This window comes from Pseudomonas alliivorans, assembly GCF_017826695.1.
Taxonomy (GTDB): Bacteria; Pseudomonadota; Gammaproteobacteria; order Pseudomonadales; family Pseudomonadaceae; genus Aquipseudomonas; species Aquipseudomonas alliivorans.
This window is the reverse complement of record NZ_JAFFZW010000006.1, coordinates 230,388-287,594: the sequence shown is the minus strand read 5'-3', so window position 1 is coordinate 287,594 and position 57,207 is coordinate 230,388. Positions and strand designations below refer to the sequence as shown.

Here is a 57,207-nt window from a genome sequence, read left to right as displayed (position 1 = left end):
AACTCCGACGTCATCTGTACCAGGTCAAACCCGACTTCATGGCGCAGTTCACCATGACTGGACGCCGCTTCATCCAGGCTCGGCGTTTTGTTCAGCTCCTCACCGCGGGCCTTGGCGATCTCTTCGCTCTTGCTCTGCGCCGTCTTCATGTCTCGCGCAGCCGCCAGCAGAATCGACTTGGCGTGATCACGCAGCTCTGCGGTGTTCATGGTGTCCGCAGCGGGTTTCAGTGTTCTGGCGAAGTTTTCCCATTCATCGACGATGCGATCCACGTGGAGAACGATGAATTCGGAGAGGCGCATGGCCGGTTACCTTGCTGGGGGAGCTTGACGGAGATGGCGCATCTTACCGCCTTTATACGGCGCTACAAACAGACGGTTGACTGACATTTCTGTCAGTAGACGCTGTTTTTATGACGCCCTATGGTGGATCGACGGATTACTTGAGCGGAGGTCCGCAGCATGAGCGTAGAAACGGTTACTGATTCGAGCTTCGATGAAGCGGTCATCAAGGTCAGCAAGAAGAAGCTGGTGGTGGTCGAGTTCTCCACGAAAGAGAAACTCAATCGACGGGGCGAGCCCAACGCCAGTGCCAAAATGGATTCGGTCATTGACGAGTTGTACGCCTATTACGCTGGAAAGGTCGTGTTCTGCAGAGTGGAAATCGAACTGGATTCGGACTTGAAAGATACTTTAAATCCAGACACGTCAGGCACTTATGGCATCAACCATGGCCCGACAATGATTCTGGTGCTCAATGGCAAGCAAGCGGGCGAACTTGTTGGGCAGCAGACCAGGGAGCGGATGGTTCAGGTCATTGACGACGTGTTGCTTGCCTCCCTGCAAAAGTCTCTCGACTGGGTTGAAGAGCGTATCAACCTTGCCGCAAACAGCATCGTTGATAAAAAAACGACAAGCCTGGACGAAATCGCCTTTGGAAAACTGAGCGTTTTACTGACGTTGCGCAGAGTGCTCAAAAACAAGGCAACGCCGCAGGATATAGGCATGCTGGATGCCATCAATGACGTGCTGCAAATGCTTGAGGTACTTCCGGCTGACGAGACGTTTATAGGAAAAATGAAGCCGTAGGTCGCTGTCGTGACATGGCGCTGTGCCATGAGGCGAGGGCGCTGAAGGGACAGCCACTCTGAGTGTTATCGTCGTGAACGATGATGAATTGGCAACGGAGCCGGAAAAAAGCGGCTGTTTTTATTGGCAGAGTTCAGCCGGTCGGGGAAAAACACGTTCGGCGACGATGATTACAGTGCCCGGACGGGGAAAATCAGAGAAGCATGACAGGCCGGAAGCGGTGACCGACTTTCATTTGCAGTGCTGGTACGAGACCCGACTGGACGAACGGCCGGCTCAACAGTAAATCGTTTGATGCGTCCGCCAGGCATGAGGGGCCTTCCCTGTGAAAGGCCCCTCTTGGTTTTAGAACAGAAAATACCGCTGCGCCATCGGCAGCACATCCGCAGGCTCACACCACAGCAATACGCCGTCGGCCTTGACCTGATAGGTCTGTGGGTCGACTTCGATGTCGGGCAGGTAGTCGTTGTGGATCAGGTCTTTCTTCTGCACGGTACGGCAGCCCTTGACCACGCCGATCTGCTTCTTCAGTCCCAGTGATTGCGGCACGCCTGCGTCGAACGCGGCCTGGCTGATGAACGTCAGGCTGGTGGCGTGCAGGGAGCTGCCGTAGCTGGCGAACATCGGGCGGTAGTGGACCGGCTGCGGTGTGGGGATCGAGGCGTTGGCGTCGCCCATCAGGCTGGCAGCGATGGCGCCGCCCTTGAGGATCAAGGTCGGTTTGACGCCGAAGAACGCCGGGCGCCACAGCACCAGATCCGCCCATTTACCCACTTCGATGGAGCCCACTTCATGGCTGATGCCGTGGGTGATGGCCGGGTTGATGGTGTATTTGGCGATGTAACGCTTGGCGCGGAAGTTGTCGTTGTCGGGACCGTCCTGAGGCAGCGGGCCGCGCTGTTTCTTCATCTTGTCGGCGGTCTGCCAGGTGCGCATGATCACTTCGCCGACCCGGCCCATGGCCTGGCTGTCGGAACTGAGCATCGAAAACGCACCCAGATCGTGGAGGATATCTTCGGCGGCAATGGTCTCGCGGCGGATGCGGCTTTCCGCGAAAGCCACGTCTTCAGCGATGCTCGGGTCCAGGTGATGGCAGACCATCAGCATATCCAGATGCTCGTCGATGGTGTTGCGCGTGAACGGCCGGGTAGGGTTGGTCGAACTGGGCAGCACGTTCGGCGAGCCGCAGGCCTTGATGATGTCTGGCGCGTGGCCGCCACCTGCACCTTCAGTGTGGTAGGTGTGAATGGTGCGGTTCTTGAACGCTGCGAGCGTGGTTTCGACAAAGCCCGATTCGTTCAGCGTGTCAGTGTGAATGGCCACCTGCACGTCGTACTCGTCGGCCACGCTCAGGCAGTTATCAATGGCGGCAGGCGTGGTGCCCCAGTCTTCGTGCAGCTTGAGTCCGATTGCACCGGCCTTGACTTGCTCGATCAGCGGACCGGGCAGGCTGACGTTGCCCTTGCCGGTCAGACCGATGTTCATCGGGAAGGCGTCCGCTGCCTGGAGCATGCGCGCCATGTGCCAGGGGCCAGGTGTGACGGTCGTAGCGTTGGTGCCCGTGGCCGGGCCTGTGCCGCCGCCGATCATGGTGGTCACGCCGCTCATCAGCGCTTCTTCGATCTGCTGCGGACAGATGAAGTGAATGTGCGTATCAACGCCTCCTGCGGTCAGGATCATGCCTTCGCCGGCGATGACTTCTGTGGCGGCACCGACAGCGATGGTCACGTCGGGCTGGATGTCCGGGTTGCCCGCCTTGCCGATGGCGGCGATGCGACCGTTCTTGAGGCCGACGTCGGCCTTCACGATGCCCCAGTGATCGATGATCAGCGCATTGGTGATCAGCGTGTCGACCACCTCGGCCGCCAGCAACTGGCCCTGGCCCATGCCGTCACGAATGACCTTGCCGCCGCCGAATTTCACTTCTTCACCGTAGGTGGTGAAGTCTTTCTCGACCTCGACCCACAGCTCGGTGTCGGCCAGGCGAACCTTGTCGCCGACCGTGGGGCCGAACATGTCGGCGTAGGCTTGTCTGGAAATCTTCATGGTGATTCCTTGAGTACTTTATTGGCCCCGCACGGATCGTTCCCACACGCTGCGTGGTAACGCTTCTCTGGACGCTCTGCGTCCGTTTCGTGGTGCGGAGCGTCACGGGCTGCAGTCTTGCCCGGCGCGTAAGAGCGACCTGAGCCCACGTAAATCAATCCAGCTCGCCCATCACGCGACCGGCAAACCCGTACACCTTGCGCAATCCCGCCAGGTCCACCAGCTCAACCTCGCGTGCCTGTCCAGGCTCGAAGCGCACGGCAGTGCCGGCGGGGATATTCAGGCGCATGCCGCGGCTGGCGGCACGGTCGAAGGTCAGGGCATCGTTGGTTTCGAAAAAGTGAAAGTGCGAGCCCACCTGAATCGGACGGTCGCCACTGTTGGCGACGGTCAGGCTCAGGGTGCGGCGGCCGGCGTTGAGTTCGATCTCGCCGGGCTGGATCCGGTATTGGCCAGGGATCATGTCGGTTGCCCCAAGGTTTTGAAGTAAATGGCGGTCGGTCTGTAGCGACCGTCCGGTGTTGCGCAATAATCAGGCAGTTCGCCCACGCGGGTATAGGCCATCGAGCGGTAGAAGGCTTCGGCCGTCGAGCCTGCTTCGGTGTCCAGATACAGCAGGCCGCGTTTGAGTTTCATGGCGGTCTGTTCGACCGCTTCCATCAGTTGTCTGCCCAGACCGTGGCCGCGTGCCGCAGGCAGCACCATCAGCTTCTGCACTTCGGCGCGGTTGAGCCCGTTGGGCTTCTGGCACAGTGCAAGTTGTGCGCTGGCCTGCAGACGTTCATTGTCGACCACGACCCACAGCAACAGGTCGCCTGAGGCGACATCGGCTCTTAAGCCATCGCACCAGCCCAGCGCCTGTTCCAGCGTCAGGTCCGCCATGAACCCGACCGAGGCGCCATCATGAACGGTGTCGAACAACAGCTGAGCCAGGCCCTGGCGGTAATGCGCGAAGCTTTCGGTGGTGACGCGACGCAACTGTGCTGGGTTCATGGACGGTTCTCGTCTAGGCGGGTGTGGGGGCTTGCGAAGCAGGGGGCTGAGCGCCGGGCGACAGGTCCAACTGCATGAAAGTCAGGTCCAGCCAGCGACCGAACTTGGTGCCGACCTGCGGCATCTGGCCAGTGGTCTTGAAGCCTAGTCGTTCATGCAGGTAAATAGAGGCAGCGTTGCCGCTTTCGATGGCCGCTACCATCATGTGCTTGTCACAGGCGCGGGCGCGTTCGATCAAGGCTGACATCAGTTTTGGCCCCAGACCCTTGCCACGCTGATCGGCTCGCACGTACACCGAATGCTCGACCGTTTGACGAAAGCCTTCGAAAGGACGCCAGTCGCCAAACGATGAGTAACCCAGCACGTCGCCTGTCGCATCCACGGCCACCAGGATCGGATAGGCCTGCGTCTGGCGGGAGTCGTACCACGCCTGACGGTTTGCCAGGTCGACCGGCTGTTCGTTCCAGATGGCGGTGGTGTTGAGCACCGCATCGTTATAGATGACGAGGACGCCGGGCAGATCGTCCGGCAGCGCGTCACGAATCACGTCTGTCATGCTGTTCTCTCAGGCAATCGGCTGATGCACGGTGACCAGCTTGGTCCCGTCTGGAAACGTCGCTTCCACCTGAATCTCCGGAATCATTTCCGGGATGCCCTCCATCACTTGCTCGCGGGTCAGCAGCGTCGTGCCGTAGTGCATCAGGTCGGCAACTGTCTGACCGTCCCGTGCGCCTTCGAGCAGCGCTGCGGAAATGTAGGCCATGGCCTCCGGATAGTTGAGCTTCACCCCGCGCGCCAGGCGCCGTTCGGCAACCAGTCCGGCAGTGAAAATCAGCAGCTTGTCTTTTTCGCGTGGCGTCAGGTCCATGGGGTTTCCGTGTCGTGGTATTCGGGTTGCTGTGCAGCCGTTGTTGGCGCTTTTGTGGGAGGTGGCAAGCCGCCTCCCACAATTCCATGTTCATGTATTCCAGATTCTCGGCGTCACCGCCTCGCGTCCCAGCAGGGCCGGACGCAGTTTTTTCCAGACTTCGATCAGCCAGGCTCTTGCATGCAAGGCTTCGTCGGCCAGACAGCGCGCCACGACCAGCCCTGGCAGTTGGGTCAGGTCACCGCGTACCGGGTTGGGCATCGGCAGGCTGCGGCAGGCTTCAAGCAGTTCGCTGTCCACTTCGCCGGTGATCAACAACGTGGCAAATACCGTATGGCCATCCAGCCCGACCGGTGAATCCAGCAGCCCGTCGCCACCGATAATGCGTTGACGTTCATGCCAGATCAATGTGCCGTCGCGGCGGATATCCAGCGCGGACTGAAAGTGCCCGTGCTCAAAACGCTCGCCACTGGCCGGACGGCCCAGCGCCACGACATCCCAGTAACACAGCTTCGCGTTGCCTTTCAGTTCGATGCGAGTGGTCAGTTCTGCCTGGGCATTACTGAACACGATGGTTTCCTGAGGCAGCCATTCCAGCGTCGCGCCAGCCTCGACTCGCAGTTCCAGTTGCTGAAACGCCGGGCTTGCCGCGCGATACCATTTTGCCGCACCGGGGCTTGTCAGCTGTGCCCAGGCGTCAGTGCCGACGTGGGCAGAAATATCCAGACGGTCGCCGCCCGCGATACCGCCGGGCGGGTGGACGATGATGTGCTGACACACTTGCGGGCCTTCGGCGTACAGGTGTTTTTGCACCCGCAGCGGACCTTTGTGGCGTCGCTGAACCGGCCGCGTACTGTCGTCGAAACGGCCATAGCCCAGTTCCAGCTCGGCGTGCCAGCTGGGCGTAAACAGGGCGGTGTTGGCAGGCAGATTCATAGCGTCTTCAATTCCGGGTCCGGTGCTTCACGATAACGGATTGGCACATCAAATGGTGACCAGTCCGCGAACGCCTTCGGTTTCCATGTTTTCTCCACGGCCCTGCTGCACGATCTCACCCCGGGACATCACCAGATACTGGTCCGCCAGTTCGGCCGCAAAGTCGTAGAACTGCTCTACCAGCAGAATCGCCATGTCGCCGCGCTCGGCCAGCTTCTTGATCACTGCACCAATTTCCTTGATCACCGACGGCTGAATGCCTTCGGTGGGCTCATCGAGAATCAGCAGGCGCGGACGACTTGCCAGTGCGCGACCGATCGCCAGTTGTTGCTGCTGACCGCCCGACAGGTCGCCGCCACGGCGGTGTTTCATTTGCAGTAGCACCGGGAACAACTCGTAGATGAATGCCGGCACCTCTTTGGCCTCCGAGCCGGGAAAGCGCGAAAGACCCATCAACAGGTTTTCCTCGACCGTCAGCCGTCCGAAGATTTCCCGGCCCTGCGGTACGTAAGCGATACCGGCGTGTACGCGCTGATGCGGTTTGAAGCCGGTGATGGCCTTGCCTTCCCATTGCACCGAACCTTCCTTCGATGGCAACAGCCCCATCAACACTCGCAAAAGCGTGGTCTTGCCTACACCGTTGCGACCCAGCAGGCAGGTGACTTCACCGACCTTCACGTCAAAGGACAGGCCACGCAGAATGTGGCTGCCGCCGTAATATTGATGAAGCTTTTCGACCTGCAGCATGGTTCATGTTCTCTTTTGTGACAGCTTGATCGCCGTTATGCGACGCGAGATGCCTTCCCACTTAGAGCACGGGAATGATCGCGTCAGCCTCAACGGCCCAGATACACCTCGATCACGCGCTCGTCTGCCTGTACGTCATTCAGCGAGCCTTCGGCGAGTACGCTGCCCTGATGCAGTACGGTCACATGGTCGGCAATCGAGCCGACGAAGCCCATGTCGTGCTCGACCACCATCAGCGAGTGCTTGCCCGCCAGGCTCTTGAACAGTTCGGCAGTGAATTCGGTCTCGGCATCGGTCATGCCTGCGACCGGCTCGTCGAGCAGCAACAATTGAGGGTCCTGAACCAGCAGCATGCCGATTTCCAGAAACTGTTTCTGACCGTGGGACAGCAGCCCTGCCGGGCGCTGCACGGAACCTGTCAGGCGAATGGTCTCCAGCACCTCGTTGATCCGGTCGCGTTGTTCGCCGTTCAGGCGTGCGCGCAGGCTGGCCCATACCGACTTGTCGGTCTTCTGCGCCAGTTCCAGGTTTTCGAACACGCTCAGTGCCTCGAACACTGTAGGCTTCTGGAACTTGCGCCCGATTCCGGCCTGGGCGATCTGTACTTCGCTCATCTGGGTCAGGTCCAGCGTTTCGCCGAACCAGGCCTTGCCGTGGCTGGGCCGGGTCTTGCCAGTGATCACGTCCATCAGCGTGGTCTTGCCTGCGCCGTTGGGGCCGATGATGCAGCGCAGTTCGCCGACGCTGATGTACAGATTCAACTCATTGAGCGCCTTGAACCCATCGAAACTGACGCTGATGTCTTCCAGGGTCAGGATCGTGCCGTGGCGTGTATTCAGTCCTTTGCCGGCGCTTTGTCCCAGCCCCAGCGCGTCGCGGCTGGTGCCCGCATCGGAGTTGGGGTCCAGCACGGGTTCCAGCATGAAAGAGGGCGTTGGCGTGGTTTTCATGACTCGCTCCTTTTCTTCAGTACGCCGATGACGCCTTTGGGCAAGTAGAGCGTGACGATGATGAACAGTGCGCCAAGAAAGAACAGCCAGTATTCCGGGAATGCCACGGTGAACCAGCTTTTCATGCCGTTGACCAGACCGGCACCCAAAAGCGGGCCAATCAGCGTGCCGCGCCCGCCCAGCGCCACCCAGACCGCCGCTTCGATGGAGTTGGTCGGTGACATTTCACTCGGGTTGATGATGCCGACCTGCGGCACGTACAACGCACCCGCCAGACCGCAGAGGACCGCGCTCAGGACCCAGACGAACAGCTTGAAACCGCGAGGATCGTAGCCGCAGAACATCAGACGGTTCTCCGCATCACGCAGGGCGGTCAGCACCCGGCCGAACTTGCTCTGTGCCAGCCGCCAGCCGACGTACAGGCTGACCACCAGCAGCATCACGGTCGCCAGAAACAGCGTCGCCCGCGTGCCCTGTGAGCTGATGCTGAAACCCAGAATGCTGCGGAAATTAGTAAAACCGTTGTTGCCGCCAAAACCGGTTTCGTTGCGGAAGAACAGCAGCATGCCCGCGAAGGTCAGGGCTTGGGTCATGATCGAGAAGTACACGCCCTTGATCCGCGAGCGGAACGCGAAGAAGCCGAACACCAGCGCCAGCAGGCCCGGTGCCAGAACCACCAGGCATATGGCCCACAGGAAATTGTCAGTGCCGGCCCAGTACCACGGCAGCTCGGTCCACGACAGGAAGGTCATGAACGCGGGCAGGCCGTCACCTGCCGCTTCGCGCATCAGGTACATCCCCATGGCATAACCGCCCAGCGCAAAGAACAGGCCGTGGCCCAGCGATAGCAGTCCCGCGTAACCCCAGACCAGATCCAGTGCCAGGGCGACGATGGCATAGCAGAGAATCTTGCCCACCAGTGTCAGGGTGTAGGCCGATACCTGCAGGCCGTTATCGGCTGGCAGCAACGAGAGCAGCGGCATGGCCAGCAGGACAGCCAGCACCAGAATACCCACCGTCAGCGTGCCCTTGGGGCCGACCTTTTGTGCAGCGGTTACCATCAATGGCTGGCTCATCAGTCAATCACCCGTCCTTTCAATGCGAAGAGGCCTTGCGGACGTTTCTGAATAAACAGAATGATCAGCGCCAGGATCAGGATCTTGCCCAGTACGGCGCCGATTTGCGGTTCGAGAATCTTGTTGGCGATGCCCAGCCCGAAAGCCGCCATCACGCTGCCCGCCAGTTGCCCGACGCCACCGAGCACCACCACCAGGAACGAGTCGATAATGTAGCTTTGGCCCAGGTCCGGACCGACGTTGCCGATCTGGCTCAGGGCGACGCCGCCCAGTCCGGCAATACCCGAGCCCAGTCCGAAGGCCATCATGTCGATGCGTCCGGTCGGCACGCCACAACAGGCGGCCATGTTGCGGTTCTGGGTCACGGCGCGCACGTTCAGGCCCAGACGGGTCTTGTTCAGCAACAGCCAGGTCAGCACCACCACGAACAACGCGAAGGCGATGATCACGATGCGGTTGTAAGGCAGCACCAGATTGGGCAGCACTTGAATGCCGCCGGACAGCCACTCGGGGTTGGCAACTTCAACGTTCTGCGCACCGAAGGCCAGGCGCACGGCCTGAATCAGCATCAGGCTGATGCCCCAGGTGGCAAGCAGGGTTTCCAGCGGACGGCCATACAGATGGCGAATCACCGTACGTTCCAAAGCCATGCCGATCAGCGCCGTCACGAAGAACGCCACCGGTAGCGCCACCAACGGGTAAAACTCGATGGCGCTCGGTGCGTAACGCTGGAACATCAACTGCACGACATAGGTCGAGTAGGCACCCAGCATCAGCATTTCGCCGTGTGCCATATTGATCACGCCCAGCAGGCCGAACGTGATCGCCAGGCCCAGTGCGGCCAGCAGCAGGATAGAGCCCAGCGACATGCCACTGAATGCCTGACCGAGAATTTCCCCGATCATCAGTTTGCGTTTGACCTGCGCCAGGCTGGTTTCGGCGGCGATACGCACAGACGCATCGGTTTCCACGCCAGGCGACAGCAACGATTCAAGACGCGTGCGGGCCAGTGGGTCACCGGTTTCGCCCAGCAGGCGCACGGCAGCAAGCCGCACGCTGGGGCTGCTGTCGACCAATTGCAGGTTGGCCAGTGCCAGGGTCAGTGCGTCCTTGACGCCGGAGTCTGTTTCGGTTGCCACGCGCTGGCTCAACAGGTCCAGTTGTGCAGGGCGGGCGCTTTTCTGCAGTTGCAGGGCGGCGGCCATGCGCAGCTTTACATCGGCTGCCAGTAGTTGGTGGCTGGCCAGCGCGGTCTCGACCAGACCTCGCAGCCGGTTGTTCAGGCGCAGTTTGCGCGGTTCATCAGGTGTGGGGGCATCCGCCGCTGCCGGGACATCGGCGTCCACTGCGACATAGCGGTCATTGTTCTCGATCCAGGCCCGCTTGCTGCTGTCGGCGGCAACCCGGCCGTCGCGCAGCGCTTCAAGCAGTTCGACCCGCTCAGGAGCGGGTTTGGCCGCCCAGGCTTCAAGCAAATCTGCCTGTTGCGAAGAACTGGCCGCTGCGAAATCGCCTGCATCACTGGCCTGCGCCGTGAAAGGCAGCAGGAGGGTAATGGCCAGGATCAGGCGGTAAAGGTAAGAGGGCATATCAATGGCCTTGCTGGACACGTCTGGATAAATCCACCCGTCCGTAGGAGCGAGCCTGCGCGCGAAGGCGTTTCTATCAAGCTGCACAGTGCTGTTGAATGCACTGGCCGCTTCGCGGGCATACTCGCTTCCACAGGGCGGTGGAAGCGATCATCCGTTATCAGTTGCTCTTCACTGCATGGTCCGGCTTCTTGTCGTTACCCGGGATGTAGGGGCTCCAGGGCTGGGCGCGGATCGGCTCCTTGGTCTGCCAGACCACGTTGAACTGACCGTTTTCCTCGACTTCACCGATCATCACCGGCTTGTGCAGGTGGTGATTGGTCTTGTCCATGGTCAGGGTGAAGCCGGACGGCGCAGCGAAGGTTTGCCCGGCCATGGCTTCACGAACCTTGTCGACGTCGGTGGACTTTGCCTTCTCGACTGCCTGCGCCCACATGTGGATACCGACGTAGGTCGCTTCCATCGGGTCGTTGGTCACGGCCTTGTCAGCGCCCGGCAGGTTTTTCTTCTTGGCGTAGGCGGTCCAGTCAGCGACGAATTTCTTGTTGACCGGGTTCTCGACCGACTGGAAGTAGTTCCAGGCCGCGAGGTGGCCGACCAGCGGCTTGGTGTCGATGCCGCGCAGTTCTTCTTCGCCGACCGAGAAGGCCACGACCGGTACGTCGGTGGCTTTCAGGCCCTGGTTGGCCAGTTCCTTGTAGAACGGCACGTTGGAGTCGCCGTTGACGGTGGAAATGACCGCTGTCTTGCCGCCAGCGGAGAACTTCTTGATGTTCGCCACGATGGTCTGGTAATCGGCGTGGCCGAACGGGGTGTAGACCTCTTCAATGTCGCTGTCCTTCACGCCTTTGGAATGCAGGAAAGCGCGCAGAATCTTGTTGGTGGTGCGTGGGTAGACGTAGTCGGTGCCCAGCAGGAAGAAGCGCTTGGCTTCGCCACCGTCTTCGCTCATCACGTACTCGACTGCAGGAATGGCCTGCTGGTTAGGCGCTGCACCGGTGTAGAACACGTTGGGCGACATCTCTTCGCCTTCGTACTGAACCGGGTAGAACAACAGGCCGTTCAGTTCCTCGAACACCGGCAGGACTGATTTGCGCGACACCGATGTCCAGCAGCCGAACACCACGGCAACCTTGTCCTGGGTCAGCAACTGACGACCCTTTTCTGCGAACAGCGGCCAGTTGGAGGCAGGGTCTACGACCACTGGCTCCAGCATCTTGCCGTTTACGCCGCCCTTGGCGTTGATCTCGTCAATGGTCATCAGCGCCATGTCTTTCAACGAGGTCTCGGAAATGGCCATGGTCCCGGAAAGCGAATGCAGGATGCCGACCTTGATGGTTTCGGCGGCCTGAACGGTCCATGAAAGGCCCATTGCTGCGATGGATGCGGACAGGGTAAAGGCTTTGATCAGGCTGCGACGCTTCATTGGACGGGCTCCGTTGATCTGTTTTTTTTGGTTGGCAGAACGACTCTCTGAAGGCTTCCAAGCAAAGGCTGTGCCCAGCCTGAGAAACCGCTTTGGAACGGGCCATCGAGCGCCATCCGAGACACGTGGTGCACTGATGTGGAGCCAGGAAAGAAGGTTGGTGCGCGGCGACGTGCATTGTTGGTGCGCCGAGTGAGCAGAACGATAAAAACCGCCGGACGGATGGTGCGAAAACCAGAGTCTGTTCCCGCCGCCACGTTGTTCGCAGAACCTGTCTCGTAAGGGAAAGGGCGTTGCGCTGGGGGTAAGTACAGACATCCCACCGCGTTCAGCGCTAGAAGAAATCAATCGGCAGACGCTGATCGCGACACGGTCTAATTGCTGGCAAGAATGACAGGTCACGCCGCAGCGCAAGGGTCGTACGCTAAGTGCAGCTTCGAGTATCAAGCACCGTAACTTCATCTTTGGGTGAGTTTTTTCAGACAGGGAGTCCGAAAAATGTCCACTTCAGCGGCGGCACCTGCTGCAGCACCGATTACCGGTGTCATCAATTACAGCGACATGGGATATGTGCTGACAACCGATCCCGACGACACGCTGCCAGACATGGATGGCTTTGATCGGCTGTACTGCGGCAGTTCGGAAAACGGCTGGACCAGTCCTTGCGAGATAAGGGCCGGGCGCGATCTTGCGGTGGGAGAAACGCTGACCGCCTGCCTCATTCGTCAGAGCGACGGCAAGTTGATCGATGAGGTGACGTTTACCGCGGACAGCACGAACTGCAAGCAGCATCAGTGGCCGGCGGCGTTCGCACGAGCGTTCAGCCGTGCTTCTCGCTCGATCACCGCGGGCAACTTCGACAACGACAACAACTTCAAGACTGACGGGACGGCGCTGCCTGTTCGTCTGTGGCATCACAGCTGTCGAAATCGCGCATTTACGACGGCGCCTTTCTCCACCAATCAGGTTCAAGCACTGGCGGTAACGGGCGAGACGCTGAAGGAAGGCGCACGCTTGTGCGTTCAGGTACGGGACATCAGCACCCAGGCGCTGTACGAGAATCACTTTTTCAATGTGAAAAAAGACCGGTTGACCCTCGAGCAATGGGGGGAGGACCTGTGTGTGGCGCTCAATCGCGACAGCCGTCTGTTGCGTGCGGGGGTTAAAAATGCGCAGACCTGCACCATTACCCCAATGAGCACAGCTAACGCGCTATGGGTGCCTCAGGACTCTGACCTGTCGGTGACCCTGACGTGTGCAGACTGGATCAACCAGACGACAATCGACGGATCAAAAACGTTACCCCCCGGACAGTGCGTGAATGTCTACGTGATGGATGCGTTTTCGGCCAGGGAAGTGGTCCCGGCGTTCAGTTTTGTTGCTCCGACCCCCGTCAAGGGTAAAAGCGAGACCTGGTTATCGGCCTGGTCAATCGCTGTCGGTCAATCTGCATTGGCACCGTACGTTCGGATAGGGACCGACCAGACCGATGCCCTCGCGCCAAATGCTGTCACGGCGACGCTCTGGCAGAGTGGCGACGCGTTCAGGGTATTCAGCACAGAACCCTGTCTGGATAACTGGTTGCCGGCTGACGTTTGCGTGGCGGATCTTTACCACGGTGACGAGACCGGACTGGTTGTCATGGTCCGCCATCCGCACAGCCATGAGGTCATGTACAGCGCGCGGTTCGCGCCCGCAGGTGCGAAAGGACAGGCGCAATGGGTTCTTGCGTTCTGCGACTTCATAAAGTCACGGCAGTGGCCCTGCTTGAGGATCGGCAGTGCTGACGGTGTCTCCGCAACATTGGCCTGCAAGGCAAATGCTGTGGATGAGATCGCGCTATGGGTTCCGCGCGATTCAGAACTGACCATCACAGTGGAGGCTGATGCCTGGGGCCCAAGCGTTAACATTGGCCCAAACGAGACGCTCGAGGTCACCGATTGCGTGACGAGTGACGTGTTGGCGTCCTATCAAAACAGGGAGCGGGCAATTTCCGATGACCTTGCGCTGTTCCGGATAACGGATGGCGTCTATCAAGCCGCCACACCAATGATCTCGCTGGGGAGTTGGAGTGATCGCGTCACCGGTATGGAGGAGCGCGTCTTTCGCTTGACTCCACAAGCGCGCGACCTAGGTGTGAAAGTCGCTTCATCCAGCGTCCAGGGCTGTCGCGTGACCTCGGAATCCGCTTATTGGCGCGTCTCGTCCGGGGGGCGTTCAGGTATTGAGCTTGAATTTGATTATGCGGACAGCGTGCCTCCTGATGTATCAATGACGCTGGGGCACGTTGGGACAGCAGGTGCTTTCAGCTTTTGGTCTGACCGCGAACCCGTTGTGCGGGTCACCCCGAAAGCGGTTGATCCTTATGTGGCCTCAAGCCCGCTTTGCGAGGATTATGGCAATACCTTTCGCTCTGAAGTATTCGATGTCAGCGGACAAAGTGAAACCGGCATTGACCCGCGCACTGGGCTGTTCCACGCCCACTACCCGGTTGCAACCTTGCAGGGCCTTGAAGGTAATGGACCCATTTGCGACCTGACCCTGCATTACTCAGCGCTGCGCGGCAATGAGGCCGGACTCGGCGATGGATGGGCGTTTCGGTTCTCGAGCCTGGATGTGCGTGACCGGGCCCTCACGCTGGCGAATGGTGTGCACATCGACTTCGATGATGCTGAATGGCTGGCGCTCGGTCAGGGAAAACGCTTGACCAAACGAGCCTGCTGGGTTTCGAGCAACAACGATTACAGCGAGTTCACCCTGCACTACCCCAGTGGAACCCGCGAGGTCTTGAGCAGACCGACAGGCGATAACGTAGAACCCAATGATGCGTTGCGCTTGAAGATCATTGACCTTTTAGAGCAAATAAAGAACAAGGCGAAACCCTGTCCGCCTAAACCGGAAGGGGTGTGGCAGTGGATATTGGCGGTGTCCAGTCCGGTGCTCTATGCAATTGCTGCAAAACTGGATTGGGACGAAGCGGTAAAGAAATGGCGGGAAAACACCAAAGCGATCGACGATGCACTGGGTTACTGGCGCAGACCCTTTGTACAACTTTTGCCCTCCCGGATACTTTCCAACGTGGGGGGGGAGTTATCGCTGAACTGGAATCGTCAACTGGGTCAGTTTCAACTCACTGAAGTCCGCAGCGGCAGCACGGTCTTGTTCAGCGCGAAGTATTCGCATGCGCAGGTTTCGATGGAAATCTGGCCAGGTTCGAGCGAGGCATTCCAGGTAACGTTAACGTTAGCGAATTATTTGTTGTGCGATATCCGGTGCACGCAGTCCGGTCACTTATTTCAGTCTGTGCATTGTGGTTACAGCGTCGACCCGACGCTGGACCGGGTATTGACACGACTGGAGGAAGGGGACGGATCGGTTGAGTCAGTCGTCTATGAGGCAGAGGCTGTTAAGTTTTCTAACGCTCAACCGGCGTTGCCTCATGTTTCAAGGCATATACTTATGCCAGGAGGCGAACAGGAAAATATTGTTATTACTTATAGTTACTCCGGGTCTACCTATGTGACACCCTTGGAGAACGTTAATAGTGAAGTTTCCATTGTTATTGAGGACGCTGAAGCCTTTGATGAGCCCTTTCGTTTTCAGTATGCGAGCGACCAACTCACTGGACAGTCAGCAGGGTTTCCGCTGGAAAGGTATTTTTACTGGGTAGAAAGCTGGTCAGTAGAAAAGGGGGGTTCTATATCTACAAGAAAGTTTTATGACGCGAGTCATCAGGAAATAGGTAGCGCGGTTTCGGGGAACGGGTGTTTAGAATATAAGTACACAAGCTACCAATCGATTGGCGTCCATGGGAATGCTATGAAGGGCGCGGTTGCTCCTAAATTTGAAATGACGTGCTGGAGGTACGACAACAAAGAAATGTTAAGGCTTGCGAATGAATGTTGTACGTCTGACAATTGGGTCGGTGCTTTGTTTTTCATGTACATTTATTCTCTTGGCGTCTATTACGCCTCAACGAGCCTTGATGAACCGGAGGAGGATTGCAGCGATCCTCTGAACTCATTCGCTTCATCAATCACCACTGTTCAGTCCTTTACCTATAACGACGATGGACAACTGACTCAAAGCATCGCGGCAGACGAAACGATAACCGAGTGGCGATACTTCCCTCGCTCGGGTGGTGCAGGCATGTCGCCCGACATGTATTGGGGATTTCAAACCCCGGAAGACCTGAAAAAAGTGTCGCTCACGTGTCCCCAGGTACCGGACCATACCCTGCCACCGGCAATGGCTGAATATCAGTATCAAGTATTGGACGGAAAGTGCAGCCCGTTGGCCTTGGCCCTCTATGGTTACCGTGAGCAGGAATATGCCGGCAACAAAGTGTTGTCTGCTTGCGATATCGTAAACATCGAAGGCGTCGTGGCGGCTCCCGGTACCTGGAAAATGAGCCTGGCCGAAGGACGCTCCGTCCCGCTGATCCGCCATGAAAAGATCAGAGAAGAACCACGCAAACCCAAGTCGTCCACCGACGGGTGCAAAGCGTTCATCTGGTCATCGACTCATTGTCAGACAACCTATTTCGACGGGGACTCTACTCGGCTCACTACCACGTTGCGCTGGGAGGACAACCCTGTCGAGCACGGCTTTGTCGTTTGCACAGATGCCACTGCCCAATCCATAGAGGGGAAATTAGAGAAGACATTATCAACCGAGATCCGCTCGCGTCTGACGCGTCGCTGCCTGGTTCGCCGTCGAGCGGGGGAAGAGCTTCGCTGGGCTTATGACGCGCTGGGGAGAGTCGTCAGTGAACAGCGATTCTCCCTGCCGCCTGGTGAGAACCGTGTGAAGGAGGGTGCCAAGCCCGTCTCGGCACAAAAGACCGTCTACTGCTTCGTCGATCAGGGGGTACAGGCGACCACCCTGCAGACACCTGGGCAAATCACTCGAACACTGTTCGATGGGCTGCAGCGACCCATCCGCAGAGAGCTGAAGGCGCCTAACCATGCAGGATGGTGCGTACTGGACGAAATCGAGTTCGACAACCTGAGCTGCAAACGCGAGCACTCGCGTTTCGACTATTGGCCGGGCGGGCTGCGTCGTCGTTCGGAGTTGGGGCAACGCGGGGTATTGTCTGTCAGGAGCAATCGGGTTTGGAATCAGGAGGAAACAACCCTGGAAGAGGCCGGTTCAAGTACGACTGTGCAGTCATGGCGTACCGGGCAGGGCAAGGTGATCAAGCAGACTTCGAAGAGTGAAGTGCTGGCGGATGGCACGGTCAGGCGCACGCAGTCGTATCGAGGTGGTGACCGGATGGTGCGCCCGGAGGTGAGCGTTTGCTATGACACAGCCGGGCGCTTGACTCATCTGCAACGAGGTGATTCGCAAAAGGGCATGGCGGTGGATTATGACGAATTGGGGCGCGTTACCGGGATCACGCAGCCAGACGGTAGCCGCGTGTTCCGGCTATACAATGGCCTTGGCTCCCAGGTCACCTACCTTTCGGTCGATGGGATCAAGGTCGGCTCGCAAGGCTCCTTCAGACTAAAGAGTACGAAGGGGCTTCGTGCGTATTCTCCAGAACCCGATGGGGGCCTGTGCCAACCGGATGGAACTGTGCTTCGCACTGAGCTGACGGAGGGGGGAGGCCTGTCTTTCACGGAAAAACGGGCGGGTGCATCCAGCGAAACGCCAGGCAATCTGCTGAGCGCTCTCGCATTCACTGAGCTGGGGAAAACCCTCTCGGTCAGCACCCACGAAAGTGTCAACCAGCAGGACGGCTTTTTGATCGGCCCCCACAGCGACACCCTGACCCGGCCTGGCTTGCTGGGCAATACTCGAAGCGTGGTCAGAACCCCGCGAGGTTCGCGTAAAGGCAGCGAAACACGCTCGCTGATGGGCAATCTGTTAGCCGCGCGACGCAGTGACGGAAGCGTCCTGCGACTGTTTCTAAACCGGGATCAAAAGATCCAGCGCCAGCGTCACAACGGCATTGATGTCTCCTTTTATTACACCCGGGACGGCCATTTGCTCAGTCAGACCGCAGTGATCGCTCAGGAAGGCACCCGGTTGACCACTCGGTATCAATACGACGTGTTCGGGCAGGAGGTTCTGCGAGAGTACCAACGCGCTGGCAGTAGCTTACTGACGCTGCATCAACGCTGGTCGGACAACGGCTTGCTGACAGGCATGACCCTGAAACGCGGCAATGAATGGGTTCGCACCGAGACATTCAGCCACGACAGCTGTGATCGGTTGGCGACTTATCAGTGCGACACCCTGGCAGCCAATGATTGCCCCGCCGATGCCCAAGGGCGTCGGATCAGGAGGCAGGTCTACCAGTGGGACGGTCTGCAGCGCCTCAACCGCTGTGAGACGACCTTTGTGGACAACACGAGCCAAACGCAGCGCTATGGCTACGAAGAACTCGAACCGACTCAATGCGCATCGATCACCCTCGAAGGTGCGCAACCCAGCCAAAAGGTGCTGACCTGGAGCAAGAACGGTTGTATGGAGCAGGATGCAGATGGCAACACGATGACGTATTCGGCTCAAGGGCAACTGCTGGAAGTGAAGGACCCTCAGAACAAGCTGTTGACCCGCTACGCCTATGATGGATATGGGCGACTCGCGGCTCAGTACGTCGCAGCCACCGGGCAAACCTGTGAGCTGGTTTACGAAGGCGACCATCTGTGCGGTGAAGTCTGGTTCGATCGTGCCGGGAAGGTCATCAAGCAGGTGATGTTGGGGACCGATTATCTGCAGCAGACCCTGGAAAACGGAGCACGGCCGCGGATTTCACTCTCATTGGATGACCCTCACAGCGGCCCCATTGCTTATAACCCAAGCGTCTGCGACGCACTGGTTATCAGTGCGTTTACCCCCTTTGGTGAAAACGGCGCGCCTCTTGAGGGCAGTTGCAAGGGCTATAACGGTGAGCGTCGAGACCCCGTTACCGGTTGCTACCATCTGGGCAATGGCTACCGTGCCTACCATCCGCAAATACGCAGTTTTCAACAACCGGACAGCTTGAGTCCGTTCGATGGCGGCGGGATCAACGAATACAGTTACTGCTGTAATCCCATCGATTATCACGACCCCAGCGGGCACATCATGCTCAGTCGTTGGGGGCAAAACGATTTGATCGACCGGCTTGAGCAAACACTGCGCGAGACCCGACCCCAACCCGTGGGCAGCCGATGGCGGGGCATCGCCCTGTCATCCATGTTGACGGTCGTGGGGGTATTGCTGTCCATTCCGTCGGGCGGGGCTTCGCTGGCGTTCTTTGCGATTACCAGCGCGCTGTCCTTTACCGCGCTGGCGCTGGAGGTCACCTCTAAGTTTCTGGAAGACAGTGATCCGGAGCTCGCTCATAAACTGGGCATTGCGAGCATGGTGACGGGGTTTGCATCCATCGGTAATTTCACCAATATCCTCAAACAGGCAGGTCGTATGTTGCGCTGGACGTTGAGTGGCATCGGGCGCCTTGTCAATCGTGTTCAAGCCGGTATCCGAGGTGCCATTAGAGGCTGGCGACACTTCAAACGCTATGGTTCGTTGGCAACTGCCGTAAAAGACGTCGCGGCCGGTAGAAAAGTGGGAAGCATCGCGTGGACCGAGATGGGCACGCAATACGTCGAGTACCTTGGAGAGGGAGCGGTGCGGACCGTCACGGGCCTGCGGGCGAAAATCGCCTGGTATGTTCCCGGCGCCCACAACGTGATGCGCCGAACCGCGCACCTTTACCACTCCAGGGTGTTGGTAAACGTGGCAGAGGGCGCAGAGGCGTTGGGTACCGCTTTGGAGGGTAAGATCTACTACGACACCTATGCCGGTGTAGAGAGCCTCTACCTGCCAGAGGCAGAGGATGATAAGCCCGAAAAAGTCAGGGGTAGCATGCGGTGGGCGGAAATCTTCGGGCGTGAACTCAAGCAGTCGGGCCAAGGCGTGTTGGATGCTCTGGGGAATCTGAGGCCAGGATCTCTTGCATGAACGCAATAGACGCTTTCACCCGCCTTGAGCTGTGATGGTTGGGCAGGTACAACGCCGGGATTTCGCCCTTGGCGTTGTCCGGGCAGGCCGGGCTTTTTCGCCTGTTGACGACATAAAAGGAAACGCCCCGACAAGTCGGGGCGTTTCAACTGTGTTTTCACACAGTCCGCGAAGGCGGCTTTTCATATCTTGAAACAACGAGGCCTGATCCTGTCAGGTGAGGAATTCATCACAAAACCGCCCGCCGGTTTCAGGCCCCGCCGCGTGCAATTTAAGCTGCTGCCGACGAATTAGCAAAGCGGGAGAAAACTATTCGGTCAAATAGCCAGACAACCACCAGCGAAACGCCCACCAGCGGAAACGCGACCGCAATGCCAGACATGATCGCCATGGCGGTTTTCCAGCGGGGCAGATCGTGGCGCAGCGGCGGCACACCCAGACCGCCTCGGGGACGACGTTTCCACCAGATGACCAGCCCGCTGACAGCGCTGAGCAGGATCATCAGGCAGGCGAGGAAGATCAGCAACTGATTGATCCAGCCGAAAAACTTCCCTTCGTGCAGCATTACACCCATCTCGGTCGCCCGTGAAACCAGGCTGTAATCCTGCCAGCCGACATCAGCCAGCACCTTGCCGCTGTATTGATCGATATGCAGGGTGGCGTCATTGCGCGGGTCATCGGCAAACACCGACACCGTGAACACGCCTTCGGCGGTCTTGGGTGCCGTGATGCTGTAGCCAGGCTCGATGCCCCTGGCGGTGGCGATGTCGACCACCTGTTGCAGGCTGATCATGGGGGCAGCAGGGCCCGCGGACATGCTGTGCTGATGCATGTGCTCGGCATGCTCACCGTTGGATTGCGGCATCGGCGTGTTTTCCATTGCCCACGGCACGGTCTGGACGCTGGCGGTATTGAGTTCGCCGGCCATTCGCGTGGACTTGGGCACGTCGGTCCACATCGTTGCGGGGAACGTGTTCCAGACAGCCGCGTACTGCTTGCCCCACATGCCGGTCCAGGTCATTCCGCTGAGTAGCATGAACAGCAGAATCAGTGATCCCCAGAAGCCAGTCACCGCATGCAGGTCCTTCCACAGCACGCGACCACGCGCTGTCAGACGGGGCCACAGCACACCTGCCGCACGGGAGCCCCGTGGCCACCAGAGATACAGCCCGGAAATCACCAGCATGATGCCCCAGCCTGCGGCCAGCTCGATCAGCCGGTCACCGACAGTGCCGATCATCAGTTCGCCATGCAGCGCGCGGGCAATGGCCTGCAGGTTCTGCTTCGCATCCTGAGTGCCCAGAATCTCGCCTCGATACGGATCGACGAAGACATTGACCTCACGGCCCTCATCACGAATCACGAACTGCGCGCTGCCTTCGGCGCTCACTGGCGGGAAGTACTTGCTGATGGCGGCCTGTGGATAAGCGCTCGATACGCGCTGTTGCAACTCATCGGCACTGATCTGATGGTGAGCAGGCGTCACGTTCAGCAGATCGCGGTACATCAGGTTGTCCAGTTGTGGCTTGAACAGATAGATCATCCCGGTCAGCGACAACAGAATCATAAAGGGTGCGACAAACAATCCGGCGTAGAAATGCCATCGCCAGGCCAGGTTATAGAAAGAAACAGTGGGTTTTGACACGGTCAACGCTCCCGAATAGGGATAACACAGCACAACTCGCACGCAGCCTGGGCCGCGTGCGGTCATGAAATTTTCTGGTTCCAGTCTGTGAAACGCGTTGGCGGTGCCCGACTTCGGGCATTGGGGAAAATGGCCCGTTGCGCATGCCCGAGCCGGGTCTGCGCGGTGAAAAAGTCCGCATGGCGCAGCACAGCCGCTGCGACCACCGCAGGTACATAGGGAAGCGCCGGGCAACTGAACAGCAGTGTGCAGTAACCGCATTTGGCCCACAGCGCATGGTCGCCCGCGCCCGCGTCAGCCGCTGTGGCGTGTTCACTGCCATGGTGCGCGTGACTGTCGGCCGAACTGCCCATGTCCATCGACATGGCAGGCGGCATCGACATGCCGGCGTGTTGATCCATCGGCATCGACTGGGAGATCAGTGGACCGATGAAGATCATCAACATGGCGAACAGGCTCAGCCACGCGGCCCGGTGTTTAACCGGGACGGCTGATCGTTCGCGGACTCGGCGCATGGCGCTCAATCTGGGAAGCTACTCAGTGCTGGTGTTCAGGTGCCTGCTTTTGTACCACGACCTGCACCTGAACATCTCCGGCCTTCTCGAAATGCAGCGTCATCGGAAAGCGTTGTCCGACGAGCAGCTTCGAGCGGTCCTTGATGTCCAGCAGCATCACGTGCCACGCCATGGGTGCGAAGGTCACGGTGGCACCTGCGGGAACGTCCACGGTCTGCACCTGCTGCATCTTCATCAGGCCATCTGCCTGTATGTGTTGATGCAGTTGGGCCTGACCTGCAATCGGCGTGTCGACGCTCAGCAGACGGTCAGCGGTGTCACCTTTGTTTTCGAGCACGAAATAGGCGGCGACGGTCGGGGCATTGGGCGGCAGCTCCATGGACCATGGGTGAGCGATCATGATCTGGCCAGCGGTGTACTGGTGAGCGTGGGCGAAACAGGCAGGCATCAGCAGGGCGGCCAGCACGAGGGCTTTCTTGAACATCGGGGTTCTCCGGTCAATCCATTCAGGTGCATCGAGGCACGAACAAACGGCGTATCAGACCGGCGGGGAGGCTCGTGGATTGGCGCTCGGCCATTGCAGGCGCGGCGAGGCATGGATCAGGAAAATCGCAGGCGCAAAGCGCTCGGGCTCCAGACGCGCTACCAGCCCATGACTGAAACCGGGCGGGATGACGACAAACACCGACCCCGAGCAGCAAGGGCAATGTTGCATCGTGGACGGATGCTGTTGATCGTCAGGAATGCCTTGCGACGCTTCGACCAGTGGAATGGCGACCAGTCGGGTACCGCCACCACTGCAGAACGTCCCCCACAGCATCTGCTCCCCGGCCGCGCGTGGCGTGCTGGGTGACAGTGGCATGGCCAGCAGACTGAACAGCACTGCAAAGCAGGCAATCCAGACCGATGTCGTGTGTCGTTGGGACATCAAAGGTTCCGTTCGCGTGCGGGTAATCAACCCCGCCATTTAGCCTGAATGAAGGGGAGAAGTAAAAAGCGCAGAGAGTCGCGGGGTGTCGTGGGCGCCTGAAAAATTGTTTCTTTCAGGCCGACTGCGCTTCGTTTGACGGTTTTTGCTGTGGCTGACAGCAGTCACTCGGTCAATGCACGAACAGTGCGACGATAGAAAACACCAGCATCACGAATCCCGTGGCACTGGTCCATCCGGCTTGCCAGTTGTCTTTGAGCCAGGAGCCTTTCTTCGGGTATTTCCCCCACGTCACGATGCGCACGACCGGCCAGCCGATGGGGTAGCAGATATAGCGAAGCGGGATTTCGAAAAAGAGCTGAAAGAATGCGTCTGACACGGGATCACTCCGCTGGCAATGGCAATCGTTGTCCGGCCATCAACAGCGCAAGCCGGCTCAGGCTGCTCCATGGCGAGCCTGCTGCCTGACCCTTGATCTGCGCATCGATGCGTTGCGCATCCATGAGCAACTGGCTCCAGCGTTTTGCCGAATGACGTTGCAGGGCCTTGCTCATCAGCGGTTTGCGTTTGTCCCAGACCGGTGGGCGGGCCGAGCTGAAAATCTTGTCCATGGGTACGCCCTGGCTGAATTGCAGGGACATATTGGCCAATGCACGTAGCTCACGGGTGAGGGCCCAGAGAATCACAGGCGTTTCGACCCCTTCGCCGCGAAGCCCTTCCAGCATGCGCAAGGCATGTGCCGCTTCGCCGTTGAGCACGGCATCGGTCAGGCCGAACACATCGAAACGTGCACTGTCGGCCACAGCGGCCTGCACGGTTTCGACGGTGATCTGCCCGTCCTCGGCCATCAGCTTGAGCTTTTCGATTTCCTGCGCAGCGGCCAGCAGGTTGCCTTCGACACGTGCGGCGATCAGTTCGACCGCATCCTGAGTCGCCGCAAGCCCCGCCTGTGAGAGGCGCTGACGAATCCATTGCGGCAACTGGCCGATGTCCACCGGCCAGATCTGCACAAACTGGGTTTGTGCGCCTTCGACCAGCGCCTTGCCCCACTTGGTTTTCTGCGCGCTGCCGTCCAGCTTGGGCAGGCTGATCAGGAGCAGCGTGTCCTCGGCAGGACGGGCGCAGTATTCGATCAGTGCTGCGGCACCCTTGTCGCCGGGCTTGCCGGAAGGCAGACGCAACTCAAGAAGGCGTCGCTCGGCAAACAGTGACATGCTGGCACCGGCCTGCAGCAGCGTGCCCCAGTCAAAGCTGGCATCGGCGCTGAACACCTGGCGTTCGTCGAACCCTTGCTGGCGAGCCGCAGTGCGGATGGCGTCGGCAGCTTCCTGGCAGAGCAGCGGATCGTCACCACTGATCACGTAGACCGGCGCGAGCGTGCCTTGCAGGTGTTTACCGAGTTGGGCGGGGGCGAGTTTCATCGTCGAGAGAATGCCAGGGCCGGCGAACCGGCCCCCGGACACTTACCTGTTCGGGATTTCAACAGGCGACTGTTGAGGTGTTTCGTCACGAATGCGCTGAGCTTCTTCCAGCGCTTGCGCTTCAGCCTTGGCGACCGCGTCGGCCTTGGCCTGCAGTTCGTCCAGACGAGACGGCGTCAGTTGCTGCAGACGCGCCATCATTCTCTGAATCAGCTCGTTGCGCATTTCGCCACGGACCTGAGCCGCTTCCTGGTCGGAGCCTGTCAGGTTGTTGCCGTCGTGAACGTAGGAACGGTCCACGCTAACCTTGTCGCCCAGCAGAAAACGATCCTTCTCACCGCGCACTTCGTACGTAAGCGTGTTGGTCAACTGGTATTCGGAAGTACGGCCCGAACCGCTGAACGTTGCGTTGCGCTGAGTCTCAGCCTCATTGACCAGCACCAGTTTGTAAGGTGCTCCCGTGTAGACCTTCACGCCTGAGCTGGTCAGTACGCGTGTGAGTTGAGTGACGGTTTCGCCGTAGGCATTGCGCGCGCTGACATCCAGTTCCTTGATAGCCAGCTCGGCGGTGCCAGTGCCACGCAGATGAAAGCCGCAGGCACTCAGCAGAACGGCAAGGCCCATCACCAGCAAATTGCGTTTGATCATCTTGATGCTCCCCTTGAATCCTTGTGGGCCGACTTCGCGCCCCTGGAAATATGTTCGGCACCCGGTCTGCCGGGTGCCCGATCTCATCAGCTGGCGACGATATTGACCAGTTTTCCTGGCACAACGATGACCTTGCGGATCGTCAGGCCATCAATGAAGCGCAGTACGTTCTCGTTGATCCGGGCAGCCGCTTCCACTTCTTCGCGGCTGACGCTTGCGGGCATCTCGATGTGACCGCGCAGCTTGCCGTTGACCTGAATCACCAGTTGCAGCGTGTCCTGTACCAGAGCGCTTTCATCCAGCGCAGGCCAGCCAGCATCAATGACTGGCGTGGTGTGGCCCAGTTCCTTCCACAACTCGTGGCTGATGTGCGGCGTGATCGGCGCCAACAGCAGGGTGACGGTTTCCAGTCCTTCCTGAAGCAGCGCGCGGTCCTGTGCGGTGGCCTGCGGGACTTTTTCCAGCACGTTCATCAGCGTCATCACCTGAGCGATGGCGGTGTTGAATTTCTGGTTCTGACCAATATCCTGGCCGGCCTGTTTGATCGCCTGATGAATCGAACGGCGTATAGCCTTCTGGTCATCGCTCAACGCGGCAATATCCAGTGTGCCGGCCGCGCCCTGCGCGACATGGGCCTGTGCCAGACGCCATACGCGGCGAAGGAAGCGGCTCGAACCTTCAACGCCGGAATCGGACCATTCCAGGCTCATGTCAGGGGGCGAGGCGAACATCATGAACAGGCGGCAGGTGTCTGCGCCGTACTGATCGATCATGGTCTGCGGGTCGATGCCGTTTTTCTTCGACTTCGACATCTTTTCGGTGCCGCCGATTTCGACCGGCAGACCATCGCTGGTCAGCCTGGCGCTGATCACCTTGGCCTTGGCGTCACGCTCCAGCGTCACGTCGGCCGGGTTGATCCAGGTCTTCTTGCCGCTGGCTTCCATGCGGAAGTAGGTTTCGGCGTTGACCATGCCCTGGGTCAGCAGGTTCTTGAACGGCTCGTTGGACGTCACCAGACCTTCATCGCGCATCAGCTTGTGGAAGAAGCGTGCGTACAGCAGGTGCAGGATGGCGTGTTCGATACCGCCGATGTACTGATCGACCGGCAGCCAGTGGTTGGCTGCGTTCGGCTCGACCAGGCCACCTTCGTAATGCGGGGAAGCGTAGCGGGCGTAGTACCAGGACGACTCGACGAAGGTGTCCATGGTGTCGGTTTCACGCTTGGCCGGTGCGCCGCATTTCGGGCACTTGCACTCGTAGAACTCAGGCATGCGCGCCAGCGGCGAACCTGCGCCATCCGGCACGACATCTTCGGGCAGCACGACAGGCAGTTGATCTTCCGGGACCGGAACGTCGCCACAGGTGTCGCAATGCACGATCGGAATCGGGCAACCCCAGTACCGCTGGCGGCTGATGCCCCAGTCGCGCAGGCGGAACTGGGTGCGTGACTGGCCCAGTCCTTTCTTGACCAGCGCAGCTTCCATCGCGTCGAACGCGGCGGTGAAGTCCAGGCCGTCGAACTCGCCGGAGTTGATCAGCGGGCCGTGCTCGCCATAGGCTTCCTGCCACGGTGCCGGGCTTTCGTCGCCCGCGCTGGTACGTACCACAGGCTTGATCGGCAAGTGGTACTTGGTGGCGAACTCGAAGTCGCGCTCGTCGTGCGCCGGCACAGCCATGACCGCGCCGTCGCCGTAGTGCATCAATACATAGTTGGCGACCCAGACCGGCAGCTTCTCGCCAGTCAGCGGGTGCTCGACGAACAGCGAGGTCGGCAGGCCTTTCTTCTCCTGGGTCGCGACGTCGGCTTCAGCGACGCTGCCGCCTTTGCATTCATCGATGAACGCTTGCAGTTGCGCGTCTTCCTTCGCCGCCAGGGTCGCGAGCGGGTGCTCGGCAGCCACTGCCACGTAGGTCGCGCCCATCAGCGTGTCTGGACGGGTGGTGAAGACTTTCAGCGAACCGGCTTCGCCGATGCTGGTCGGGTCGTACGGGAACTGCACTTCCATGCCTCGGGACTTGCCGATCCAGTTGCGCTGCATGGTCTTGACCTGTTCAGGCCAGCCCGGCAGTTCGTCGAGGCTCTCCAGCAGTTCGTCCGCATAGGCGGTGATCTTGAAGTAGTACATCGGGATTTCGCGCTTCTCGATCAGCGCGCCCGAACGCCAGCCGCGACCGTCGATGACCTGCTCGTTGGCAAGAACGGTCTGATCGACCGGGTCCCAGTTCACGGTGCCGTTCTTGCGGTAGATCACGCCTTTTTCGAACAGGCGAGTGAACAGCCATTGTTCCCAGCGATAGTAGTCAGGCTTGCAGGTGGTGATTTCACGCGACCAGTCGATGGCCAGGCCCAGGCTCTTGAGCTGGGTCTTCATGTAATCGATGTTTTCGTAGGTCCACTTGGCCGGTGCGACGTTGTTGTCGATGGCCGCGTTTTCCGCCGGCATGCCGAACGCGTCCCAGCCCAGTGGCTGCAGGACGTTCTTGCCCAGCATGCGCTGATAGCGGGAGATCACATCACCGATGGTGTAGTTGCGCACATGACCCATGTGCAGCTTGCCGCTGGGGTAAGGGAACATCGACAGGCAATAGTAGGTTTCCTTGCCTGGCTGTTCACTGACTTCAAAAGACTTTTGCTCTTCCCAGAAGGTCTGGGCGGCGGCTTCGATTTCGCGGGGCTGATAGAGTTCGTGCATGGCTACTTTTGACTAAAGATTAGTGACCCTTGACCTCTTCATTGCTACGCCGAGTCAGGTCTGCACCGCTTGCCGGACAATTGCAACTGTCTATGCGGTGCGTACAGGCTCAAGAGAGCGGAAGTGGAATGGCAGGAAGCGTCGTAGCATACATGAGCGCCGTCTATCGAGGGAGTCCTGATTGCTATGCGCAGCAGCCACGGCCCCGTCCAACCGCCGTCTCTGGCCGTTGGTCGCACTTATCTGCCTGTTCCGGCGCGGGCGCTAAGCTCATTCTCGAGGGTATGTTCTATCTTCAATGAGGTGAGCGGATGACAGAGTTGCAGCACGCAGTAAGTACTTATGAGCTGTATGAACGTTTGATCGATCGTCTCGGGCTTGCTCTTGAAATGGCAAGTACTGCGGTTCGGCTCCGAAACGAGTCGCCTGCCGTACTTGAGCTCAAAGGGTTGAGCAGTGCCGAGTTCGAGCTGATCGAGGCCTACCTTGAAAAGGGCGCAATGGCGGCAAACGGGGCTGTTAAAGGTAAGTCAAAGGGTTGTTTCACGCTATCACTGGAGCAGACCGGTTTGGCCAGAGCGCCCGGACGATCAGCCACTATCATCTGGCTGAAAGATCGAAAGCATGGCAGGACATCGATGCGGTCAGGCCGCAACAACTGATACGACGATCAGGCTTTCCCACCGCAGGCTGCGGGCCTGCCTTGTAAGCATTGTTGCTTAGCTTCAAACCTTTTAGGCTTCGGGCATCTCTGGAGATGTCCGATGCCTTTGCGTTACCTGCTCAAGACCCTTCTTTTGCCGCCCGGCATTCTGTTCCTGCTGCTGATTCTAGCCTGGTGGTTGCGCCGCTCATGGCCGCGGCTTGCGGCCGTGTGCTTCGTAACCGGTCTTGGTGGTTTGTGGCTGATGAGCCTGCCGGTCGTCGTGGAGTGGGCCGCAGGCAGAATGGAGCAGGTCCCGCCTTTGCCGCAGGCCCAGTGGGCAAGTCTGGCGCAGCAGGCTGACGCGATTGTGGTGTTGGGCAGCGGGCGCGAGCGTCACTCGCCGACCTGGGGTGGCGATGTGCCGACGGGCATTGGTCTGGAGCGGCTGCGGCTGGCGGCACGCCTTTCCAGGGCGTCCGGGCTGCCGGTGCTGACAACCGGCGGCCTGCACTATGACGAGCCGCCCAGCGAAGCCGCGATCATGGCTCAGTCACTGCAGGATGATTTCGGCGTTGCGGTACGCTGGCAGGAAGGTCTCAGCCGGACGACCTGGGAAAACGCCACGCTGACGGCCGGGATCCTGCAGGCTCACGGTATCAGGCGGGTGGTGCTGGTGACGCAGGCCTGGCATATGCCCAGGGCGCGCTGGAGTTTCGAAAAGGCCGGTTTTACCGTGGTGGGTGCGCCCGTGGGGTTTCTGGGCGTGGACAATGCCCGGCCGTTTGGCGGCTGGCTGCCCGAGAGTCGGGTATTCATGCAGAGCGGCGTGCTGCTCAACGAAGCGATGGGGTTGCTGGTCTATCCGCTGATCTACCCTTGAGCAGTCGTCAGGAGCAACCCCGCAGTCCGGGATTGCTCTGAAATCCGATCAGACCGTTTTGGCAATACGTGCCGCCAGCAAGGCCCAGCCGAACAGCAGCAGGCAGACAATCGCCAGAGGCCACGAACGCCAGTGCAGGTAAGGGGTCAGGCCCTGCATCGGCACTACGTCGCCATACAAAACGCCACGCTCGAACTGCGGGATCTGCACCGTGATCCTGCCGAACGGATCGATCAGCCCGGTAACGCCATTGTTGGTGGCGCGGATCATCCAGCGCCCCGCTTCAAGCGCACGCATCTGGGCCATTTGCAAATGCTGCAGCGGGCCGATCGAGGTGCCGAACCAGGTGTCATTGCTGACCGTCAGCAACAGATCGCTCTGGGCCGACAGGCCTGCGGCAAATTCGGGGTAGACCACCTCGTAACAGATGAAGGGCGCGATGTGATAACCCTTGGCCTGCAGCAGCGCCTGATCGTTCGGGCCTCGGGCGAAGTCCGACATCGGGAGGTCGAAGAACGCGATCAACCCGCGTAAAACGTCCTGCAGCGGCACGTATTCGCCGAATGGAACGAGTTTTTGCTTGTAGTAGGTGCCATCACCCTGGCCGGTCACGGTGATGCCGTTGTAATAACGGTATTCGCCACGCCCGGTCAGCTCACGCACGGGCACGCCGGTGATCAGCGCCGCACCGCGCTCGGAGGCGAATTTGCCCATCATCGACAGGTAACCTTCGGCGCTTTCCTTGAGAACCGGTACGGCGGTTTCAGGCCAGACGATCAGGTCGGCCTGTTGCGACCTGAAGGTCATGTCGCGATAAAGCGCCAACTGATCGTTCAGTTTTTGCGGGTCCCACTTCATGCTCTGTTCGATGTTGCCCTGCATGGTGACCACTTTCAGCGGCTTGCCGGACGGCGATGTCCAGGCGTAACCCTTGAGCGCCAGTCCGGCGACCCAGGGAGCCAGCAACAGCAGCACGCCAATCGCCAGGAAGGATTGACGCGCCCGCAAGCGGTGCAGGTTGCACAACAATGCAGCGGTCAGGCCCAGTGCGAAGGAAATCAGCCAGACGCCGCCCACGGGTGCAAGTCCCGCCAGCGGTCCGTCGAGCTGGCTGTAGCCGGAGTACAGCCAGGGGAAACCGGTGAGAAACCAGCCGCGAAACGCTTCCTGGCCCAGCCACAGCGCTGCGAATGCCAGCGCGTCGGCCAGTGGCGCTTCGTTGCGCCGCAACCAGCGCGCCCACACCCAGGCGGGGAGGGCGAAGAACAGCGCGATGGCGGCGATAAACGCCAGCATCAACAACCCTGCGAGCAGCACCGAAGCACCGCCGTAGGTGTGAATGCTGACGTAGATCCAGCTGGTGCCTGCGCCGAACAGGCCAAAGCCGTAGCACCAGCCTCGACCCAGCGCCTGACGCGGACTCAGCTCGCGCAGTCCGAGATAAAAAACCGCCACGGCTACCAGAATCAAAGGCCAGATATTGAACGGGGCCAATGCCAGGGTCGTGAGTCCGCCAGCAACGACGGCCAGCAGGTTGCCGGGCCAGCCGGGACGCGTAATCCAGCGCATGTTGGTTCCTTAAAGCGGCATCAGGGTGGTTTTACGGACGATTGATGGGACTCAGGCGCAGCAAGTGGATGCGACGGCTGTCTGCGCTCAGGATGCGGAAACGATAGGCACCGATTTCGGTGATTTCGTTGCGCTTTGGCAGGTGGCCGAAAGCATTCATCACCAGTCCGCCGACGGTGTCGAATTCCTCGTCGGAAAACGCGCTGTCGAAGAACTCGTTGAAGTTTTCGACCGGCGTGAGGGCCTTGACCAGAAAGTCACCGCTGGGCAGCGGCTTGATGAAACTGTCTTCCTCGACGTCATGCTCGTCCTCGATGTCGCCGACGATCTGTTCCAGCACGTCTTCAATCGTCACCAGACCCGCCACACCGCCGTATTCGTCGATGACGATAGCCATGTGGTTATGGTTGGCGCGAAATTCGCGCAACAGCACATTGAGACGCTTGGACTCCGGCACGAAAGTCGCCGGACGCAACAGTTTCCTGACATCGTCGCTGTCGCCGTCGGGTTTGAGGATCAGTGGCAGCAGATCCTTGGCCAGCAGCACGCCGAGGACGTCGTCGTGGCTTTCACCGATCACCGGATAGCGCGAATGCGCTGCATCGATGACCGCAGGAAGGAATTCACGGGGTGTCTGGGTCGCCTTGATGCTGATCATCTGCGAGCGCGGCACCATGATGTCGCGCACCTGCAGGTCGGCAACCTGGATGGCGCCCTCGACGATGGCCAGCGCTTCGCTGTCCAGCAATTTGTTCTGGTGGGCTTCGCGCAGCAGCTCAAGCAGCTCCTGGCGGTTTTTCGGCTCATGGACAAAAGCCTGGGTCAGTTTACCCAGCCATGACTTTTGTCCGTTGCTCGATCGGTCTTCGCTCATAGCCCTTACTCGTGGTCCTTGCTTGATGTTTCTGAATGTTGAGGTTCGGTGTCGTCGTCGGCATAAGGGTCGGGATAGCCCAACTCATCAAGCAACGTTCGTTCCAGCGCTTCCATCTCTTCGGCTTCTTCATCATCGATATGGTCGTAACCCAGCAGATGAAGACAACCATGAATCACCATGTGCGCCCAATGGGCGTCCACGGCCTTGTTCTGTTCAGTCGCTTCGCGATTCACCACCGGTACGCAGATGACCAGATCGCCCAGCAACGGGATGTCCAGCATGTCATCCGGTACATCGGCCGGGAAGGACAGCACGTTGGTGGCGTAATCCTTGTGCCGCCAGGTGTGATTGAGTTCACGTCCTTCAACCTCATCGACCAGTCTGATGGTCAATTCAGAATCGGCACTGCGCTGGCGCAGGCCCATTTCACACCAGAGGCGGAACTGGGCTTCGGTCGGCGCAGGGGTTTCGCTTGCGATTTGCAGGTCCAGCTCAAGCATCGCGGTTCTTGTCCCGTGAGTAACTGGTGTTGCTCGACGAGCCGTCGCTGAAACGATCATCGAAGCGCTCATAGGCCTCAACGATGCGTTGCACCAACGGGTGACGAACCACGTCCTTGGGCTTGAAGTGCGTGAAGCTGATGCCCGGCACGTCCTTGAGCACATCGATGACATGCGTCAGGCCCGACTTGGTGCCCTTGGGCAAGTCGACCTGAGTGATGTCGCCGGTGATCACGGCGGTGGAGCCGAAGCCGATACGGGTCAGGAACATCTTCATCTGCTCGACAGTGGTGTTCTGACTTTCGTCGAGAATGATGAAGCTGTTATTAAGGGTGCGCCCGCGCATGTAAGCCAGCGGTGCCACTTCAATGACCTGTTTCTCGATCAGCTTGGCCACGACCTCGAAGCCGAGCATCTCGTAGAGCGCGTCGTAGAGAGGTCGCAGATACGGGTCGATCTTCTGGGCCAGGTCGCCGGGCAGGAAGCCAAGTTTTTCACCCGCTTCAACGGCAGGGCGCACCAGCAGGATGCGGCGGATCTGCTCACGCTCCAGCGCATCGACTGCGCAGGCGACAGCGAGGTACGTCTTGCCGGTACCGGCAGGGCCGATGCCGAAATTGATGTCGTTACCGAGAATCTCTTTGACGTAGCGCTGCTGGTTGATGCCGCGCGGGCGAATCATGCCCTTCTTGGTGCGCAGCGCAACGCCGACTTCGGCGGCCGGGTGGTTATCCAGTCCGGCGACGCCCGATTCCTGCAGGAACAGATGAACCATGTCCGGCGTGAGGTCGGTACCCTTGGTCTCCCGGTACAGACGGCGCAACAGATTTTCGGCCGACGTGGTGTGTTTGGCGTCGCCAATGAGCTCGAATTGATTGCCGCGATTGCGGATCTCGATGTCCAGGCGTTGTTCGATCAAGCGCAGATGCTCGTCGAGTTGCCCGCACAGGTTGGCGAAACGATGGGCCTCGAAGGGTTCGAGGGTGAAGCGATGAGGTTCTATGGGTGCGTTCAAGGTCTTTTAATGGCCGTCCGGCGGCAATTGAGATGTATTGAAGAATACTCCCTGGCGATGGTCAGGCGAAAGCCTTGCCTTCTGCGTAGAGGATTCACCGTGCTCAATGGTAGGGACCGCACGGAAACGAATTCATTCGGCCATTCGTTCCGTGACGGCGCGCAAGGGTTATTGAAGCAGAGATCCGCGCAGGGAATGAGGCTGTGCGTCATCGATATGCACATCGGCGAACTGGCCGATCAGTTTCGGGTTGTCGCAGCGGAAATTGACGATCCGGTTATTCTCGGTACGGCCCTGCAGCTCGCCGGGGTCCTTCTTGGAGTAGTCGGTCACCAGAATGCGCTGGGTGCTGCCGACCATCTGTCGGCTGATTTCGAAACCCTGCTGGTTGAGCCGGTGTTGCAGCGCAGCCAGACGTTCTTTCTTCAGGGCTTCCGGCGTTTCATCTTTCAGATCGGCCGCCGGTGTGCCGGGGCGCGGGCTGTAGACGAACGAGAACGAGAAGTCGAAACCGACGTCCTCGATCAGTTTCATGGTGTTTTCGAAGTCCTTCTCGGTTTCACCCGGAAAGCCAACGATGAAGTCGGAGCTGATGCAGATGCCCGGCACGGCGGCCTTGAGCTTGCGCAGTTTGGACTTGTATTCCAGCGTGGTGTGGTTGCGCTTCATGGCCGCCAGGATACGGTCCGAGCCTGATTGCACCGGCAAATGCAGGTGTTTTACCAGCTCCGGCACTTCGGCGTGGGCCTGGATCAGGCTGTCGGAGAATTCCAGCGGGTGCGACGTGGTGTAGCGAATGCGGTCAATGCCATCGACAGCGGCGACGACGCGGATCAGGTCGGCCAGGTCTGCGACACGCCCGTCATGCATGACGCCGCGATAACCGTTGACGTTCTGACCGAGCAGCGTGACTTCGCGCACGCCGTTTTCCGCCAGATGAATGACTTCGGTGAGCACGTCATCGAACGGTCGGCTGACTTCTTCGCCGCGGGTGTAAGGCACGACGCAGAACGTGCAGTACTTGCTGCAGCCTTCCATCACCGACACGTAAGCGCTCGGGCCATCGACGCGAGGTTCAGGCAAGTGATCGAATTTTTCGATTTCCGGGAACGAGACGTCAACCTGTGGCAGGCGCGTGATACGTGCGGCGTCGATCATTTCCGGCAGGCGGTGCAGGGTCTGCGGGCCGAAGACCACATCCACGTAGGGCGCGCGGTCGCGGATGGCCGCGCCTTCCTGACTGGCCACGCAACCGCCGACGGCGATCACCATTTCCGGGTTGGCCAGTTTCAGTTCGCGCCAGCGGCCCAGTTGGGAGTAGACCCGGTCCTGGGCGCGTTCGCGAATCGAGCAGGTGTTGAGCAGAATCACGTCGGCGTCTTCCGCGCGGGCGGTGACTTCCAGGGCCTGATGTTCGCCCAGCAGATCGACCATGCGCGAGCTGTCGTACTCGTTCATCTGGCAACCGTGGGTTTCGATATAAAGCTTCTTGGCCATTCGTGATCATCAGCTGGTTCAAAGAACCGCGCATTATAGGGGCGATACGCTTGGGTTCCTAGGGGCGATCCGACGGGCATGCTATAGTGCGTGCCCCTTTTCATCCGCGAATCGTTACCTGCCAACCATGACCAAACGCGAAGCTCCAATCTACAAGGTGATTTTCCTCAACCAGGGCCAGGTGTTCGAGATGTACGCCAAGCAGATCTATCAAAGCGATCTGTGGGGTTTTCTGGAAGTGGAAGAATTCGTCTTCGGCGAGCGCACGACAGTGGTGGTCGACCCGAGCGAAGAAAAGCTCAAGGCCCAGTTCGAAGGCGTGGTGCGCAGTTTCGTGCCGATGCATTCGATTGTGCGTATCGATGAAGTCGAGCGCATGGGCACGCCGAAGATCAGCGAGGCACGAGGTGTCAGCAATGTGATGCCGTTCCCCATGCCGATGCCGGAAAAATAGCAAGAGAGTCGAGGCTGTTGCCCTGAAGACAATTGATCAGGGCAATGGAGAGAACGGGCTGCGGCCTTCGGCCGTCTGCAGCTCCATCAGGTATTTGCGGAAAATCTGTCCCAGCACCTGAGTGGCGACTTCCAGCTCGTCGCGCTTCATTTTTGCAGACACTTCGTCCGCCGCGTCCAGTGCGTCTTCCGAGCCATTGACCGCCGCCATCTTCAGTACGATATAAGCCTGAATGTTATTGGCCTGCACACCTTCGCCGCGACTGAACATCAGGCCCAGCTGATATTGCGCCTGCGCGTGACCCTGCAACGAAGCCTGCTCGAAATAACCGAGGGCCTGTGGCAGATCGCGAGGAACATTCTTGCCTTCGTAATAGAACTCACCCAACTCGTATTGCGCCTGCGCATCCCCGGTCTGAGCGGCCTGCTGACAGGCTGCAAGTGCAGCGGGCAGGTTCTCAGGCTGAGTATTGAGGGTGCAGCGACCCATCGCTGGGATCAACAACGAGTTGCTGCCGGCAGTAGCCAGCAGAGGATAGACAAGCAACAGGCAGCCCAATGCAAGGGTGCGGCCGGTGCGGTTCATGGAAGTCGACTTACCTCTGAAAAAGGTGCGGGCGTGCCCGACCAACTAAACGTGCTGGCTGCGCATTATGAAATAAGCAGAGCCAACCTTACAAAGTCTTTACGGATTTTCTGCTGCACGGCCAGTAAAAGCCTGTGTATCACAAGGCGAAAACCCTGAAGCAAGACAGTCGTTTCCCATGTTCGCGTCGATTGATCACGTCAATCGCCTTGCAGTGTAGAAGCTAATTGCTGCAACAACGTTCAGTTTCATTCATGGATATGATTCGTGCGGGCGAAACCTCGCCCGCACACATCATCCGCAGCCGCTTATTTGAGGGCCGCGAAGGCTTTTTCGGCAGCGTCCAGCGTCAGCTGCAACTCGGCATCTCCATGCGCGATGGAGGTGAAGCCTGCTTCGAATGCGCTCGGTGCCAGATACACACCGCCTTCAAGCATCAGGTGGAAGAAGCGCTTGAAACGATCGGCGTCGCTGGTCATCACGTCCTGGAAGGTGACGATTTCCTTTGCGTCGCTGAAGTACAGGCCGAACATGCCGCCCGCCTGGGTTGTCACGAACGCAATGCCTGCGGCATCGGCGCGTTGTTGCAGGCCTTCCAGCAGGCGACGAGTGTAATCGCTCAGTTCATCGTGAAAGCCGGGACGGCTGATCAGACGCAGCGTGGTCAGGCCTGCGGCCATGGCCAGCGGGTTACCTGACAGCGTGCCTGCCTGATAGACCGGGCCGAGCGGGGCGATGTGGGACATGATTTCGCGTTTGCCGCCGAAGCAGCCGACCGGCATGCCGCCGCCAATGATCTTGCCGAAGGTGCTCAGGTCTGGCGTCACGCCGTAATACGCCTGAGCGCCGCCCAGGGCGACGCGGAAACCGGTCATGACTTCGTCGAAAATCAGCACCACGCCGTGCTCGTCGCACAGGTTGCGCAGACCTTGCAGGTAGCCCGGCGCTGGCGGTACGCAGTTCATGTTGCCGGCCACCGGCTCGACGATGATGCACGCGACTTCCTGGCCCACTTGCGCAAGCATTTCACGCACGGCTTCCAGGTCGTTGAACGGCACGGTCAGGGTGTGTTTGGCAAAGGCTGCAGGCACGCCGGGCGAACTCGGTACACCCAGGGTCAGCGCGCCGGAACCGGCCTTGACCAGCAGGCTGTCGGAGTGGCCGTGGTAGCAGCCTTCGAACTTGATGATGCTGTCGCGGCCGGTGTAGCCGCGTGCCAGACGGATGGCGCTCATGGTGGCTTCGGTGCCGGAGCTGACCATGCGCACCATTTCCATGGAGGGCACCAGCGAGCAGACCAGATCGGCCATTTCGGTTTCCATGGCGGTCGGTGCGCCGTAGGACAGGCCGTGCTCCAACTGGCTGCGCACGGCGTCCAGCACTTCCGGATGGCTGTGGCCGAGAATCATCGGGCCCCATGAGCCGACGTAGTCAACGTAGCGTTTGTCGTCTTCGTCAGTCACGTAAGCGCCCGCCGCGTGCTTGAAGAACAGCGGCGTGCCACCCACGCTCTTGAACGCACGAACCGGCGAGTTCACGCCACCGGGAATATGTTTTTGAGCATTGGCGAACAGTGTTTCGGAACGGGACATGATCGGGTCTCTGCTTTGAAACGGGGAAGTCGGGTCTACGCTGGCGTCAGCCGAGGTGAGCAGTGACTGCTTTATTGGATTGGCGTGAGCCAGAGAAAGCGCAGGAGGCGCCACTATAACAAATGATGAGCGTCGGTCAGATGCACATGTCCGAATTCAGCCAGACTTTTGCCGGAGCCTGGAATAGAGTCTGCTCATGAACACTCTCGACCCCGCCATCTGCTACGCCGCGTTTATCGCCAGGGACCGCCGGTTTGACGGCTGGTTTTTCATGGGCGTCTCGTCCACCGGCATTTATTGTCGGCCGATGTGCCCGGTCCGTGCGCCGCAGGCCAGAAACTGCAGTTTTTACAGCACGGCTGCGGCTGCCGAACAGGCAGGGTTTCGCCCGTGTCTGCGTTGCCGTCCGGAACTCGCACCCGGGCAAAGTCTGCTGGACATGTCGAGCAGGCTGGCGCAGGCCGCGGCCCGGTTGATAGAAGAGGGCTTTCTGAGCGGTAGAACGCTGGATGCGCTGGCTGAGCGAGTCGGCGTCACGGCGCGGCACCTGCGACGGATTTTCGAAGCCGAGTTTGGCGTCTCGATGATCGATTTCGCCCAGACGCAACGTTTATTGATCGCCAAGCGCCTGTTGACCGATACCGGATTGTCCATGACCGAGGTGGCGCTGGCGGCCGGCTTTGGTAGCGTGCGGCGTTTCAATGATGTCTTTCAGGCGCGCTACGGCCTGAATCCGACGCGCCTGAGGAAGGCAGTGCACAAAACCGAAGACGCAGGGCTGCGCTTCGAGCTGTCCTACCGGCCGCCGTTTTCATGGAAAGGTGTGCTGGCGTTTCTCGCGCATCGCTGCATTGCCGGAGTCGAGCATGTGGGCGATGAGGTCTATGCGCGGGTTATCGAGGTCGAGCATGCGGGACGCAAGGTCTCCGGCTGGATCACTGTCACCGATGCGCCGCAGCGGTATGCCCTGGTGGTGACGATGTCGGCCTCGTTGCAATCGGCGGTCGCGGTGGTGCTAGGGCGGGTACGACGGGTGTTCGACACTGGCTGTCGACCTGATCTGGTCGATGCGCACCTTGGGCCGCTGATTGGTGATCTGCACGGCATGCGTGTTCCCGGTGCGTTCGACGGTTTCGAAATTGCGGTGCGGGCTGTTGTCGGGCAGCAGATATCGGTGCTCAATGCCCGAGCGATTCTGGGGCGGATTGCCGAACGGTTCGGCACGCCGGTCAGCGATTCGCCATTCGGGCTGCACCATGCGTTCCCGACCGCACAGGCCATCGCAACGCTGCACTACGAAGACCTGATCGCCGCTGGCCTGATCCGCATTCGCGCCGAGGCGATTATCGCGGTCGCTCAGGAAATGGCGGCGGGGCGGATTCTGCTTGAACCGCTGGTGCCGCTGGACGACACCCTGGCTGCGCTTCGACACATTCGCGGTATCGGCGAGTGGACAGTGCAATACATTGCCATGCGCGCCCTCGGCTGGCCCAATGCGTTTCCCGAAGGCGATGCGGTGCTCAAAAAACGCCTGGGCTGCACGACGGCCGCGCAACTCAACGAACATGCGAGCCAGTGGGCGCCGTGGCGAGCCTACGCGACCGTGCATGTCTGGCATCAACGTGAGGAGACACCATCATGATTCCCGGCTACCTGCTTTCAAGCCCGTTGGGCGACATCGCCTTGCGCATCGAGGACGATGCGTTGACCGGCGTTTACTTCATCGGCCAGAAGCACTATCCAGGTCTGGTAATGATGCCCGACGACCAGCACGTGCCCAGAGTGGTGCGGATGGCGCAGGAGCAGTTGACCGAGTTCTTTCGCGGCGAGCGCCGGGTCTTCGATGTGCCATTACGCATGCGCGGTACGCCCTTTCAGGAGCAGGTCTGGGCGGAGCTGGCGCGCATCCCTTATGGCGAGATGATTTCCTACGGGGCGATGGCCAGAAAGATGGGATTGAGCCCCGGCCACTCACGGGCAGTGGGAACGGCCAACGGCAGGAACCCGATCTCCATCATCGTGCCGTGCCATCGGGTCATCGGCGCGGGTGGCGATCTGACGGGCTACGCCGGTGGCATCGACCGCAAGCGCGCATTGCTGGCGCTGGAGAACGCGACCGGCATGCCGGATTTTGAATTCAGGCTGGTGGGGCAGGCTTGAACTTCGTCCTCATAAAACGACGAATGACGTTCTGAAGAAAAACTGTTTGTGGGAGGCGGCTTGCCGGCGAGATGTTTTAACAGGCGCCCTGTCAGTGACTGAAATGACGCCATCGCCGGCATGCCGCCTCCCACAGTCCAGTGAGCAGCGAGACCGTGCTTCGCTCAGCGCCCGCTGGCCAGCAGTTCAGTAAAGGCCCGGGCCCGGCGGGTGACTTCCTGAGGGGTTGGCGCGCCGAACAATCCGTGAACGACGGCCAGCAGGTCGGCGCCGTGCTCGACCAGTTGCGGGGCGTTTTCAAGGGTGATGCCGCCGATGACAGCGATAGGCAGGTGCACCTTGGCGCGGACCTGGGCGATCAGGTCCAGAGGCACGGCGGGCGCGTTCGGTTTGGTCTGCGAACTGAAGAACCGTCCGAACGCCACGTAAGTCGCTCCGTCGGCCTTGGCGCGCTCCGCCAGCTCCAGTTTGCCGTGGCAGGTCGCGCCGACAATCGCCTTGTGTCCCAGCAGTGCGCGCGCGTCAGGCAGTGAGCCATCGGTCTGCCCCAGGTGCACACCGACACCCAGACGCGCCGCCAGTTCTGCATCGTCATTGATGATCAGCCGGGTCTTGTAGCGCTCGCACAGCTTGAGCAGTTCAGTCGCCTCGCGCAGACGGCGCGATTCGTCTGCCGTCTTGTCCCGGTACTGCAGCAGCGTCACGCCGCCATCAAGGGCGGCTTCAACGTAAGACAGGAATCTGCCTGTCAGCAACTGGCTGTCGGTGATGGCGTACAGGCCACGTAGTTTCATGAATCGTCCCTCATGGCGATGCGTTACGAACAGAAGTCCAGCGGAAGACGGCGGGGGACGAATTGCCCCTTGCCCAACTGCTCGGCGTCACGCAACGTTCTCCAGGTGTAGTCGAGGGCGGATTTTACGGCGCTGACCGTTTCCTCGCCTTGTGCCAGCCGTCCCGCCAGGGCACTGGCCAGCGTGCAGCCCGACCCGTGGTAACTGCCGGGCAGGCGCTCGCAGACAAAGGTGTGGGTCTGGCCGCCACGAATGTAGAGACGGTTGTGGATCTGTTGTTCGTCCCCATGTCCGCCGGTGATCAGCAGATGTTCGCAGTAAGGCAGCAGCTTTTCTGCGCACTCATCCGCCGTACCTTCAGGCAACTCCGCTAGGATGCGGGCTTCCGGCAGGTTAGGCGTGGCGATGGCCGACAGCGGCAACAGTTGTTCGCGCATGGCATAGCCGACTTCGTCCTTGCCCAGCCGCCCGCCGCCACCGGCTCGCAACACGGGGTCGCAGACCATGGGCAGATGCGGATTGGCCCGCAGCAGTTCGACGACGGTATCGACCATTTCCAGCGAGCCGAGCATGCCCAGTTTCACAGCGGCCACGCAGGAGTCGTTGAGGACGGCATGCGCCTGGGCCAGCACCCAGTCGCGATCGAGTACACGGAAATCACTGACATTGACGGTATCCTGAACCGTCAGTGCGGTGATGACCGGAGCGGCATGGCAACCCTGGGCGAGCAGGGCTTCTATATCGGCCTGCATGCCGGCACCGCCACTAGGGTCGTGGCCGGAGAGGCAGAGGACAACGGGGCGGGAGCTATAGATATTCATGGTGCGCGAGCTTATCACTAAACCCCTCTCTGGCCGTCTGTCGACGAGCGAATTTCTTGCGAGTCGACAGGGCGCACGGGGCGCCCGAGGAGCCTCTTCAAATCCGAAAAAATTCATGTTTGGCCTGGAAAGGCCGAGATAGAGCCATCGCTTTGATTATTAAAGCGATGGTGCCTTAAAGCTATTAAGGACTATGCTTCACTATTCCGAGAGTCTGCCGAATGGCCCGCCCGCCGCGGTGTCCGCAGGCAGTTGTCGTGTACCGGTCATACCCTTAAGCCTGTTTCAAGGATAGACATTTGCAGGACGTCGCCATCAACGGATGGAGTGGCCGCGACGACCGACCTTGGGGCTTTAATGCGCTATCTGCTAATCATGCTGGCTGTCTGGCTGCCAATGCTGGCTCATGCTGTCGAGTTTGATGAGAACACTCAGTTCCTGCCGCTTGGGCGGGCTATTCAGGTGTTCGAAGACCCGACGGGTGAGGCGACGATCGAAAGCGTGAGCTCCGAGGCGGGCACGCGTGAGTTTCGCCCCCTGCAAACCCGCACCTTCAATGCTGGCTACTCGCATTCGGCTTTCTGGCTGAAAGTCGATCTGTTGTATCGGCCCCGCACTGCCGATCAGCACACGGACTGGCTGCTGGAGCTGGCGTATCCGCCGATGGACCGCGTCGACTTCTACGCACAGGACGCCGGAGGGCGCCCGGCGCTGATCTGGCAGACCGGCGACATGCTGCCGTTCGCCAGCCGCCAGTTCAAACAGAACAACTACCTGTTTCAACTGGACGTACCGCCCGGTCTACAGCGCACCATTTATTTGCGCCTCAAAAGTGAAGGCTCGGTTCAGGGGCCGCTCAATCTCTGGTCAACCCATGCCTATCTGGAGGCCCAGCCGGCGCGCATCTACGTGTTCGGTCTGATCTACGGCGTGCTGCTGGGAATGCTGGTCTACAACCTGTTCATCTTCATCAGTGTGCGCGACCCGGATTATCTCTATTACATGCTCTATGTCGCGTCGTTCGGGCTGTATCAGATGTCGATCAACGGGGTCGCCATCGAGTATCTATGGCCGAATAACCCATGGTGGGCGAATGCATCAACCCCGTTTCTGATGGCAGTGGCAACGCTGTTCGCCTGCCAGTTCTCCCGCAGTTTCCTGATCACTCATCGTCTGGCACCCTGGCTCGACAAGCTGTTGCTGACGATGGTCGGCGCTGCCGCCGTGGTCATGGGCATCGCGTTGTTTCTGGGCTATGGCCCCGCATTGCGCTCGGCGACGTATCTGGTGGTGGCCGGGGCGCTGGTGATTTATCTGGCGGGCATTGTTGCTGTTGCGAAAGGTGAGCGTGTCGGACGCTACTTCGTGATCGCCTGGTCGGTATTCATGGTCGGCGGGGTAATTTTCGGTCTGATGCTGCTGGGCAAATTGCCCAACACCTTCCTGACAATGTACGCCTGCCATATCGGCACTGTGCTGGAGATGGCGCTGCTCTCGATGGCGCTGGCTGACCGCATCAACCATGCCCGTCGGCAGCAGGCGCAGACGCTGCTGGCAACCGGCAGGGATCTGGAGCGCTTGAACCAGCAACTGGCGACCAGCAACCGTCTCAAGGACGAGTTTCTGGCCACGCTCACCCACGAGCTACGCACGCCCATGAACGGGGTGATCGGCTCGCTGGAACTCATGCAGACCCTGAAGCTGGGCGACGAGTTGGAGATGTATCAACAAACCGCCGCCAGTTCCGCTCAGGACATGATGAGCATGATCAATGGCATCCTGACCCTCACCGAGCTTCAGGCCGGTGTGCTGTATGCCGAGTGCGACGCGTTCGACCTAAGCGACCTGTTCGAGCAGTTGCAGGAACGGTTCAACAGCGCGGCGCAGGCCAAGTTGCTGGCGTTGACCTTCGACCTGGACGATAAGCTGCCTGCCACGGTTCGTGGCGACGCCGACAAGCTTTACCAGTGCGTCGAGTGCCTGCTGGACAATGCCATTAAGTTCACCCGTGAAGGTGCGATCAGGGTCCGGGTCAGCGGTCAGCCGCAGGACGTTGACCGTCTTCGCCTGCGGGTCGAAGTCATGGACACCGGCATCGGGTTCAACCGTCTGGACGAAGTCAATCTGTACGAGCACTTCTTTCAGGTCGACGGCTCGATGACCCGTCAGTACGGCGGGCTGGGCATCGGCCTGGCAATCTGCCGCAAGCTGGTCGAATTGCAAGGCGGTGAATTGAGCCATCATTCCGAGCCGGGACAGGGCAGTTGCTTTACCTTGAGCCTGCCGATGCTGATGGCCATACCAGGCGCAGTCCGCAAGACGCCCGAATTGAAAGCCCACTGGGGTATTTGATCCTGGCAGTGCAGGGCAAAAGCGCCGGTGATTCGGCGCATACGGCACTTTTTAAAGGCGAAGCCTTGGGCGCATGATTCACTCCTGCTCATGAAACACGCAGGGAGAACATGACTCATGAACCTGAATCAATTCGCCGAAACCCACGAAGTCACCAATCAACCTCCGCCGCTCGACGGAGCGAATCTCTACCGAATTGATCTGCCGTTGCAGCAATGGAGCAAGCGCTACGGCGCAGGCTGGGCCGAGTCGCGCATGGATACTTATGGTGCGCTGGCAGGCGGCCCCTTGATGGAAGCCGGGTTTCTCGCCAACCAGAACAAGCCTATGTTCGCCAGTCACGATCGATACGGCCATCGCATCGACCTGATCGAATTTCATCCGGCTTACCATCAATTGATGAACACAGCCATCGAGCATGGCATCCCTTCAATGCCCTGGACCGATCCGCAGCCCGGCGCTCATGTAGCACGAGCGGCGATGAGTTATCTGCACACCCAGGCCGATCCCGGTAGCGGCTGCCCGCTGACGATGACTTTCGCCAGCGTTCCGGCCTTGCGTCTGCAACCCGATCTGGCCGAGATCTGGCTGCCCAAGGTGCTTTCCACTCAGTACGATTCGCGCAACGTCGGTATTGCGCACAAGACCGGCGCGACCATCGGCATGGCCATGACCGAGAAGCAGGGCGGCACCGATGTGCGCAGCAATACCACGCGGGCCTGGCCGGTCGGCGCGGGCGGGCCGGGGCAGGCCTATGAACTGGTCGGGCACAAATGGTTCTGCTCGGCACCGATGTGCGATGCGTTCCTCACGCTGGCGCAGACCGACAAGGGGCTGAGCTGTTTTCTGTTGCCGCGTCATCGGCCGGACGACACGCGCAACGAATTCTATATCCAGCGCCTCAAGAACAAGCTGGGCAACTGGTCCAACGCGTCCTGCGAAGTCGAGTTCAGGGGCGCGCTGGCCTGGATGATCGGTGAAGAAGGGCGCGGTGTGGCAACCATCATCGAAATGGTCGCCATGACCCGCTTCGACTGCATGATCGGCTCCAGCGCGCTGATGCGTCAGGCGCTGACCCAGGCCACCCATCACTGCGCACACCGCTCGGTGAGTGGTCGTCTGCTGGCCGAGCAGCCATTGATGCAGAACGTGCTGGCCGATCTGGCGCTGGAAAGCGAAGCGGCGCTGGCGCTCACCTTGCGCATGGGCCGCGCGTTGGACCATCTGGATGATGCCCATGAAGCGCGCTTTGTGCGACTGGTGACGGCGGTGGGCAAGTACTGGATCTGCAAGCGCGCCCCGGCCATGATCAACGAAGCCGCTGAATGCCTCGGCGGCGCGGGTTATGTCGAAGACAGCATTCTGCCGCGCCTGTACCGGGAAGCGCCGGTCAACTCGACCTGGGAAGGCTCTGGCAATGTGCAATGCCTGGATGTGTTGAGAGCGCTGTCGAAGGAACCGGGCGTGCTCGATGCCTTGTTCGACGAACTGGGTGACGGGCAGGGTGATCGACGTCTGGCCGCGCACATTGCCACGCTGAAAGACGCCTTCACCGATTTGAGCGACATCCAGTACCGCGCCCGGCAACTTACCGAAGACATCGCCGTCGCGTTGCAGGCCAGGCTGTTGCTTGAAGCGGGCAACGCGGCCGTCAGCGACGGATTTATCGCTGGTCGAATAGCCGCTGGCGGGCGTGTGTACGGTGCATTGCCGCGAGGGGTGGATGTCGAAACATTAGTGTCCAGAGCGTCGCCGCAGGTGGCATGAGCACGCGAACCCGTTACGATGCAGGTCTGCAAGTTCAGACAGGACATGAAACGTGACCCAAGCCTTTGTTGTTGTAGACACTGCCGAGCAAGCTGTTGAGCGTCTCGCTGAACTGCACGAGCGTGCAACCAGCGCGCTGAGCCAGGCGCTCAAGCGTTACCTGAAAGACCGCGTCGAACCCAGCGCCGAAGAGCGAGCGCAGTTCCGCTACCCTGAATTGCGCCTCAATTATCAGTGCCACGGCGAAGTGCCGCTGACCACTCGTGCCTACGCCAAGGTCCAGCTGCCGGGCACTTACAGCGTTACCGTCACCCAGCCCAAGGCGTTTCGCAAATACCTGCTGGAGCAGCTCGGCCCGCTGATGAGCGACTTCACCGTGACGGTCGAAGTCGGGATGAGCGAGCAGAACATTCCTTATCCCTATGTTGTGGAACAGGGCGATGAACTGGCCGGCTCCGGCGTGACCGCCGCTGCGCTGGCCCGGGTATTCCCGAGCACGGACCTGTCGGCCGCGACCGATGGCATCGCCGATGGCCTTTACGACTGGGCCAACGTCGATCCGCTGCCGTTGGCGCTGTTCGACGCCGCGCGCGTGGATTTCTCGTTGCGTCGCCTGGTGCACTACACCGGCAGCGACTGGCGTCATGTACAGCCGTGGATCCTGCTGACCAACTATCACCGCTATGTCGACCAGTTCATCCTGCATGGTCTGGAAAAGCTGCGTGAAGATCCGCGCTTCGTGCGCATGGTCCTGCCCGGTAACGTCATTGTCGACAAGAGCATGAGCCAGGACGAAGCCCAGGCCATCGTCGCCAGCGTGGTCTGGCACCGTTATCAGATGCCCGCCTATCACCTGATCGCCGAAGACGGTCACGGCGTGACGCTGGTCAACATTGGTGTAGGCCCGTCGAACGCCAAGAACATCACCGATCACCTGGCGGTCTTGCGTCCGCATTGCTGGCTGATGATCGGCCACTGCGGCGGCCTGCGACAGTCGCAAACCATCGGCGACTACGTGCTGGCCCACGCCTACATGCGTCGCGACGGCATTCTGGATCGCGTGCTGCCGCCTCACATTCCGATTCCGGCCCTGGCCGAAGTGCAACTGGCCCTGCAGGAATCCGCTGCGCAGATCACCGGTGAGCGTGGCGAAGAGCTCAAGAAGCGTCTGCGTACCGGCACCGTGCTGACCTACGACGACCGCAACTGGGAATTGCGCTGGGCGCAGGAGCGTCCGCTGATCAACCTGTCCCGCGCTGTGGCCGTGGACATGGAAAGCGGCACCATCGCCGCCCAGGGTTATCGTCTGCGGGTGCCATATGGCACGTTGCTGTGTGTATCCGACAAGCCGTTGCACAGTGAAATCAAACTGCCGGGCTCGGCCAACGCGTTCTATGAGCGTGCCGTCAGTCAGCACCTGAAAATCGGTATCGCAGCGCTGGACCTGCTACGCACCGAGCTGAATTCGCTGCACTCGCGCAAGCTGCGCAGCTTCGATGAACCGCCGTTCCGTTGATTGCGTTTGGTATTTGCAGAAAGGGCCACTAAAGTGGCCCTTTCTGTTTTCCGATTACCGAATGCCAATGTCCCGCATCCAGCGTCCCGCCTCCCGCCGTCCTCAAACCAGCCCATCAGGCGCTCCCCGGCGTGTAGCCAAGGCGCCACCCGCCGAGCCGAAGCTGATCCTGTTCAACAAGCCATTCGACGTGTTGACCCAGTTCAACGACGAGCAGGGGCGGGCGACGCTCAAGGATTTCATCAATATCCCCGGCATCTACCCGGCAGGCCGCCTGGATCGTGACAGCGAAGGGCTTTTGTTGCTGACCAACGACGGGCAATTGCAGGCGCGTATTGCCGATCCGAAGCACAAGCTGGCCAAGACCTATTGGGTGCAGGTGGAGGGCGAACCGAGCGAGGAGCAGTTGCAGCAACTGCGTAAGGGTGTGCAACTCAATGACGGTCCGACCTTGCCCGCCGAAGCCCGGCAGATCGAAGAGCCCGCCCTTTGGCCACGCAATCCGCCGGTCCGCTTTCGCAAGAGCGTGCCGACACACTGGCTGGAACTGGTGATCAAGGAAGGTCGCAATCGACAGGTGCGGCGCATGACGGCTGCCGTGGGCCTGCCGACGCTCAGGCTGGTGCGCGTCAGGATCGGCAACTGGACGCTCGACGGGCTCGATCAGGGCGAGTATCGCGAAGTGCCCGCCAAACTGTAATCGTATCGCTCGGTTCAGGCCCTCAACTGCGCAGATGAACCAGCGGCATTTCGGTGCTGGCCAGGACCTGATTGAGCACAAAGCTCGACCGCACGCTGGTCACGCCTTCGATACGGGTCAGATGCCCCAGCAGCAGTTTCTGGTAATGGTCCATGTCAGGCACCACGACTTTCAGCTGATAGTCTGCTTCCATACCGGTTACCAGGCTGCATTCGAGTACCTGAGGCAGGTTGCGGATCTGTTGTTCAAAGTTCTCGAAACGCTCCGGCGTGTGGCGGTCCATGCCGATCAGCACGTAGGCGGTCAGGTTCAGGCCCAGTTTCTTGCGATCCAGCAAGGCCACCTGCCGCACGATGTAACCGTCATCTTCCAGTTGCTTGACCCGGCGCGAGCATGGCGACGGTGACAGACCAATGCGTTCCGCCAATTCCTGGTTCGAGATGCGCGCGTCCTTTTGCAATTCGGCCAAAATGCTCAAGTCATATCTGTCGAGCTTGCTCACGATCTACCCCTTTATGATTTGGATTGCGCAGGATTATTCATCTGAAGTCAAAAATTGCGCAAGTAATGTTTTATAGAGCAACATTAGCAATCCTCTGCCAACGCCGCAGGCCTATTCTTTTAACCAGAATCACTGCCCGGACACAGCGTCCAGCGCGACCCGCCGAATCAGGCCAGTCGCGGCCTTCCACCCAACCGGGTGTGTCAGGCCCCCGGGCTGCATACTGTCCACAAGACGGCATGAAGTGAGCCGATGCCACAAGCGTCGCGCCAGGACGAAGTATCCCAAGGGGGCCAACGGGTCCCCTTTTCTTTGCGTCCTGATAAAGTGCACAGAACGGCGCATCGCTATCACAGTCTCAACTACGTCCATCCGCGCTCTAGTGAGGAAAGCATGAAATCTGGCATCTGGCAGTTCGCGGGTTTGAGTCTGTTATGCCTGAGCATCAGTGCCCACGCGCTGGCCGACGAGCGTGACGATTCACGAGGCAATGCCATCGACGGTGGACCGCAGCGACAGCAACAGCAGAATCAGCAGCGTTTTCAGCAGCAGGAAAATCAGCAGCGGCAGATGCAGCAACAACAGAACCAGCAGCGCAACGTCGAGCGTCAGCAACAGCAGCAGATTTATCAGCAGCAAAACCTGCAGCAGCGCCAGATCCAGGAACAGCAGAATCAGCAGCGCCAAGTCGAACGCCAGCAGCAACAGCAGATTCAGCAGCAGGAGCTCCAGCAACGCAATGTGGAGCGTCAGCAGCAACAGCAGATCAACCAGCAGCAGCGTGAACAGCAGCGCCAGATTCAGGAACAGCAGAATCAACAGCGCCAGCAACAGCAGCAGTTGAGACAGAATCAGGACAATCTGCCGATCCAGAGCGGCCCGCGCGAAGCCTGGCAAACCCAGCAGCCGCGTCAGGGTTATTACCAGGACATTCCGCGTGGCAACAACCGTAACTGGTCGGCTGGCAACGGCAGGCCCGATGACCGCTGGAACGGGCGTCCGGACGGTCACGGTAACGGCTGGGGGCCAGGCCCGCGTTATCGTCCGGGTTACGCCATCGACAGCGTGCCGCACGGCTATTCGCGCATACCCTATCGCGGGCAGGACTACTACTATTCCGAGGGTTACTGGTATCGGCCGCAAGGCCCACGCTACGTGGTCGTGAACCCGCCCTACGGCGCACGCGTGCGCAGCTTGCCGTCCTATTCGCAGGAAGTATGGATTGGCAGCAGTCTGTTGTTTCTGGCGGCAGGCACGTATTACACGTACCAGCCGGACAGTCAGGAGTATGTGGTGGTCAATCCGCCGCAGAACGAGACGGTGTATTCACAGCCGGTGCAGCAGGGTAACGGTTACGACCCGGTCGCCTATCCGCTCAACGGTCAGAGTCAGCAGCAGGTCGAGCTGGATCGCTACCAATGCTACCGCTGGGCCGCGGAACAAAGCGGCTTCGATCCAGCGAATGTCACGTCCCAGCCTCAGGCCGAAGTCGTTGACCTGTACCGGCGTTCGATGGGGGCCTGTCTGGCCGGGCGCGGTTACAGCGTCAATTAAAGCCGATCAGGCGCGGGCCTGCTTCACCACTTCCTGAGGATCGGCGTGCACCAGCACTTCGGCCTTCGGGTATTTCGCGTGGATAGCGTCGGCAACCTGATCGCATAGCGTATGGGCGACGGACAGCGTCAGAGCGCCCGGCAGTTCAAGGTGCAACTGCACAAACCAGTGATTGCCGGAAATCCGCGTGCGAAGATCATGCGCGCCCAACACACCGGGCACACCACACGCCAGTTCAAGCATGTGCGTGCTGACATCGCTGGGCAATTCCTCGTCCATCAGTACGGAAACGGTTTCCCTGGCGATCTGAAAAGCGCTCCACAGAATGTACAGCGCGATCCCCAGCCCGAAATACGCATCCAGCTGCTGCCAGCCGAAGTACGCGAGCGTCAGCGCCAACAGGATACTGGCGTTGAGCAGCAAGTCGGAGCGGTAGTGCAGGGAGTCGGCCCGTATCGCGGCAGACCCCGTTGCCTTGATCACCCGGCCTTGCAGAGTCAGCAGCGCGAGTGTCAGCGCAATGGACACCACCATCACGATCATGCCCAGCAATGGCGCTCCCAGCGGCTCCGGGTTTTGGATACGCTGTACCGCCTGAAAGGCAATCAACACGCCGCTGACACCGATAAACAGCGCCTGCGCCATGCCCGACAGTGCTTCCGCCTTGCCGTGACCGTAACGATGATCGTCATCGGCCGGGCGCAGGGCGTAATGCACTGCCAGCAGATTGAGAAAGGACGCCGCGCCGTCCAGCAGCGAGTCGGTCAGGCCCGCCAGCAGACTGACCGACCCGCTGATCCACCACGCCACGCTTTTGGCCAGGATCAGCGTGATCGCCACGCCAAGTGAAGCCCGCGTCGCGAGACGCAACAATCTGCTGTGTTCGGCACTGGTGCTCATGACGCGTCCTTCAAACCTGGAAAAAGATTACGCAGCGGGAATCAGGCCCAGCGAAGCCAGTTGCTCGACGCTGCCCTTGTGCTGAATCAGACGCGGGTCGTTCAACGGCAGCGAACGGCCCAGCTCGGTTTCGAGGATGGCTTGCAGCTTGATGTTGTCGACACTGCCATCGGCCTTGATCGCGGGCTGCAGCTTCTGTGGATCGATCTGCGCATGCTCGCCCGGTCCGTAGTAGATAGCACCGGTTGCGAAGTCCACCGCAAAGGCAATCACGCCTGGAATGATATAGAACAGCAACCCGAACGCATCCAGCGCTGCAATGGCCGGATCGACCTTGCCATCAATCTGACCACGACGGTCAGGGTAGAAAATACTGCCGCAGGCGGTCAGCTGGGTCAGCAATGTGGCGACCACAACGCCGCCAATCAAACGGGAAGGAATGCGCATGGAAAGCTCCTGAGATGAAGAGGGCAACTATACAAGGCAAAGGCTGCAAGGCTAAGACTATTGAGCGATGGGGTGGTTCTGGTGAACGGGTTATCCGATAGGCTCGCCGCAACGCCGGTCGTTCCTGACGCTTGATCGGGCCTACACCAGAGACGCTGGCTAAATAAGCATCCCCTGGGAGATGCCTCTTTGTTTCTGGTACGGCACTGTCTGGTAGCAAGCTCAGGACTGTGGGAGGCGGCTTGCCGGCGATCTGCCGGGAACCGGCAGCAAAACCGGCGAATGTCGTAAATCAGACGCCGTCAAGGGCCGCTGCGTTGGCACGATCAGCTCTGGATGAGCTTAGGTTTGCACACACCACACCCGTATAATCAGCGGCCTGTTCTGGAGCTGCCATGATTTCCCTCCCTATCGATGCCGTCCTGCCCGCCTTGCGTGAGGCGCTGTCCACCCGTCACGAGGCTGTGCTCGAAGCCCCGCCGGGTGCGGGCAAGACCACGCGTGTGCCACTCGCGCTGCTGGAGGAAACCTGGCTGGCCGGGCAAACGATCCTGATGCTGGAGCCGCGGCGTCTGGCTGCGCGTGCTGCCGCCGAGCGTCTGGCGAGCGAGTTGGGTGAGAAGGTGGGCGAGACTGTGGGCTATCGCATCCGCCTGGAAAGCAAGGTCGGCCCCAAGACCCGCATTGAAGTGGTCACCGAAGGCATTCTGACCCGACGTTTGCAGGACGATCCGGCGCTGGAAGGCGTCGGGTTGTTGATTTTCGATGAGTTTCACGAGCGCAGTCTGGATGCCGATCTGGCACTGGCCCTGAGTCTGAATGGGCGTGAGCTGTTTCGCGATGATCAGCCGCTGAAGATTCTGCTGATGTCGGCGACGCTGGAGGGCGAGCGGTTGGCCGCGTTGCTGGACGACGCGCCGGTTGTGCGCAGCGACGGACGCATGTTTCCGGTGACCCTGCAGTGGGGGCGTCCTTTTCAGCCCGGCGAATTTATCGAGCCTCGCGTGGTGCAGACCGTGCTTGACGCGCTGGGCAGCGAGTCCGGCAGCCTGCTGGTGTTTCTGCCGGGGCAGGCCGAGATTCGCAGGGTCAATCAGCAACTGGCCGAGGCGCTGGGCGAGCGCGACGATATTCTGCTGTGTCCTTTGCACGGCGAACTGGACCTGAACGCTCAGCGTGCGGCCATCGAGCCTGCGCCCAAGGGGACGCGCAAGGTGGTGCTGGCGACCAACATTGCCGAGACCAGTCTGACCATCGACGGCGTTCGGGTGGTGATCGACGCCGGACTCGCGCGGGTCCCACGATTCGATCCGGGCAGCGGCATGACGCGTCTTGAAACCCAGCGCATCTCCCGCGCCAGCGCCACGCAGCGCGCCGGACGGGCAGGGCGGCTGGAGCCGGGTGTGTGTTATCGCCTGTGGTCCGAGGCGCAGCACGATCAGTTGGCGGCTTACGGCACGGCGGAAATCCTGCAGGCCGATCTTGCCGGGCTGGCGCTGCAACTGGCGCGCTGGGGCGTGACGCCTGCTCAACTGGTCTGGCTGGATGTGCCACCTGCTGCAGCGTATGCACAGGCGCAGGACTTGCTGGTGCGTCTGGAAGCGCTGGGCAGTCAGCCGGAGCAGACGCGCAGCCTGACGCCCCATGGTCAGGCGATGGCCGAGTTGCCCGCTCATCCACGCATCGCCCATTTGCTGTTGCGCGGCCATTCGCTGGGGCTTGGCGATCTGGCGAGTGACGTCGCAGCGCTGTTGGGCGAGCGGGATATTCTGCGTGGAGCCGGGGCCGATCTGCATAGCCGTCTGACCTTGCTGGCTGGAACCGAGCGCGCAGCACGCGGCGCACAGGGCGGTGTGCAACGGGCCAAACAGCTGGCGCGTCAGTACCGTGGCTACCTGCGTGGCAAGGCTGAAAGCCCGGTCGCTGATCCCGATCACCCACGCTGGCTTGGTGCATTACTGGCGCTGGCCTACCCGGACCGGGTCGCCCAGCAACGTCGACCGGGCGGCGCGGAGTATCGTCTGGCCAATGGTCGCGCAGCATTGTTTGCCGAAGCCGATGCCTTGATGAAGCAGGCATGGATCGTCGTGGCGGATCTGGGCAGTCGGCAGGGGCAACGTGAAGAACGCATCTACCTGGCCGCCGAATTCGATCCGGCGCTGTTCGATTCCGTGCTGTCCGAGCAGGTCACGCTGCTTGATCAGATCGACTGGGACGAGCGCGAAGGGGTGTTCCGCGCAGAACGGCAGCGCAGGGTCGGCGAGTTGATTCTCAGCCGTGAGCCCCTTACCGGGCTCGACGAAACCACACGCAGCCGCGCCTTGCTCGCGCTGGTCCGGCGCAAAGGTCTGGAGCTGCTGCCATGGACGCCGGAGCTGCGTCAGTGGCAGGCGCGGGTCGCCTTGTTGCGTCAACTGGATCTGGAAAAACAGCCTTCCAGCGAATGGCCGGACGTGTGCGACGCCAGCCTGCTCGACACGCTGGAAAACTGGCTGCTGCCGTATCTGGGCAAAGTCACGCGGCTTAGCCATTTCGGCAACCTGGATCTGTCCTCAATCCTGCGCAATCTGCTGCCTTGGCCGCTGCCGCAGCGCCTTGACGAGCTGGCACCGCATCACCTCAGTGTGCCCTCCGGCTCATCGGTGCGCCTGGATTACAGCGAACACCCGCCCATTCTTGCCGTTCGCCTGCAGGAACTGTTCGGTCTGGCCGACACCCCGCGCATCGCCAATGGCAGACAAGTCGTCAAACTGCACCTGCTGTCACCCGCCCGCCGCCCGGTGCAGGTCACGCAGGACCTGGCCAACTTCTGGCGCAGTACGTATGCAGAGGTGAAGAAGGATCTGAAGGGCAGGTATCCAAAGCATTACTGGCCGGATGATCCGCTGGTGGCGGAGGCGACTGCGTGGGTCAAGCCAAGGGGGACGTGACTGTGCAGGGGATGGCAGGAGAGGACGTAACAAAAAAAGGGAATGCCCAGGCGGACACTCCCTCTTGCTGAATCAGCGACGCAAGATGCGGCTGAGCAACACTGCTGCAACGGCACCAATTGCGAAAGCTGCGACAGGCTTTTCTTTAACGAACGCAGACACGTTGTCCAGCGCATCGCCGTAAGTCTTGGTCAGTTGACCGGAGGCCTGGCGGCCGGCACCTTCGGCTTCCAGCTTCGAGTCACCCAAGAATCTCCCGACCGCGCCCTGCGCCTTGCCGACGAGCTTTTCTGCAACACCTTCTACTTGTTCACTTTTCATGATTCATCAAACCTTTGCTTTTCAGTGGGACGCTCAGAACCGGACTGAGCGGGTGGCCAGAAGCTATCTGCACAACGTTAGGTGAGCGCGGCTGATGATTAGTTCAATGGTTGTGAGCGTGGGGTGGTGCCGGCAGAAGTCGTAAGCGTTTCCGGGAGTTCGGGTGCAGTTTCTGGTGGATCGAACTAAGGGGAGGGCGTAGTGCGTCATTCAAGCTGATATCATCCACACCGTCCAAGCCGAGCCAGTCGCCATGAATCGCCGCAAAAAAATCAATCAACTGTTGAAAGCCAACGCCAAGAAGGCCAGCGCCAAACTGGCCCCGCGAAAGAAGTCTACCTATGTGAGTAAGGCAGACCGGGCCAAGCTTGCGGCTGAAGCCGGGCAGGAGTCTGTCGTCTCTTCCGAGAGCTGAGTCACAGAGCTTGAGCAGCACCGGATTCGTATTGCGAGTGCATGCACTCATTGATCCTCGAGTCGTTTCTCCATAACAATCGTGCGCTCAGCCCCGTGAAATTCGTCGCGGATTTTTTGATAGCCCAACGTGATGTAGAACGCCTCTGCGGTAATCGATGACGGCACCCGCAAAGCCGAGATTCCAGCGCGGGCGGCCTGAGCGTGAATGACGTTCATTAACTGCCGACCGACTCCGCGACCATGGCAAGCAGGATCGACAAAAACGCTTCTGACGACATGACCATCGAGGCTTGCAGTACCGATGATCTGTTCGCCGTACACCGCTACGAACACCTTGCGCTTGTCGAGCATGGTGTTGACGGCTTCAGGCGTAAAGCTCTGCTCGACCTCTGCGATAACCTCATGCGGGTAATCCTGTGCGTTTGAGTTGCGTAGAGCGGCGATCACTAAACGGCTGATAACTGCCGTGTCCTCGACTGTAGCGGGGCGAATCTGACACTGCATATCGATGGCCTCATTCTTTGATCATCACAGCGTAGCCTGCCGTCCTGCGTACCCCTTGAACGTCTGCGGCTTTGCTGCCAGATGCCTTGCGTATCAAGCAACACCGAAAATCTCTACACTCGGCCCTCCCAAGGATGTAAGGATCTGTGATGTCGCTCCCTGCCTGGCCTCTTCGACGCATGCTCGTGACCTGGTTATACGCAGCCGCACTGGCGCACGTACTGGGTGCCATCGTGTTCACATGGGCGGGATTTTCCGGATGGCTCGACGGCTATCTGCTCACGCTTGAACAGGCATTCTGGACCGAGGCGGCGCCCGCTGCGGCGCGGGCGCAGCAGACCTGGTGGGCGGCGCTGTTCGGCGCGACGCTGCAGACCTATTCGCTGTACATGCTGGCGCTCGTGCACCTCGGCAATCGCCTGAAAAGCCACCTGCCCTGGGGCTGGCTGATGGCCGGCCTGCTGCTCTGGGCGCCGCAGGACATCGCGATTTCGTTGCGGGCTGATGTCTGGTCGCATGTCTGGCTGGATGGCGCCGCGCTGCTGGCTCTTTTGCCGCCTCTGTTCTGGCTGTATCGCCATGACCGTGCTCAAGCCGATTGAATCTGCATTCTGTACTGAGCGGCATGAATCAAGGCTGATTGGGGCCGATCATTCAGAACAAAAAGCCCGCACATCCGTTGAGTGTGCGGGCTTTTCGCAGACAGGGCTGTTGATCAGATCATGCGAAACCCTTTGAACGGATTCCAGCCCTGCTCACCTTTGACCTCTTTCAGGTAGTAGGCATAGTTGGTCGTCATTGCATACATCAGCGAGCCCGCGACATTCATGCCGGTGCCGATGGCGTGAGACAGTTCCAGTCCGAAAATCGCTGGCACCACACTCAATACGATATTGATTCCGATCAGGATGCCCAGCAGGGCGATGCCTTTCTTCCACAGACCGAGGACGAAGAGATAGATCGGTCCGAAGAAAAATGCGATGAAGTTCATCTGCATCAACAGTTTTTTCCGGATGCCCGGCAGTGCCTTGAACGCGATGTTGAAGCCCGGATCCTTCGGCGCGCCGTGTGCGTCGAAGAAATCGAAGCGTTCCTGCCATTTGGCGCTGTATTTTCGTTTTGGCTGTACGTGGTCTGTGATGCTCATGCCTGAGTTCCTTGTGGTCCTGGGTTATGGTTTGGATTGCGATGTGGCGATTCAGACGGCTTTTTCAGTCACTCTGCGATGAGCTCGGCTTCACGGTCCACATCACCCACGCGCAATACGGATAATCGATTCAAGACACGCAGTACATACCCCTCTTTGATCATCTGGCCGTGATGACCATCACCGAAGCGTTCGCCTCGGGAGCAGTAAGTCAGAAAGGTTTGAATATCGGCCAGGTTTGCCTGTGCGATGTAGTCGGGGCTCTCAAGCTTGTCGTAAGGACGATGGTTGGGATAGTTGGTGTCGCACCAGCAGTCCTTGGTCACTGCTTTGAAGAAGTCGCTTACAACCTGGAAGTAAGTGGGCCAGTACTGACCTTCTTTGTAAATGTGTGTCTCGATTGCAACGCCGTTCGGATAGAGCCTGGGCAGGTAGGACAGCAACTCGTCAATGTCTTCGGGGCCTGGAGTCGGTTCGCTGGGCAGGCGTGTTTCAACCGAAGGATGCATCAGAAGCGGCGGAGGTTTAACTGGAAAACGATGCGAAACATAGAGATCAAATGCCCAGACCTGACCTTCGGTCAACCGTTGGTCCTTATAGTGATGAACGTCCTTCTGGTATTTCAGGAATGCTTCGGAGCCAATGCCGTCGGCGAATAACGACGCTATGGCTGCAGACTGCATGAGCCAGTAGATGTCAGGCGACTGTTCGCCTGCCAGTGCGCTTGAGTACAGCGCGTTGGCCAGCATGCGTCCTTCTGCACGCTGCGACTCGCTCTGCACCAGCGGTTCGGCGTTATCTGCGTGTTCTACCTCGGCGATGTAGGCGTGATAACGAGCCAGTAACGGCGCATCCCTGCCGGTCAGGGGCGGGCAGGTTGGTGGAGAAACCAGCAGCGGTTTTTGTTCCTGAAGGGGCGGTATCCAGTCCGGATTTTGCTGAAGGCGTGATGGTGTTTTTTTGTCAGGTTCGGCGGCACTATCCGGCTGTTGTGTCACCGCTTTCTGGCCGAGCCAGGACGTCAATCGATGCAGAAGTTTCATCACGGGAAAACATCCATGGTTTCCCGGCAGGATTCTTCATGCCGGGTGTTAGTTATATGAACACTTTTTGCCTTCCGAAGGACCACAAGCCGATACTTCCGTGTGCAAACGGCGCCTTGGGAGGCAAGCAGTCGTGGCGCAATCTCCGGTCTTCAAGGCACCATCGGCAACAAAAAACGCCCGATTACCGGCAGG

At 59.8% G+C, this 57,207-nt stretch carries 52 protein-coding genes (2 of these 52 running past the window's edge); 15 read left to right on the top strand and 37 right to left on the bottom strand.

Features of this window, described 5'->3' with window-relative positions; translation table 11 throughout:
* Positions 1-302, bottom strand: the 5' end (the start) of a protein-coding gene (locus JTJ32_RS17670; protein WP_099229549.1) for a sensor histidine kinase. 829 nt of this gene lie to the left of the window's left edge; 302 of the gene's 1,131 nt are visible here — the first part of the coding sequence; its start codon is at positions 300-302; the stop codon falls past the left edge of the window.
* A 159-nt stretch (positions 303-461) separates the two neighbouring features.
* Between JTJ32_RS17670 and JTJ32_RS17665 the strand changes: the two genes are divergently transcribed.
* Positions 462-1,088 (top strand): thioredoxin family protein, encoded by a 627-nt coding sequence (locus tag JTJ32_RS17665; protein ID WP_210042814.1) that lies wholly within the window; start codon positions 462-464, stop codon positions 1,086-1,088.
* Positions 1,089-1,433: 345 nt separating this feature from the next.
* Here the strand turns inward: JTJ32_RS17665 and ureC are convergent, their stop codons facing one another.
* The 11 genes from ureC to urtA all read right to left on the bottom strand — a co-directional run bounded on the left by ureC (position 1,434) and on the right by urtA (position 11,719).
* A complete protein-coding gene (gene ureC, locus JTJ32_RS17660) occupies positions 1,434-3,134 on the bottom strand; it encodes an urease subunit alpha (protein ID WP_210042813.1) in 1,701 nt (566 codons plus the stop codon).
* Between the two features lie 154 nt (positions 3,135-3,288).
* Complete coding sequence (locus JTJ32_RS17655; RefSeq protein WP_210042812.1) at positions 3,289-3,597, bottom strand: urease subunit beta; 309 nt, start codon at positions 3,595-3,597, stop codon at positions 3,289-3,291.
* A complete protein-coding gene (locus tag JTJ32_RS17650; RefSeq protein ID WP_210042811.1) occupies positions 3,594-4,127 on the bottom strand; it encodes a GNAT family N-acetyltransferase in 534 nt (177 codons plus the stop codon). The genes JTJ32_RS17655 and JTJ32_RS17650 overlap by 4 nt, the downstream gene beginning before the upstream one ends.
* Positions 4,128-4,140: 13 nt before the next feature.
* Entirely contained in the window at positions 4,141-4,683 is a 543-nt protein-coding gene (locus JTJ32_RS17645; protein WP_210042810.1) for a GNAT family N-acetyltransferase, read from the bottom strand.
* Between the two features lie 9 nt (positions 4,684-4,692).
* Positions 4,693-4,995 (bottom strand): urease subunit gamma, encoded by a 303-nt coding sequence (locus JTJ32_RS17640; RefSeq protein ID WP_004887254.1) that lies wholly within the window; start codon positions 4,993-4,995, stop codon positions 4,693-4,695.
* A gap of 90 nt (positions 4,996-5,085) precedes the next feature.
* On the bottom strand, positions 5,086-5,931 hold the full coding sequence (locus JTJ32_RS17635; RefSeq protein WP_210042809.1) for an urease accessory protein UreD: 846 nt from the start codon (positions 5,929-5,931) through the stop codon (positions 5,086-5,088).
* A 48-nt stretch (positions 5,932-5,979) separates the two neighbouring features.
* Positions 5,980-6,678 carry an urea ABC transporter ATP-binding subunit UrtE gene (gene urtE / locus JTJ32_RS17630; protein WP_099229555.1) on the bottom strand — a complete coding sequence of 233 codons (699 nt, stop codon included), beginning with the start codon at positions 6,676-6,678 and terminating at the stop codon, positions 5,980-5,982.
* Between the two features lie 89 nt (positions 6,679-6,767).
* A complete protein-coding gene (gene urtD, locus JTJ32_RS17625; protein WP_099229556.1) occupies positions 6,768-7,628 on the bottom strand; it encodes an urea ABC transporter ATP-binding protein UrtD in 861 nt (286 codons plus the stop codon).
* On the bottom strand, positions 7,625-8,704 hold the full coding sequence (urtC, locus tag JTJ32_RS17620) for an urea ABC transporter permease subunit UrtC (protein WP_210042808.1): 1,080 nt from the start codon (positions 8,702-8,704) through the stop codon (positions 7,625-7,627). Before urtC ends, urtD begins: the two co-directional genes overlap by 4 nt.
* The gene (gene urtB, locus JTJ32_RS17615) at positions 8,704-10,293 is read right to left on the bottom strand and encodes an urea ABC transporter permease subunit UrtB (protein WP_099229606.1); all 1,590 of its coding nucleotides are present in this window, start codon (positions 10,291-10,293) and stop codon (positions 8,704-8,706) included. The genes urtC and urtB overlap by 1 nt, the downstream gene beginning before the upstream one ends.
* 160 nt (positions 10,294-10,453) lie before the next feature.
* The gene (gene urtA, locus JTJ32_RS17610; RefSeq protein WP_024688750.1) at positions 10,454-11,719 is read right to left on the bottom strand and encodes an urea ABC transporter substrate-binding protein; all 1,266 of its coding nucleotides are present in this window, start codon (positions 11,717-11,719) and stop codon (positions 10,454-10,456) included.
* A gap of 498 nt (positions 11,720-12,217) precedes the next feature.
* On the opposite strand from urtA, the gene JTJ32_RS17605 reads away from it, so the two are divergent.
* Entirely contained in the window at positions 12,218-19,672 is a 7,455-nt protein-coding gene (locus JTJ32_RS17605) for an RHS repeat-associated core domain-containing protein (RefSeq protein ID WP_210042806.1), read from the top strand.
* 271 nt (positions 19,673-19,943) lie between these two features.
* Here JTJ32_RS17605 and JTJ32_RS17600 read toward each other — a convergent pair whose 3' ends face one another.
* The 8 genes from JTJ32_RS17600 to leuS form a co-directional block, all read right to left on the bottom strand.
* Complete coding sequence (locus JTJ32_RS17600) at positions 19,944-21,317, bottom strand: PepSY-associated TM helix domain-containing protein (RefSeq protein ID WP_210042805.1); 1,374 nt, start codon at positions 21,315-21,317, stop codon at positions 19,944-19,946.
* Positions 21,318-21,379: 62 nt separating this feature from the next.
* Positions 21,380-21,841, bottom strand: a complete 462-nt coding sequence (locus JTJ32_RS17595) for a DUF2946 domain-containing protein (protein ID WP_210042804.1) — start codon at positions 21,839-21,841, stop codon at positions 21,380-21,382.
* Positions 21,842-21,854: 13 nt separating this feature from the next.
* Positions 21,855-22,316, bottom strand: a complete 462-nt coding sequence (locus JTJ32_RS17590) for a copper chaperone PCu(A)C (RefSeq protein ID WP_210042803.1) — start codon at positions 22,314-22,316, stop codon at positions 21,855-21,857.
* Positions 22,317-22,370: 54 nt separating this feature from the next.
* Entirely contained in the window at positions 22,371-22,760 is a 390-nt protein-coding gene (locus JTJ32_RS17585; protein WP_210042802.1) for a DUF2946 domain-containing protein, read from the bottom strand.
* Positions 22,761-22,932: 172 nt separating this feature from the next.
* Positions 22,933-23,139: a hypothetical protein gene (locus JTJ32_RS17580; protein ID WP_099229562.1), complete on the bottom strand. Its 207-nt coding sequence runs from the start codon at positions 23,137-23,139 to the stop codon at positions 22,933-22,935.
* A 4-nt stretch (positions 23,140-23,143) separates the two neighbouring features.
* The gene (gene holA / locus JTJ32_RS17575; protein ID WP_025994139.1) at positions 23,144-24,181 is read right to left on the bottom strand and encodes a DNA polymerase III subunit delta; all 1,038 of its coding nucleotides are present in this window, start codon (positions 24,179-24,181) and stop codon (positions 23,144-23,146) included.
* A gap of 42 nt (positions 24,182-24,223) precedes the next feature.
* A complete protein-coding gene (locus JTJ32_RS17570) occupies positions 24,224-24,829 on the bottom strand; it encodes an LPS-assembly lipoprotein LptE (protein WP_099229564.1) in 606 nt (201 codons plus the stop codon).
* 86 nt (positions 24,830-24,915) lie between these two features.
* Entirely contained in the window at positions 24,916-27,522 is a 2,607-nt protein-coding gene (leuS, locus tag JTJ32_RS17565; protein ID WP_210042801.1) for a leucine--tRNA ligase, read from the bottom strand.
* Between the two features lie 311 nt (positions 27,523-27,833).
* Here leuS and JTJ32_RS17560 point away from each other — a divergent pair, with 311 nt between their 5' ends.
* Together JTJ32_RS17560 and JTJ32_RS17555 are read left to right on the top strand one after the other, a co-directional pair.
* Complete coding sequence (locus tag JTJ32_RS17560; RefSeq protein WP_099229566.1) at positions 27,834-28,184, top strand: hypothetical protein; 351 nt, start codon at positions 27,834-27,836, stop codon at positions 28,182-28,184.
* Positions 28,185-28,286: 102 nt separating this feature from the next.
* Entirely contained in the window at positions 28,287-29,048 is a 762-nt protein-coding gene (locus JTJ32_RS17555) for a YdcF family protein (protein ID WP_210042800.1), read from the top strand.
* 48 nt (positions 29,049-29,096) lie between these two features.
* On the opposite strand, the gene lnt is transcribed toward JTJ32_RS17555, so the two are convergent.
* From lnt to miaB, 5 genes are all read right to left on the bottom strand, one after another.
* A complete protein-coding gene (gene lnt / locus JTJ32_RS17550; protein ID WP_099229568.1) occupies positions 29,097-30,617 on the bottom strand; it encodes an apolipoprotein N-acyltransferase in 1,521 nt (506 codons plus the stop codon).
* Between the two features lie 31 nt (positions 30,618-30,648).
* On the bottom strand, positions 30,649-31,491 hold the full coding sequence (locus JTJ32_RS17545; protein WP_099229569.1) for a CorC family transporter: 843 nt from the start codon (positions 31,489-31,491) through the stop codon (positions 30,649-30,651).
* A 5-nt stretch (positions 31,492-31,496) separates the two neighbouring features.
* Positions 31,497-31,994 (bottom strand): rRNA maturation RNase YbeY, encoded by a 498-nt coding sequence (gene ybeY / locus JTJ32_RS17540; RefSeq protein ID WP_099229570.1) that lies wholly within the window; start codon positions 31,992-31,994, stop codon positions 31,497-31,499.
* The gene (locus tag JTJ32_RS17535) at positions 31,987-33,009 is read right to left on the bottom strand and encodes a PhoH family protein (RefSeq protein ID WP_099229571.1); all 1,023 of its coding nucleotides are present in this window, start codon (positions 33,007-33,009) and stop codon (positions 31,987-31,989) included. The genes ybeY and JTJ32_RS17535 overlap by 8 nt, the downstream gene beginning before the upstream one ends.
* Positions 33,010-33,177: 168 nt before the next feature.
* Complete coding sequence (miaB, locus tag JTJ32_RS17530; RefSeq protein WP_210042799.1) at positions 33,178-34,506, bottom strand: tRNA (N6-isopentenyl adenosine(37)-C2)-methylthiotransferase MiaB; 1,329 nt, start codon at positions 34,504-34,506, stop codon at positions 33,178-33,180.
* A gap of 127 nt (positions 34,507-34,633) precedes the next feature.
* On the opposite strand from miaB, the gene JTJ32_RS17525 reads away from it, so the two are divergent.
* Positions 34,634-34,960 (top strand): DUF1820 family protein, encoded by a 327-nt coding sequence (locus JTJ32_RS17525; protein ID WP_024688009.1) that lies wholly within the window; start codon positions 34,634-34,636, stop codon positions 34,958-34,960.
* A gap of 36 nt (positions 34,961-34,996) precedes the next feature.
* Here JTJ32_RS17525 and JTJ32_RS17520 read toward each other — a convergent pair whose 3' ends face one another.
* Together JTJ32_RS17520 and hemL are read right to left on the bottom strand one after the other, a co-directional pair.
* Positions 34,997-35,545: a tetratricopeptide repeat protein gene (locus JTJ32_RS17520; protein ID WP_099229573.1), complete on the bottom strand. Its 549-nt coding sequence runs from the start codon at positions 35,543-35,545 to the stop codon at positions 34,997-34,999.
* A gap of 308 nt (positions 35,546-35,853) precedes the next feature.
* Complete coding sequence (hemL, locus tag JTJ32_RS17515; RefSeq protein WP_210042797.1) at positions 35,854-37,137, bottom strand: glutamate-1-semialdehyde 2,1-aminomutase; 1,284 nt, start codon at positions 37,135-37,137, stop codon at positions 35,854-35,856.
* 196 nt (positions 37,138-37,333) lie between these two features.
* On the opposite strand from hemL, the gene JTJ32_RS17510 reads away from it, so the two are divergent.
* Both JTJ32_RS17510 and JTJ32_RS17505 read left to right on the top strand, forming a co-directional pair.
* On the top strand, positions 37,334-38,779 hold the full coding sequence (locus JTJ32_RS17510) for a DNA-3-methyladenine glycosylase 2 family protein (RefSeq protein ID WP_210042795.1): 1,446 nt from the start codon (positions 37,334-37,336) through the stop codon (positions 38,777-38,779).
* Complete coding sequence (locus JTJ32_RS17505) at positions 38,776-39,297, top strand: methylated-DNA--[protein]-cysteine S-methyltransferase (RefSeq protein WP_184321727.1); 522 nt, start codon at positions 38,776-38,778, stop codon at positions 39,295-39,297. Before JTJ32_RS17510 ends, JTJ32_RS17505 begins: the two co-directional genes overlap by 4 nt.
* 164 nt (positions 39,298-39,461) lie before the next feature.
* Here the strand turns inward: JTJ32_RS17505 and thiE are convergent, their stop codons facing one another.
* Together thiE and JTJ32_RS17495 are read right to left on the bottom strand one after the other, a co-directional pair.
* Positions 39,462-40,091 carry a thiamine phosphate synthase gene (gene thiE, locus JTJ32_RS17500; RefSeq protein WP_099229577.1) on the bottom strand — a complete coding sequence of 210 codons (630 nt, stop codon included), beginning with the start codon at positions 40,089-40,091 and terminating at the stop codon, positions 39,462-39,464.
* 23 nt (positions 40,092-40,114) lie between these two features.
* Entirely contained in the window at positions 40,115-40,912 is a 798-nt protein-coding gene (locus JTJ32_RS17495) for a hydroxymethylpyrimidine/phosphomethylpyrimidine kinase (RefSeq protein WP_099229578.1), read from the bottom strand.
* Between the two features lie 357 nt (positions 40,913-41,269).
* Here JTJ32_RS17495 and JTJ32_RS17490 point away from each other — a divergent pair, with 357 nt between their 5' ends.
* From JTJ32_RS17490 to JTJ32_RS17475, 4 genes are all read left to right on the top strand, one after another.
* A complete protein-coding gene (locus JTJ32_RS17490) occupies positions 41,270-43,264 on the top strand; it encodes a sensor histidine kinase (RefSeq protein ID WP_210042793.1) in 1,995 nt (664 codons plus the stop codon).
* Positions 43,265-43,381: 117 nt separating this feature from the next.
* Entirely contained in the window at positions 43,382-45,031 is a 1,650-nt protein-coding gene (locus tag JTJ32_RS17485; protein WP_210042792.1) for an acyl-CoA dehydrogenase family protein, read from the top strand.
* A 52-nt stretch (positions 45,032-45,083) separates the two neighbouring features.
* Positions 45,084-46,547, top strand: a complete 1,464-nt coding sequence (gene amn / locus JTJ32_RS17480; protein WP_004885040.1) for an AMP nucleosidase — start codon at positions 45,084-45,086, stop codon at positions 46,545-46,547.
* A 67-nt stretch (positions 46,548-46,614) separates the two neighbouring features.
* Positions 46,615-47,247 (top strand): pseudouridine synthase, encoded by a 633-nt coding sequence (locus tag JTJ32_RS17475; protein ID WP_236059344.1) that lies wholly within the window; start codon positions 46,615-46,617, stop codon positions 47,245-47,247.
* A gap of 22 nt (positions 47,248-47,269) precedes the next feature.
* Here the strand turns inward: JTJ32_RS17475 and JTJ32_RS17470 are convergent, their stop codons facing one another.
* Positions 47,270-47,749: an Lrp/AsnC family transcriptional regulator gene (locus JTJ32_RS17470; RefSeq protein ID WP_024685294.1), complete on the bottom strand. Its 480-nt coding sequence runs from the start codon at positions 47,747-47,749 to the stop codon at positions 47,270-47,272.
* Between the two features lie 393 nt (positions 47,750-48,142).
* Here JTJ32_RS17470 and JTJ32_RS26620 point away from each other — a divergent pair, with 393 nt between their 5' ends.
* Positions 48,143-49,303, top strand: a complete 1,161-nt coding sequence (locus tag JTJ32_RS26620; RefSeq protein WP_099229583.1) for a DUF6515 family protein — start codon at positions 48,143-48,145, stop codon at positions 49,301-49,303.
* Positions 49,304-49,309: 6 nt separating this feature from the next.
* Here JTJ32_RS26620 and JTJ32_RS17460 read toward each other — a convergent pair whose 3' ends face one another.
* A complete protein-coding gene (locus JTJ32_RS17460) occupies positions 49,310-50,203 on the bottom strand; it encodes a cation diffusion facilitator family transporter (RefSeq protein WP_210042791.1) in 894 nt (297 codons plus the stop codon).
* A 27-nt stretch (positions 50,204-50,230) separates the two neighbouring features.
* Entirely contained in the window at positions 50,231-50,650 is a 420-nt protein-coding gene (locus JTJ32_RS17455; protein WP_004885029.1) for a periplasmic Zn2+ metallochaperone PmcY, read from the bottom strand.
* 395 nt (positions 50,651-51,045) lie between these two features.
* Between JTJ32_RS17455 and hrpB the strand changes: the two genes are divergently transcribed.
* Complete coding sequence (hrpB, locus tag JTJ32_RS17450; RefSeq protein WP_210042790.1) at positions 51,046-53,580, top strand: ATP-dependent helicase HrpB; 2,535 nt, start codon at positions 51,046-51,048, stop codon at positions 53,578-53,580.
* Between the two features lie 72 nt (positions 53,581-53,652).
* Here the strand turns inward: hrpB and JTJ32_RS17445 are convergent, their stop codons facing one another.
* Positions 53,653-53,901 (bottom strand): CsbD family protein, encoded by a 249-nt coding sequence (locus JTJ32_RS17445; protein WP_210042789.1) that lies wholly within the window; start codon positions 53,899-53,901, stop codon positions 53,653-53,655.
* 253 nt (positions 53,902-54,154) lie between these two features.
* Here JTJ32_RS17445 and JTJ32_RS17440 point away from each other — a divergent pair, with 253 nt between their 5' ends.
* Positions 54,155-54,316, top strand: a complete 162-nt coding sequence (locus tag JTJ32_RS17440) for a DUF2986 domain-containing protein (RefSeq protein ID WP_004885007.1) — start codon at positions 54,155-54,157, stop codon at positions 54,314-54,316.
* A 47-nt stretch (positions 54,317-54,363) separates the two neighbouring features.
* Here the strand turns inward: JTJ32_RS17440 and JTJ32_RS17435 are convergent, their stop codons facing one another.
* The gene (locus JTJ32_RS17435) at positions 54,364-54,822 is read right to left on the bottom strand and encodes a GNAT family N-acetyltransferase (RefSeq protein WP_210042788.1); all 459 of its coding nucleotides are present in this window, start codon (positions 54,820-54,822) and stop codon (positions 54,364-54,366) included.
* Positions 54,823-54,971: 149 nt separating this feature from the next.
* Between JTJ32_RS17435 and JTJ32_RS17430 the strand changes: the two genes are divergently transcribed.
* Positions 54,972-55,424, top strand: coding sequence for a cell division protein (locus JTJ32_RS17430; RefSeq protein WP_099226666.1), 453 nt, complete (start codon positions 54,972-54,974; stop codon positions 55,422-55,424).
* 113 nt (positions 55,425-55,537) lie between these two features.
* On the opposite strand, the gene JTJ32_RS17425 is transcribed toward JTJ32_RS17430, so the two are convergent.
* The 3 genes from JTJ32_RS17425 to JTJ32_RS17415 form a co-directional block, all read right to left on the bottom strand.
* Positions 55,538-55,969 carry a DUF2628 domain-containing protein gene (locus JTJ32_RS17425; protein WP_210042787.1) on the bottom strand — a complete coding sequence of 144 codons (432 nt, stop codon included), beginning with the start codon at positions 55,967-55,969 and terminating at the stop codon, positions 55,538-55,540.
* A gap of 68 nt (positions 55,970-56,037) precedes the next feature.
* Positions 56,038-57,015, bottom strand: a complete 978-nt coding sequence (locus tag JTJ32_RS17420) for a DUF6508 domain-containing protein (RefSeq protein WP_210042786.1) — start codon at positions 57,013-57,015, stop codon at positions 56,038-56,040.
* A 149-nt stretch (positions 57,016-57,164) separates the two neighbouring features.
* A protein-coding gene (locus JTJ32_RS17415; RefSeq protein WP_210042785.1) for an endonuclease/exonuclease/phosphatase family protein crosses the window boundary here: on the bottom strand, positions 57,165-57,207 show its 3' end. It continues 1,049 nt past the right edge of the window; the window shows 43 of its 1,092 coding nt (coding positions 1,050-1,092); the start codon falls outside the window, past its right edge; it ends in the stop codon at positions 57,165-57,167.

Bases quoted from the DNA above. Each gene is read 5' to 3' on its own strand.
- urtD (WP_099229556.1), bottom strand. From the start codon at position 7,628: ATGAAAACCACGCCAACGCCCTCTTTCATGCTGGAACCCGTGCTGGAC.
- JTJ32_RS17520 (WP_099229573.1), bottom strand. From the start codon at position 35,545: ATGAACCGCACCGGCCGCACCCTTGCATTGGGCTGCCTGTTGCTTGTC.
- JTJ32_RS17510 (WP_210042795.1), top strand. From the start codon at position 37,334: ATGAACACTCTCGACCCCGCCATCTGCTACGCCGCGTTTATCGCCAGG.
- JTJ32_RS17635 (WP_210042809.1), bottom strand. From the start codon at position 5,931: ATGAATCTGCCTGCCAACACCGCCCTGTTTACGCCCAGCTGGCACGCC.
- JTJ32_RS17485 (WP_210042792.1), top strand. From the start codon at position 43,382: ATGAACCTGAATCAATTCGCCGAAACCCACGAAGTCACCAATCAACCT.
- JTJ32_RS17570 (WP_099229564.1), bottom strand. From the start codon at position 24,829: ATGATCAAACGCAATTTGCTGGTGATGGGCCTTGCCGTTCTGCTGAGT.
- lnt (WP_099229568.1), bottom strand. From the start codon at position 30,617: ATGCGCTGGATTACGCGTCCCGGCTGGCCCGGCAACCTGCTGGCCGTC.
- JTJ32_RS17650 (WP_210042811.1), bottom strand. From the start codon at position 4,127: ATGAACCCAGCACAGTTGCGTCGCGTCACCACCGAAAGCTTCGCGCAT.
- hrpB (WP_210042790.1), top strand. From the start codon at position 51,046: ATGATTTCCCTCCCTATCGATGCCGTCCTGCCCGCCTTGCGTGAGGCG.
- hemL (WP_210042797.1), bottom strand. From the start codon at position 37,137: ATGTCCCGTTCCGAAACACTGTTCGCCAATGCTCAAAAACATATTCCC.
- JTJ32_RS17645 (WP_210042810.1), bottom strand. From the start codon at position 4,683: ATGACAGACGTGATTCGTGACGCGCTGCCGGACGATCTGCCCGGCGTC.
- urtA (WP_024688750.1), bottom strand. From the start codon at position 11,719: ATGAAGCGTCGCAGCCTGATCAAAGCCTTTACCCTGTCCGCATCCATC.
- JTJ32_RS17440 (WP_004885007.1), top strand. From the start codon at position 54,155: ATGAATCGCCGCAAAAAAATCAATCAACTGTTGAAAGCCAACGCCAAG.
- JTJ32_RS17490 (WP_210042793.1), top strand. From the start codon at position 41,270: ATGCGCTATCTGCTAATCATGCTGGCTGTCTGGCTGCCAATGCTGGCT.
- miaB (WP_210042799.1), bottom strand. From the start codon at position 34,506: ATGGCCAAGAAGCTTTATATCGAAACCCACGGTTGCCAGATGAACGAG.
- JTJ32_RS17455 (WP_004885029.1), bottom strand. From the start codon at position 50,650: ATGCGCATTCCTTCCCGTTTGATTGGCGGCGTTGTGGTCGCCACATTG.
- JTJ32_RS17555 (WP_210042800.1), top strand. From the start codon at position 28,287: ATGCCTTTGCGTTACCTGCTCAAGACCCTTCTTTTGCCGCCCGGCATT.
- JTJ32_RS17505 (WP_184321727.1), top strand. From the start codon at position 38,776: ATGATTCCCGGCTACCTGCTTTCAAGCCCGTTGGGCGACATCGCCTTG.
- JTJ32_RS17665 (WP_210042814.1), top strand. From the start codon at position 462: ATGAGCGTAGAAACGGTTACTGATTCGAGCTTCGATGAAGCGGTCATC.
- JTJ32_RS17545 (WP_099229569.1), bottom strand. From the start codon at position 31,491: ATGAGCGAAGACCGATCGAGCAACGGACAAAAGTCATGGCTGGGTAAA.
- JTJ32_RS17640 (WP_004887254.1), bottom strand. From the start codon at position 4,995: ATGGACCTGACGCCACGCGAAAAAGACAAGCTGCTGATTTTCACTGCC.
- JTJ32_RS17435 (WP_210042788.1), bottom strand. From the start codon at position 54,822: ATGCAGTGTCAGATTCGCCCCGCTACAGTCGAGGACACGGCAGTTATC.
- ybeY (WP_099229570.1), bottom strand. From the start codon at position 31,994: ATGCTTGAGCTGGACCTGCAAATCGCAAGCGAAACCCCTGCGCCGACC.
- holA (WP_025994139.1), bottom strand. From the start codon at position 24,181: ATGAAACTCGCCCCCGCCCAACTCGGTAAACACCTGCAAGGCACGCTC.
- JTJ32_RS17475 (WP_236059344.1), top strand. From the start codon at position 46,615: ATGTCCCGCATCCAGCGTCCCGCCTCCCGCCGTCCTCAAACCAGCCCA.
- JTJ32_RS17560 (WP_099229566.1), top strand. From the start codon at position 27,834: ATGACAGAGTTGCAGCACGCAGTAAGTACTTATGAGCTGTATGAACGT.
- JTJ32_RS17590 (WP_210042803.1), bottom strand. From the start codon at position 22,316: ATGTTCAAGAAAGCCCTCGTGCTGGCCGCCCTGCTGATGCCTGCCTGT.
- JTJ32_RS17525 (WP_024688009.1), top strand. From the start codon at position 34,634: ATGACCAAACGCGAAGCTCCAATCTACAAGGTGATTTTCCTCAACCAG.
- JTJ32_RS17430 (WP_099226666.1), top strand. From the start codon at position 54,972: ATGTCGCTCCCTGCCTGGCCTCTTCGACGCATGCTCGTGACCTGGTTA.
- JTJ32_RS17495 (WP_099229578.1), bottom strand. From the start codon at position 40,912: ATGAATATCTATAGCTCCCGCCCCGTTGTCCTCTGCCTCTCCGGCCAC.
- urtE (WP_099229555.1), bottom strand. From the start codon at position 6,678: ATGCTGCAGGTCGAAAAGCTTCATCAATATTACGGCGGCAGCCACATT.
- JTJ32_RS17460 (WP_210042791.1), bottom strand. From the start codon at position 50,203: ATGAGCACCAGTGCCGAACACAGCAGATTGTTGCGTCTCGCGACGCGG.
- JTJ32_RS17445 (WP_210042789.1), bottom strand. From the start codon at position 53,901: ATGAAAAGTGAACAAGTAGAAGGTGTTGCAGAAAAGCTCGTCGGCAAG.
- JTJ32_RS17605 (WP_210042806.1), top strand. From the start codon at position 12,218: ATGTCCACTTCAGCGGCGGCACCTGCTGCAGCACCGATTACCGGTGTC.
- JTJ32_RS26620 (WP_099229583.1), top strand. From the start codon at position 48,143: ATGAAATCTGGCATCTGGCAGTTCGCGGGTTTGAGTCTGTTATGCCTG.
- thiE (WP_099229577.1), bottom strand. From the start codon at position 40,091: ATGAAACTACGTGGCCTGTACGCCATCACCGACAGCCAGTTGCTGACA.
- JTJ32_RS17425 (WP_210042787.1), bottom strand. From the start codon at position 55,969: ATGAGCATCACAGACCACGTACAGCCAAAACGAAAATACAGCGCCAAA.
- leuS (WP_210042801.1), bottom strand. From the start codon at position 27,522: ATGCACGAACTCTATCAGCCCCGCGAAATCGAAGCCGCCGCCCAGACC.
- urtB (WP_099229606.1), bottom strand. From the start codon at position 10,293: ATGCCCTCTTACCTTTACCGCCTGATCCTGGCCATTACCCTCCTGCTG.
- urtC (WP_210042808.1), bottom strand. From the start codon at position 8,704: ATGAGCCAGCCATTGATGGTAACCGCTGCACAAAAGGTCGGCCCCAAG.
- JTJ32_RS17655 (WP_210042812.1), bottom strand. From the start codon at position 3,597: ATGATCCCTGGCCAATACCGGATCCAGCCCGGCGAGATCGAACTCAAC.
- ureC (WP_210042813.1), bottom strand. From the start codon at position 3,134: ATGAAGATTTCCAGACAAGCCTACGCCGACATGTTCGGCCCCACGGTC.
- JTJ32_RS17585 (WP_210042802.1), bottom strand. From the start codon at position 22,760: ATGTCCCAACGACACACGACATCGGTCTGGATTGCCTGCTTTGCAGTG.